This window comes from Rhizobium phaseoli (assembly GCF_010668805.1).
In the GTDB taxonomy this organism is placed as follows: Bacteria; Pseudomonadota; Alphaproteobacteria; order Rhizobiales; family Rhizobiaceae; genus Rhizobium; species Rhizobium phaseoli_A.
Map to the genome: position 1 here is coordinate 226094 of NZ_WUFT01000010.1, position 57671 is coordinate 283764.

At 61.2% G+C, this 57671-nt stretch carries 55 protein-coding genes (1 of these 55 cut by a window edge); 26 read left to right on the forward strand and 29 right to left on the reverse strand.

From position 1 onward, the window contains the following. Positions 1-616: the 3' portion of a lytic transglycosylase domain-containing protein gene (locus GR197_RS17645; RefSeq protein ID WP_164011735.1), read on the forward strand. Its footprint begins 314 nt before the window's first position; the window shows 616 of its 930 coding nt (coding positions 315-930); its start codon lies off the left edge, out of view; it ends in the stop codon at positions 614-616. 31 nt (positions 617-647) lie between these two features. Here the strand turns inward: GR197_RS17645 and GR197_RS17650 are convergent, their stop codons facing one another. Continuing rightward, the gene (locus GR197_RS17650) at positions 648-2072 is read right to left on the reverse strand and encodes a serine hydrolase domain-containing protein (protein WP_164011737.1); all 1425 of its coding nucleotides are present in this window, start codon (positions 2070-2072) and stop codon (positions 648-650) included. Positions 2073-2261: 189 nt separating this feature from the next. On the opposite strand from GR197_RS17650, the gene GR197_RS17655 reads away from it, so the two are divergent. The 5 genes from GR197_RS17655 to GR197_RS17675 all read left to right on the forward strand — a co-directional run bounded on the left by GR197_RS17655 (position 2262) and on the right by GR197_RS17675 (position 7435). After that, positions 2262-3506 carry a DUF3419 family protein gene (locus GR197_RS17655; RefSeq protein WP_164011739.1) on the forward strand — a complete coding sequence of 415 codons (1245 nt, stop codon included), beginning with the start codon at positions 2262-2264 and terminating at the stop codon, positions 3504-3506. Beyond that, positions 3503-4177: a methyltransferase domain-containing protein gene (locus GR197_RS17660; protein ID WP_164011741.1), complete on the forward strand. Its 675-nt coding sequence runs from the start codon at positions 3503-3505 to the stop codon at positions 4175-4177. Before GR197_RS17655 ends, GR197_RS17660 begins: the two co-directional genes overlap by 4 nt. 125 nt (positions 4178-4302) lie before the next feature. Then, entirely contained in the window at positions 4303-5100 is a 798-nt protein-coding gene (locus GR197_RS17665) for a glycoside hydrolase family 25 protein (RefSeq protein ID WP_164011743.1), read from the forward strand. Positions 5101-5181: 81 nt separating this feature from the next. Then, complete coding sequence (locus GR197_RS17670; RefSeq protein ID WP_164011744.1) at positions 5182-6399, forward strand: lytic murein transglycosylase; 1218 nt, start codon at positions 5182-5184, stop codon at positions 6397-6399. Between the two features lie 130 nt (positions 6400-6529). Continuing rightward, a complete protein-coding gene (locus tag GR197_RS17675; protein ID WP_164011746.1) occupies positions 6530-7435 on the forward strand; it encodes an EamA family transporter in 906 nt (301 codons plus the stop codon). A 455-nt stretch (positions 7436-7890) separates the two neighbouring features. On the opposite strand, the gene metF is transcribed toward GR197_RS17675, so the two are convergent. The 4 genes from metF to GR197_RS17695 all read right to left on the reverse strand — a co-directional run bounded on the left by metF (position 7891) and on the right by GR197_RS17695 (position 12471). Continuing rightward, positions 7891-8793: a methylenetetrahydrofolate reductase [NAD(P)H] gene (gene metF / locus GR197_RS17680; protein WP_164011748.1), complete on the reverse strand. Its 903-nt coding sequence runs from the start codon at positions 8791-8793 to the stop codon at positions 7891-7893. 1 nt (position 8794) lies between these two features. Continuing rightward, entirely contained in the window at positions 8795-9820 is a 1026-nt protein-coding gene (locus GR197_RS17685; RefSeq protein WP_164011749.1) for an ArsR/SmtB family transcription factor, read from the reverse strand. A 161-nt stretch (positions 9821-9981) separates the two neighbouring features. Next, entirely contained in the window at positions 9982-11631 is a 1650-nt protein-coding gene (ettA, locus tag GR197_RS17690; protein WP_164011751.1) for an energy-dependent translational throttle protein EttA, read from the reverse strand. A 99-nt stretch (positions 11632-11730) separates the two neighbouring features. Then, positions 11731-12471 (reverse strand): ribonuclease T2 family protein, encoded by a 741-nt coding sequence (locus GR197_RS17695; protein WP_164011753.1) that lies wholly within the window; start codon positions 12469-12471, stop codon positions 11731-11733. A 259-nt stretch (positions 12472-12730) separates the two neighbouring features. Here GR197_RS17695 and GR197_RS17700 point away from each other — a divergent pair, with 259 nt between their 5' ends. From GR197_RS17700 to GR197_RS17715, 4 genes are read left to right on the forward strand one after another with little or no spacing between them, the layout of a single operon-like run. Continuing rightward, a complete protein-coding gene (locus tag GR197_RS17700) occupies positions 12731-13660 on the forward strand; it encodes an alpha/beta fold hydrolase (RefSeq protein ID WP_164011755.1) in 930 nt (309 codons plus the stop codon). A gap of 17 nt (positions 13661-13677) precedes the next feature. Beyond that, a complete protein-coding gene (locus GR197_RS17705) occupies positions 13678-14634 on the forward strand; it encodes a DMT family transporter (protein ID WP_164011757.1) in 957 nt (318 codons plus the stop codon). Between the two features lie 16 nt (positions 14635-14650). Then, positions 14651-15844, forward strand: a complete 1194-nt coding sequence (locus tag GR197_RS17710) for a CaiB/BaiF CoA transferase family protein (protein ID WP_164011759.1) — start codon at positions 14651-14653, stop codon at positions 15842-15844. Positions 15845-15857: 13 nt separating this feature from the next. Continuing rightward, positions 15858-17516, forward strand: coding sequence for a thiamine pyrophosphate-binding protein (locus GR197_RS17715; RefSeq protein ID WP_164011760.1), 1659 nt, complete (start codon positions 15858-15860; stop codon positions 17514-17516). Between the two features lie 39 nt (positions 17517-17555). Here GR197_RS17715 and GR197_RS17720 read toward each other — a convergent pair whose 3' ends face one another. The 3 genes from GR197_RS17720 to GR197_RS17730 all read right to left on the reverse strand — a co-directional run bounded on the left by GR197_RS17720 (position 17556) and on the right by GR197_RS17730 (position 19235). Beyond that, positions 17556-17900 (reverse strand): RidA family protein, encoded by a 345-nt coding sequence (locus GR197_RS17720; protein ID WP_164011762.1) that lies wholly within the window; start codon positions 17898-17900, stop codon positions 17556-17558. An 85-nt stretch (positions 17901-17985) separates the two neighbouring features. Then, positions 17986-18324, reverse strand: coding sequence for a TIGR01244 family sulfur transferase (locus GR197_RS17725; protein ID WP_164011764.1), 339 nt, complete (start codon positions 18322-18324; stop codon positions 17986-17988). A gap of 71 nt (positions 18325-18395) precedes the next feature. Continuing rightward, a complete protein-coding gene (locus GR197_RS17730; protein ID WP_164011766.1) occupies positions 18396-19235 on the reverse strand; it encodes a DUF4432 family protein in 840 nt (279 codons plus the stop codon). A 256-nt stretch (positions 19236-19491) separates the two neighbouring features. On the opposite strand from GR197_RS17730, the gene GR197_RS17735 reads away from it, so the two are divergent. Further along, on the forward strand, positions 19492-20892 hold the full coding sequence (locus GR197_RS17735; RefSeq protein ID WP_164011768.1) for a L,D-transpeptidase family protein: 1401 nt from the start codon (positions 19492-19494) through the stop codon (positions 20890-20892). Positions 20893-20959: 67 nt separating this feature from the next. Here the strand turns inward: GR197_RS17735 and GR197_RS17740 are convergent, their stop codons facing one another. The 6 genes from GR197_RS17740 to GR197_RS17765 all read right to left on the reverse strand — a co-directional run bounded on the left by GR197_RS17740 (position 20960) and on the right by GR197_RS17765 (position 28806). Then, positions 20960-21658, reverse strand: a complete 699-nt coding sequence (locus GR197_RS17740) for a ParA family protein (RefSeq protein ID WP_164011770.1) — start codon at positions 21656-21658, stop codon at positions 20960-20962. A gap of 302 nt (positions 21659-21960) precedes the next feature. Beyond that, a complete protein-coding gene (locus GR197_RS17745) occupies positions 21961-23112 on the reverse strand; it encodes an iron-containing alcohol dehydrogenase (RefSeq protein ID WP_164011773.1) in 1152 nt (383 codons plus the stop codon). Then, positions 23109-24494 carry an aldehyde dehydrogenase family protein gene (locus GR197_RS17750; protein WP_164011775.1) on the reverse strand — a complete coding sequence of 462 codons (1386 nt, stop codon included), beginning with the start codon at positions 24492-24494 and terminating at the stop codon, positions 23109-23111. Before GR197_RS17750 ends, GR197_RS17745 begins: the two co-directional genes overlap by 4 nt. 243 nt (positions 24495-24737) lie before the next feature. Next, the gene (locus GR197_RS17755; RefSeq protein WP_164011777.1) at positions 24738-26102 is read right to left on the reverse strand and encodes a glutamine synthetase family protein; all 1365 of its coding nucleotides are present in this window, start codon (positions 26100-26102) and stop codon (positions 24738-24740) included. A 249-nt stretch (positions 26103-26351) separates the two neighbouring features. Next, entirely contained in the window at positions 26352-27914 is a 1563-nt protein-coding gene (locus GR197_RS17760) for an APC family permease (RefSeq protein ID WP_164011779.1), read from the reverse strand. A 121-nt stretch (positions 27915-28035) separates the two neighbouring features. Beyond that, positions 28036-28806, reverse strand: coding sequence for an N-formylglutamate amidohydrolase (locus GR197_RS17765; protein WP_164011864.1), 771 nt, complete (start codon positions 28804-28806; stop codon positions 28036-28038). A gap of 178 nt (positions 28807-28984) precedes the next feature. On the opposite strand from GR197_RS17765, the gene GR197_RS17770 reads away from it, so the two are divergent. The 6 genes from GR197_RS17770 (at position 28985) to GR197_RS17795 (ending at position 34480) form a co-directional block, all read left to right on the forward strand. Beyond that, positions 28985-29857 carry an SIS domain-containing protein gene (locus GR197_RS17770; protein WP_164011781.1) on the forward strand — a complete coding sequence of 291 codons (873 nt, stop codon included), beginning with the start codon at positions 28985-28987 and terminating at the stop codon, positions 29855-29857. A 192-nt stretch (positions 29858-30049) separates the two neighbouring features. Continuing rightward, complete coding sequence (locus GR197_RS17775; protein WP_164011783.1) at positions 30050-31153, forward strand: extracellular solute-binding protein; 1104 nt, start codon at positions 30050-30052, stop codon at positions 31151-31153. Positions 31154-31226: 73 nt separating this feature from the next. After that, positions 31227-32120 (forward strand): ABC transporter permease, encoded by an 894-nt coding sequence (locus tag GR197_RS17780; RefSeq protein WP_164011785.1) that lies wholly within the window; start codon positions 31227-31229, stop codon positions 32118-32120. Beyond that, on the forward strand, positions 32117-32905 hold the full coding sequence (locus GR197_RS17785) for an ABC transporter permease (protein WP_164011787.1): 789 nt from the start codon (positions 32117-32119) through the stop codon (positions 32903-32905). Before GR197_RS17780 ends, GR197_RS17785 begins: the two co-directional genes overlap by 4 nt. A 12-nt stretch (positions 32906-32917) precedes the next feature. Then, entirely contained in the window at positions 32918-33979 is a 1062-nt protein-coding gene (locus GR197_RS17790; RefSeq protein WP_164011789.1) for an ABC transporter ATP-binding protein, read from the forward strand. A 195-nt stretch (positions 33980-34174) separates the two neighbouring features. After that, positions 34175-34480, forward strand: a complete 306-nt coding sequence (locus GR197_RS17795) for an NIPSNAP family protein (protein WP_164011791.1) — start codon at positions 34175-34177, stop codon at positions 34478-34480. Positions 34481-34574: 94 nt separating this feature from the next. Here GR197_RS17795 and GR197_RS17800 read toward each other — a convergent pair whose 3' ends face one another. The 5 genes from GR197_RS17800 to GR197_RS17820 all read right to left on the reverse strand — a co-directional run bounded on the left by GR197_RS17800 (position 34575) and on the right by GR197_RS17820 (position 39913). Beyond that, entirely contained in the window at positions 34575-35576 is a 1002-nt protein-coding gene (locus GR197_RS17800) for an ATP-binding cassette domain-containing protein (protein ID WP_164011793.1), read from the reverse strand. 10 nt (positions 35577-35586) lie between these two features. Beyond that, the gene (locus GR197_RS17805; RefSeq protein ID WP_164011795.1) at positions 35587-36651 is read right to left on the reverse strand and encodes a Gfo/Idh/MocA family oxidoreductase; all 1065 of its coding nucleotides are present in this window, start codon (positions 36649-36651) and stop codon (positions 35587-35589) included. Further along, entirely contained in the window at positions 36648-37487 is an 840-nt protein-coding gene (locus GR197_RS17810; protein WP_164011797.1) for a carbohydrate ABC transporter permease, read from the reverse strand. The genes GR197_RS17805 and GR197_RS17810 overlap by 4 nt, the downstream gene beginning before the upstream one ends. A gap of 9 nt (positions 37488-37496) precedes the next feature. Further along, on the reverse strand, positions 37497-38444 hold the full coding sequence (locus GR197_RS17815; RefSeq protein ID WP_164011799.1) for a carbohydrate ABC transporter permease: 948 nt from the start codon (positions 38442-38444) through the stop codon (positions 37497-37499). 209 nt (positions 38445-38653) lie between these two features. Continuing rightward, entirely contained in the window at positions 38654-39913 is a 1260-nt protein-coding gene (locus GR197_RS17820) for an ABC transporter substrate-binding protein (protein ID WP_164011801.1), read from the reverse strand. Between the two features lie 194 nt (positions 39914-40107). Between GR197_RS17820 and GR197_RS17825 the strand changes: the two genes are divergently transcribed. The 5 genes from GR197_RS17825 (at position 40108) to GR197_RS17845 (ending at position 42834) form a co-directional block, all read left to right on the forward strand. Beyond that, complete coding sequence (locus GR197_RS17825) at positions 40108-40314, forward strand: hypothetical protein (RefSeq protein WP_164011803.1); 207 nt, start codon at positions 40108-40110, stop codon at positions 40312-40314. Between the two features lie 125 nt (positions 40315-40439). Next, positions 40440-41324, forward strand: a complete 885-nt coding sequence (locus GR197_RS17830; RefSeq protein WP_164011806.1) for an N-acetylglucosamine kinase — start codon at positions 40440-40442, stop codon at positions 41322-41324. Beyond that, positions 41321-42085 carry a GntR family transcriptional regulator gene (locus GR197_RS17835; protein WP_164011808.1) on the forward strand — a complete coding sequence of 255 codons (765 nt, stop codon included), beginning with the start codon at positions 41321-41323 and terminating at the stop codon, positions 42083-42085. The genes GR197_RS17830 and GR197_RS17835 overlap by 4 nt, the downstream gene beginning before the upstream one ends. A 59-nt stretch (positions 42086-42144) precedes the next feature. Then, positions 42145-42399: a type II toxin-antitoxin system prevent-host-death family antitoxin gene (locus GR197_RS17840; RefSeq protein ID WP_164011810.1), complete on the forward strand. Its 255-nt coding sequence runs from the start codon at positions 42145-42147 to the stop codon at positions 42397-42399. Between the two features lie 6 nt (positions 42400-42405). Beyond that, entirely contained in the window at positions 42406-42834 is a 429-nt protein-coding gene (locus GR197_RS17845) for a hypothetical protein (RefSeq protein WP_164011812.1), read from the forward strand. Positions 42835-43145: 311 nt separating this feature from the next. Here GR197_RS17845 and metH read toward each other — a convergent pair whose 3' ends face one another. After that, the gene (metH, locus tag GR197_RS17850) at positions 43146-46919 is read right to left on the reverse strand and encodes a methionine synthase (protein WP_164011814.1); all 3774 of its coding nucleotides are present in this window, start codon (positions 46917-46919) and stop codon (positions 43146-43148) included. Positions 46920-47090: 171 nt separating this feature from the next. Here metH and GR197_RS17855 point away from each other — a divergent pair, with 171 nt between their 5' ends. Then, a complete protein-coding gene (locus tag GR197_RS17855) occupies positions 47091-48335 on the forward strand; it encodes an AGE family epimerase/isomerase (RefSeq protein WP_164011816.1) in 1245 nt (414 codons plus the stop codon). A 21-nt stretch (positions 48336-48356) separates the two neighbouring features. Here the strand turns inward: GR197_RS17855 and GR197_RS17860 are convergent, their stop codons facing one another. From GR197_RS17860 to GR197_RS17890, 7 genes are all read right to left on the reverse strand, one after another. Continuing rightward, entirely contained in the window at positions 48357-48851 is a 495-nt protein-coding gene (locus GR197_RS17860) for a heme-degrading domain-containing protein (protein WP_164011818.1), read from the reverse strand. Positions 48852-48942: 91 nt separating this feature from the next. Next, positions 48943-49554 (reverse strand): flavin reductase family protein, encoded by a 612-nt coding sequence (locus tag GR197_RS17865; protein WP_164011820.1) that lies wholly within the window; start codon positions 49552-49554, stop codon positions 48943-48945. A 4-nt stretch (positions 49555-49558) separates the two neighbouring features. Continuing rightward, on the reverse strand, positions 49559-50302 hold the full coding sequence (locus tag GR197_RS17870; RefSeq protein WP_164011822.1) for an aspartate/glutamate racemase family protein: 744 nt from the start codon (positions 50300-50302) through the stop codon (positions 49559-49561). A gap of 1 nt (position 50303) precedes the next feature. After that, positions 50304-51125 carry an ABC transporter permease gene (locus tag GR197_RS17875; RefSeq protein WP_164011824.1) on the reverse strand — a complete coding sequence of 274 codons (822 nt, stop codon included), beginning with the start codon at positions 51123-51125 and terminating at the stop codon, positions 50304-50306. A gap of 1 nt (position 51126) precedes the next feature. After that, on the reverse strand, positions 51127-52032 hold the full coding sequence (locus GR197_RS17880; RefSeq protein WP_164011826.1) for an ABC transporter permease: 906 nt from the start codon (positions 52030-52032) through the stop codon (positions 51127-51129). A gap of 266 nt (positions 52033-52298) precedes the next feature. Continuing rightward, positions 52299-53597, reverse strand: coding sequence for an ABC transporter substrate-binding protein (locus GR197_RS17885; protein ID WP_164011827.1), 1299 nt, complete (start codon positions 53595-53597; stop codon positions 52299-52301). Positions 53598-53646: 49 nt separating this feature from the next. Then, complete coding sequence (locus GR197_RS17890) at positions 53647-54735, reverse strand: ABC transporter ATP-binding protein (RefSeq protein WP_164011828.1); 1089 nt, start codon at positions 54733-54735, stop codon at positions 53647-53649. Between the two features lie 264 nt (positions 54736-54999). Here GR197_RS17890 and GR197_RS17895 point away from each other — a divergent pair, with 264 nt between their 5' ends. Beyond that, entirely contained in the window at positions 55000-55710 is a 711-nt protein-coding gene (locus GR197_RS17895; RefSeq protein WP_164011829.1) for a GntR family transcriptional regulator, read from the forward strand. A gap of 75 nt (positions 55711-55785) precedes the next feature. Here the strand turns inward: GR197_RS17895 and GR197_RS17900 are convergent, their stop codons facing one another. Continuing rightward, entirely contained in the window at positions 55786-56199 is a 414-nt protein-coding gene (locus GR197_RS17900; RefSeq protein ID WP_164011830.1) for a DUF4174 domain-containing protein, read from the reverse strand. Between the two features lie 116 nt (positions 56200-56315). Next, the gene (locus GR197_RS17905) at positions 56316-56699 is read right to left on the reverse strand and encodes a hypothetical protein (protein WP_164011832.1); all 384 of its coding nucleotides are present in this window, start codon (positions 56697-56699) and stop codon (positions 56316-56318) included. Between the two features lie 359 nt (positions 56700-57058). Between GR197_RS17905 and GR197_RS17910 the strand changes: the two genes are divergently transcribed. Both GR197_RS17910 and GR197_RS17915 read left to right on the forward strand, forming a co-directional pair. After that, positions 57059-57301: a hypothetical protein gene (locus GR197_RS17910; protein WP_164011834.1), complete on the forward strand. Its 243-nt coding sequence runs from the start codon at positions 57059-57061 to the stop codon at positions 57299-57301. Between the two features lie 26 nt (positions 57302-57327). Further along, positions 57328-57567 carry a DUF2934 domain-containing protein gene (locus GR197_RS17915; RefSeq protein ID WP_164011835.1) on the forward strand — a complete coding sequence of 80 codons (240 nt, stop codon included), beginning with the start codon at positions 57328-57330 and terminating at the stop codon, positions 57565-57567. Positions 57568-57671 lie beyond the last annotated feature (104 nt).

Below are 57671 nucleotides of genomic sequence, written 5' to 3' on the forward strand. Positions count from 1 at the left end.
GCAAATTCCGCTGACGCCCGAAATGACGGCGATCCAGTCCGTGGTGCCGACGCCGCGTCCGGGAGCCCCGGCACAGCCGACGACGCAGCTTGCCTTTGCCGCGACACCGCAAAACGGCGCGCTTGCGGCACTTGCCGCAGTCGATACGACGCCGCGTCCCAGCATGGACTACGGGTTCGATGAATCCGGGCCGATCGATCCGCCGACGGCACCGCCGATGTTCAGCGACGACGACAAAGACGATGCCCCGACCGTCGAAAAGAGCTTCGTCACCAAACTCATTCAGAAATATTCGAAGCTCTACGAAATTCCCGAGACGCTGCTCCACCGCATCGTCCACCGCGAGAGCCGCTACAACGCCAAGGCCTACAACAAGCGCGGCTATTTCGGCCTCATGCAGATCAAGTACAACACCGCGAAATCCATGGGGTATGACGGCGCCCCCGGTGGTCTTTTCGATGCCGAGACCAACATCAAATATGCCGCAAAATATCTGCGCGGCGCCTGGCTCGTCTCCGACAGCAAGGAAGACGATGCCGTTCGCCTCTATGCGCGCGGCTACTATTACGACGCCAAGCGCAAGGGCATGACCGACATCGCCCAGGGCAACTATTAAGCAATAGAACGACTGAAACGACGAAGGCCGCCTATCGCTGCGGCTGCGCTGGCTGTTGCGATCCGGCCTGCTGTTGTTGCTCTCCCGGTTGCGGCAAGGTCGCCAGGATCGCCTGGAGAAGCGTTTGCGGCTGATAACCGAGCCGGCTCGGCGTCAGCCCAAGGCGGATGACGACCAGATTGGCGGACGGCACGATCGCCATGCTCTGCCCGTCATGCCCCGTCAGCCAGAACGTATCCTCGGGCAGCCCGAACTTAGCACTCGGGTCGCCGGGCGCGAGCCAAGCCTGGCCCTGTGTATAGCGGCCGTTCGACGCTGCGGTCGGAGTGCGCATGGCGCCGACAAAACCTTCCGGCAACAGCCGTTGACCGTCCCAGACTCCATCCTGCAGCAGGAACTGGCCGAAGCGCGCCCAGTCATGCGCCGTCGCGTAGAGATAGGAGCTTCCAGCGAACGTGCCGCGCGCATCGAGTTCGAACACGGCGCTGGTCATGCCGAGCGGCGAAAACAGCGCGTCATCAGGATAGGAAAAGGCCGCCTGTGCATGGCCGACCCGATCCATCCAGATGCGCGACAAGAGCACCGCCGTGCCGCTCGAATAGCGAAATCGCTTACCCGGCGCCGCCTCCAGCGGTGCGTTGGCCGGCAGCGATACCATGTCGGGATCGAGATAAAGCATGCGCGTCACATCGGCGACATCACCATAATCCTCGTTGAAGGCAAGTCCGCTCTCCATGCCGAGCAGGTCGGAGACCTTGATTCTGGCGCGCGCATCGTTCTTCCACTGCGCCAGCAGATTATCATCGTCGAATGAGATCTTGCCGTCGAGCATCAGCCGGCCGAGGATCGCAGCATTCACCGTCTTCGTCATCGACCAGCCGATCAACGGTGTCTTCGCCGAGAAGCCGGCGCCATAAGTTTCGGCGACGATGCGGCCGTTGCGCACCACCACGATCGCCCGCATGGCTGGGCCGGCTACTCTTTCATCGGCAAGCAGCGCGGCGATCTTCCCGTCCGGCCGATCGTCGGCGCCGTCACCCTCAGGCCACAGAGCCTCGTTCACCTCCGCCCTCGCCGGCGCATTGAAAGGCACCGCATTCGCCGCCGCCTCGAAATTGCCGTCCGGCACGCTCGTGCAGCCGAAAGCGCCACGATAGAGCGCATAACTCGGCGCAAACAGTCCCATGAAGCGCGCCGTCACACGATCGTCGTCGCGGTCGACACTGACGCGCACCAGCCGCAGCAGCGGATTTCCGGGCGCCTGGACATCATCATGGAGCACCTCCTCGGCCTCCCGGCCTGATATGAAGACGTTGGAGCAGACGATCTTGGCGGCATAGCCGTCGCCGACACGCAGCAATTCCGGCGGCTGGACGAAGAGCCAGCCGGCGACGCCGATGACGGCGAGAACGATAAGGAGAGCAAGCGCCTTCAGCATACGCAGGACAAATCGCATGGCATTCCTCCATGCCCGAGAGAAGCAGGAATTGCACGCGCCGGAAAGGGGCCGCGGCGGAGAAGGGTCGTCATTTCGATCACTTTACCAGGAGGGCGATCACTCCGGAGAACGGCGCCCACAGCCCACGTCATCAAACTGTAGCAGTGGCGCGTTACACGCCCTGAACGCTAAAAAGGTGACAGACTCATGTCAGAATTTGCACCGGATGCCGGCTTCCGCAAGAACCGGAAACTCAAGGACGCCCTTCTCCGCCACAAGGCTTTTTCGAAGGATGGTTTTTCCGAGCGTCTCTTCGGCCTTCTCTTCTCCGGCCTCGTCTATCCGCAGATCTGGGAGGATCCGGATCTCGACATGCAGGCGATGGAGCTGAAGCCCAACCACCGCATCGTTACCATCGGCTCCGGCGGCTGCAATATGCTCGCCTATCTCTCCAAGGCGCCGGCCTCGATCGACGTCGTCGATCTCAATCCGCACCACATCGCGCTGAACCGCCTGAAGCTTGCCGCCTTCAAGCATCTTCCCGGCCATACCGATCTCGTCCGTTTCCTGGCGATGCCGAACGAGAAGTCGAACAGCCGCGCCTACGACCAGCATCTCGCCGCCAAGCTCGATGAGGCGACCCGCAGCTATTGGAACGGCCGCAAGTTCGGCCGCCGCCGCGTTACCGTCTTCAACCGCAACATCTACGAAACCGGCCTGCTCGGCCGCTTCATCGGCGCAGCCCACCTTCTTGCCCGCCTGCATGGCGTCAAGCTGCGCGAGATGACCAAGACCCGCTCGATCCGAGAGCAGCGCCAGTTCTTCGAAGAGCAGATCGCGCCGCTGTTCGAAAAGCCGGTCGTGCGCTGGATCACCGGCCGCAAGAGCTCGCTCTTCGGCCTCGGCATTCCACCGCAGCAATATGACGAGCTCGCCAACCTCGCCGCCGATCATTCGATCGCACCGGTGCTGAAGCATCGTCTGGAAAAACTCGCCTGTCATTTCCCTATGTGCGACAACTATTTCGCCTGGCAGGCCTTCGGCCGCCGCTACGGTACCGAAGAGGAAGGCCCGCTGCCGACCTATCTGAAATCGGAGCACTACGAGGTGATCCGCGCCAATATCGACCGCGTCAACGTCCATCATGCAAGCTTCACCGAGCTTCTGGCCCGCGAGCCGGCCGCCTCGCGCGACCGCTACATCCTGCTCGACGCGCAGGACTGGATGACGGACGAGCAGTTGAACGATGTCTGGCGGGAAATCAACCGCACGGCGCGTGAAGGCGCCCGCGTGATCTTCCGCACCGCCGCCGAAAAGAGCATCATCGAAGGCCGCCTATCTTCCCCCATCCGCGACCAGTGGGATTACTTCGAGGAGAAGTCGCGTGAGCTGACCGCGCTCGATCGCTCGGCAATTTATGGCGGTTTCCACATCTACGGGAAGAAGGCGTGAGCAAGGTCGGCACCGAAACGGCAGGAAAGAGCGGCGAACATGCCAGCCTGATGGATGGCATGTACCGCTATCAGCGCCATATCTACGACCTGACCCGCAAATATTACCTTCTCGGTCGTGACAGCACGATCCGCAATCTCGACGTGCCCGAGGGCGGCACCCTGCTTGAAGTGGGCTGCGGCACCGGGCGTAACATGGCCTTCGCCCATCGGCATTTCCCGACCGCCAAGCTGTTCGGCCTCGACATCTCCCAGGAAATGCTGATTTCGGCGCGCAAGACCTTCGCCACCAAGGCGACCATCCCGGAATTCCGCGTCGCCGACGCCACGGCGTTCACGCCGCGCGAATTCGGCGTCAGCGGCTTCGACCGCATCCTGATCTCCTATGCCCTGTCGATGATCCCGGACTGGGAGCGCGCCGTCGATGCGTCGATCGCCGCACTCAACCCCGGCGGTCAGCTGCACATCGTCGATTTCGGCCAGCAGGAGGGCCTGCCCGGCTGGTTCCGCCGCATGCTGCAGTCATGGCTTGCGAAATTCCACGTCACTCCGCGCCCCGATCTGCGCGAGGTCCTGGAAGCGCAAGCCCATGAAAACAACGCGAGATTGTTGTTCGATACCGTTGGCGGCGGTTATGCCTGGCGGGCCGCGATTATCAGCAAGAGCTCATAATTCGCTTGAAACTAACCGAATTTTTACGTTGATATGGTGAAAAGAGGGTTATCCTCTGCCGACTCGTCTTTTTCGAAGGTCAGGCTGTGGGGCAAAGAGATCATTCGAGTTACGACGGGACGCCCATGCGCCGGCTTTTGTTTTGCGTTTTGCCCCTGGCCATCCTGCTGGCCGGCTGCTCCTCCTCCGGGCATGACTATCTCGAAACGGCATCGATCAAGCCGAAGATGCGTTTCAAGGATACCGATCCGCAGGATTTCGGCCCCAAGCATCCGCAGCAGAACCAGGTCCATGGCATCGACATCTCCAAATGGCAGGGCGATATCGACTGGGCGACGGTGAAGAATTCTGGTGTCGGCTTCGCCTTCATCAAGGCGACCGAAGGCAAGGACAGGGTCGATCCGCGCTTCGACGAATACTGGCGCGAGGCCCGCGCCGCCGGCATCCCGCATGCGCCCTATCATTTCTATTATTTCTGCTCCTCGGCCGATCAGCAGGCCGACTGGTTCATCCGCAACGTGCCGAAGGAGGCCATGCGCCTGCCGCCGGTGCTCGATGTCGAATGGAACGCCGAATCGAAGACCTGCCGCTATCGTCCCGATCCGGAAACCGTGCGCGCCGAAATGCAGCGTTTCATGGACCGGCTGGAGGCCTATTATGGCAAGCGCCCGATTATTTACACCTCGGTCGATTTCCACCGTGACAATCTGGCCGGCTACTTCCAGGACTATCATTTCTGGGTCCGTTCGGTGGCAAAACACCCCGAGGTGACCTATTCCGACCGCCGCTGGGCCTTCTGGCAATATACCTCGACCGGCGTCATTCCCGGTATCAGCGGTCCCACCGATATCAATGTCTTTGCCGGCAGTGCAAAGAACTGGAACAATTGGGTTGCGGCCGTTTCCAAGGATAGAAATTCTTAGTAACGTCTTCCGATGTTTCTTGCTCCCGTCACATTCCTCTGTGAAAGCGACGGCAATCTGTTTGATATAAGGACCGCATCCATGCACCGCTCGCTCGCAAGCCGCTCTGCACTCGCTCTTCTGTTTGCCCTCGCCCTTGCCGGCGGAGCGGCCGCCCAGCAGGTGCCGGACGCAGCACCGGCAGCGCCCTGCGGCGGCGATCTCTCCGCCTTCCTTGAAGGCGTCAAGAAGGATGCGGTTGCCGCTGGCGCGAGTGCGGCAGCCGCCGACGCCGCCTTCGCCGGCGCCGAGATCGATCCCAAGGTTCTGAGCCGAGATCGGGCCCAGGGCGTCTTCAAGCAGACCTTCCTCGAATTCTCTCAGCGCACCGTCAGCCAGGCCCGCCTCGACATCGGCCGCCAGAAGATGAAGCAATATGCCGAGGTCTTTGCCCGCGCCGAACAGGAATTCGGCGTTCCCTCCGGCGTCATTACTGCCTTCTGGGCGATGGAAACCGATTTCGGCGCCGTCCAGGGCGATTTCAATACCCGCAATGCTCTGGTGACGCTGTCGCATGATTGCCGCCGCCCCGAACTCTTCCGCCCGCAGCTGATCGCGCTCGTCGAGATGGTTCAGCACGGCGACCTCGACCCCGCCACCAATACCGGCGCCTGGGCCGGCGAAATCGGCCAGGTGCAGATGCTGCCGCGCGACATCATTGCCTATGGCATGGACGGCGACGGCGACGGCCATATCCGCCTGAAGCAGAGCGGCCCGGACGCCATCCTGACGGCAGCGAAATTCATCCAGCATCTCGGCTTCGAACGTGGCCAGCCTTGGCTGCAAGAGGTGACCGTGCCGGACAACCTGCCCTGGGAGAAATCCGGGCTCGGCGGCACGATGAGGGCCGGCGAGTGGTTCGCGCTCGGCGTCAAGCCGCGTGACGGCAATACGGCCTTCGGCAACCTTGAAGGCGATCTGGTGCTGCCGCAGGGCCGCATGGGACCGGCCTTCATCGCCTACCCGAATTTCAAGATCTATCTCGAATGGAACAAGTCGTTCATCTACACGACGTCGGCCGCCTATTTCGGGACGCGTCTTTCGGGCGCCGAGCCCTATCTCAAGGGCGTTCCGGAACAGGGGCTCGCCAGCGACCAGATGAAGACGCTGCAAACCAAACTGCAGTCGCTCGGCCACGATGTCGGCGAGATCGACGGCATCCTCGGCTCCGGCACGCGTGTGGCGATCCAGAAGGAGCAGCAGCGCCTCGGCATGCCGGCCGACGGCTGGGCAACACCTGCCCTTCTCAACGCTCTCTGATCACCTCTGACAGCCAACCGCCGTCCGCTTCGCAAGAAACGGGTGGCGCGGTCCACCGTCTGCGCTAAGCATCATATCCGAAGCGGGTGCCGGTCTTCCTAAACGACCGGCCTACGGTGGAGGAAGCAGCGTGGACAGCAGAATGAATGCCTGGACCTGGAGCCTGCTGGTCCTACTCGGCCTGATCTGGGGCGCCTCCTTCTTCTTTGCCCGCATCGCCGTCCAGCATGTGCCGCCGCTGACCCTGGTCTTCCTCAGGCTGCTGATCGCCGCACTGGCGCTGCATATCTATATCGCCGGCCGCTTCGATTTCTACTCGATCCTCAAAGCCCGCTGGCGCGAATTCCTGATCCTTGGGCTGATCAACAATGCCCTGCCGCATGCCCTGATCTTCTTCGGGCAGACCCGCATCGGCGCCGGCCTCGCGGCGATCCTGAACGCAACGACACCGATCTGGACGGTGCTCATTGCCAATTACTTCACATCAGACGAAAAGCTTTCATCGGCGAAAATCGCCGGCTGCCTCGTCGGTCTCGCCGGAACGATCGTGCTGATCGGTCCCGGCATCTCGGCCGGCGGCGAGGCGCCGCTATGGGCGCTGCTGCTCCCCGTGCTTGCCGCCGTCTCTTATGGTTTCGCCGCGACCTACGGCAAACGTTTCAGGGATGTTCCCGCTCCGGTCACCGCTGCCGGCCAGTTGACCGCCTCTTCGCTAATCGCGTTGCCGCTATCGCTGCTCGCAGATCGCCCTTGGACGCTGGCCGCGCCGCCGCTTGATGCGCTGCTTGCCATCATGGCACTGGCGCTGCTGTCGACCGCGTTCGGCTATATCCTCTATTTCCGGATCATGGCGGCAGCCGGCGCGACCAACGCCTCGCTCGTCACCCTGCTGGTGCCGCCGAGCGCCATCCTTCTCGGCGTGCTTTTCCTCGGCGAAAGGCTCACATCGGGCGAATTCGCCGGCATGGCGCTGATCGGTTTCGGCCTCGTCATTCTCGACGGCCGCGCCTATCGCCTGCTGGCGAAGACCACCTGATATCGGTTGTGAATTCCACGTGTTTTCAACCGGTTGGCCGCTCGCCATGTTTTGGGCGCATAGGTAAACTGGCAATCGCCGGATTTAACGGCATGTTAAAATCTGTGAACAAAAAATTATCGAATATAATCGATTAGTTTCAACGGCTTGCCGATAGCCTCTTCGACTTGTCCACCGCGCCCTTCGGCAGCGCAGCATAGAATCCGCTTCCCAACCGACATATTTCCGACATATTATCGTCCGGTTAACGCGAGGAGACAGACATGGGACTCACGCAATCCTTGAATGTTCTGTTGGTCAGTGCAGCGTTTGCTTTCGTCTTGTCCATGCTCTTCATCTGAGTCGGCCGACGGAAGCGTAACGACTGGTAGTACCTGAACTCCCCTGATCAATCCGCCAATGAAAAAGCGCATGTCCCGCCCGACATGCGCTTTTTCACTTTCGAATTGGAAAGATCAGGCGGCCGCGCCCGCGCTTTTTGCCGCCCGGCGGGAAAAGCCGAGATTGTCGAGCACGGCGGAAACCAGCGGCGCGCGGTTCATCGTGTAGAGATGGAAGTCATGGATGCCGCGCCGGACGAGATCCTCGATCTGTTCGGCGGCGACATCGGCTGCGACCTTGGCGCGCTCCTCGGGCTTGTCGTCGAAGCCGGCGAAACGCTCATCGAGGAAGGCCGGGATGATCGTGCCGCAGGCGCCGGCGAAACGCTTCAGCTGTGTCAGGTTTTGGATCGGCATGATGCCGGGCACAACGGGGATCGAGATGCCGGCAGCGCGCACCTTCTCAAGGTAACGCTCGAAATTGTCGTTGTCGAAGAAGAACTGCGTCAGCGCCCGGTCGGCGCCGTTGTCGGCCTTGCGCTTCAGCATCTCGATATCGGCGGCCGTATCGCGGCTTTCCGGGTGTTTTTCCGGATAGGCGGAAACCGAAATCTCGAAATCGCCGATCGCTTTGAGGCCGGCCACCAGCTCCGCCGCGTTGGCGTAACCGCCGGGGTGCGGCTGATAGGGCGCGCCGGCGCCGCCGGGCGCATCACCGCGCAAAGCCACGAAATGCGTCACGCCGACCTTGCGGAAGGTCTCGATCATCTGATGCGTCTCTTCCTTCGTCGCGCCGACGCAGGTGAGATGCGAAGCGGTGGCGAGCGGCGTCTGCGCAAGAAAACGCGTGACGGCGGTCAGCGTCGGCGCCTTGGTGGTGCCGCCGGCGCCGTAGGTCACCGAGACAAAATCCGGGTCCCAGTCCTGCAGCTTGCTGACAGTATCCCAGAGCTGCCCTTCCATCTCCTCCGATTTCGGCGGGAAGAATTCGAAAGAGATCCCGATATTGCGGCCGCGTGCCTCGTTATTCAAAGCCATGTCATATTCTCCCGGCAAATATAGGTTCGGCGCCTTCGCTTGTCTGCGAAGCCATAAGGCGCCTCGGATCGCGCGCGAGCCAGACGGTGACCGTCAACCCCTGTCCGCTCGGCTGACCCGGATGAAGATCGACAACCTGCTCGACGTCGAGCCCGGCCCTGTGCAGCCAGTCGGATATCGCCTGGTGTGAGAAACCGAGACGGACATGCGCATGCTCGTCGCGAAGATATTCGAGCGTGTGCGGCGCAAGGTCGATGACCACGAGCCGGCCACCCGGCCGAAGCATGCGCGCCGCTTCCGCGATCGCAATCTCCGGTTGGTCGAAGAAATGCAGCACTTGATGGATCGTCACCAGATCGAAATCCTGACCCTCGAACGGCAGGTTCAGGATGTCGGCGTGGCGCACGGTAGCCTTGGTGATGCGAGACTTGTCGAGATTGGCGCGGGCCACGCTCAGCATGTCGCGGCTGGCATCGACGCCGACCGCCCGGCGGTAGAGCCCGGAGAGAAGTTCGAGGATGCGGCCGGTGCCGGTGCCGAGATCGAGCAGCGAGTCGATCGGCTGACCGCCGAGCAGCCGGATGACGGCGGCATCGACCTCCTCGTCGGCGGCATGCAGGCGGCGAAGCTCGTCCCACTCAGCCGCGTTGCGGCTGAAATAGGCCTGTGCCCGCTCGGCGCGCTGGCGCTTCACCTGCGACAGCCGTTCGCCGTCGCGAAGGACGGTCGGATCGTTTTCGGAGACATGCTTCAGCAATGCCCGCACGAGCATTGCCGCCTTGCCGTCCTGCTTGAGGCGAAAATAGGCCCAGGCGCCTTCCTGGTAGCGTTCGATCAGTTCGGCCTCGCCGAGCAGCTTCAGATGGCGGGAGATGCGGGGCTGGGATTGGCCGAGAATTTCGGTAAGATCGGTCACCGTCAGGTCGCCGCCGTCGAGAAGCGCCAGGAGCCGCAGACGCGTCGGCTCGCCGGCCGCCTTCAAGACGTCCACCAGCGCATCCAGTCCAAGCTTCAACGGTTCACCCATCTTCGATCCAATCAAGATATAAAGATATCTTTATGTGATTTGAAAGACGGTGACAAGCGGCAATTCGCGCTCTAGCGAAATTGCCTGCTCAAATTGCGACAGGCCAGACGTGAAAAAGCCCCGGCAAAACCGGGGCTTCTCACTAACGAAAATGGCTGGGATCAGCGCGTCAGGCGCTTATGGGCCTGGCTGCCTGGGTTGAGCGCGTCGGGGCCAAGGCGACGAACCTTGTCCTGTTCATAATCTTCGAAGTTGCCTTCGAACCATTCGACATGGCCCTCGCCTTCGAAAGCCAGAATGTGGGTCGCCAGACGGTCGAGGAACATGCGATCGTGGCTGATGATGATGGCGCAGCCGGCAAACGCTTCAAGCGCGCTTTCCAGGGCACCGAGGGTTTCCGTATCGAGGTCGTTGGTCGGTTCGTCGAGCAGCAGGACGTTGCCGCCGGCCTTCAGCATCTTGGCAAGGTGAACGCGGTTGCGCTGGCCGCCCGAGAGATTGCCGACCTTCTGCTGCTGATCGCCGCCCTTGAAGTTGAAGGCGCCGCAATAGGCTCTGGAGTTCATATCGAACTTGCCGAGCTTGATGATTTCCGCGCCGCCGGAGATTTCCTCCCAGACCGTCTTGCTGCCGTCAAGCGCATCGCGGCTCTGATCGACATAACCGAGATGGACCGTCTCGCCGATGCGGACCGATCCCGCATCCGGCGTCTCCTCGCCGGTGATCATGCGGAACAGCGTCGTCTTGCCGGCGCCGTTCGGGCCGATGATGCCGACGATGCCGCCCGGCGGCAGCTTGATCGACAGGTCGTTGATCAGCGTACGGCCCTCGAAGCCCTTGGTGATGCCTTCCATCTCGATGACCACCTGTCCCAAGCGCTCGCTGACCGGGATGATGATCTGCGCGTCGCCGGGACGCTGCTTTTCGGCAGCCTCCACCAATTGTTCGTAAGACTTGATACGCGCCTTGGATTTTGCCTGACGCGCCTTCGGGCTGGAGGCGATCCATTCCTGTTCGCGGCTGATCGCCTTCTGGCGGCCCGCCTCTTCCCGGTTTTCCTGTTGCATGCGCTTGGCCTTGGCGAGCAGGTAGGCCGAATAGTTACCTTCGTAGGGAATGCCACGGCCGCGGTCGAGTTCGAGGATCCATCCGGTGACGTTGTCGAGGAAGTAGCGATCGTGGGTGATCATCATCACGGCGCCCGGATAGTCGCGCAGATGTTTTTCGAGCCAGGCAATCGTCTCGGCATCCAGGTGGTTGGTCGGTTCGTCGAGCAGCAGCAGGTCCGGCTGCGAAAGCAGCAGGCGGCAGAGCGCGATACGGCGGCGCTCACCGCCGGAAAGGCTGGTGACATCGGCGTCGCGCGGCGGGCAGCGCAGGGCTTCCATCGCCATCTCGACCTGGCTTTCCAGATCCCACAGATTCTGGCTGTCGATAATGTCCTGAAGCTTCGATCCCTCTTCCGCCGTCTCGTCGGAATAGTTCATCATCAGCTCGTTGTAGCGCTCGAGCACCGCCGTCTTCTTGGCAACGCCTTCCATGACGTTTTCGAACACAGTCTTGTTGGCATCGAGATGCGGCTCCTGCTCGAGGTAGCCGACCGTCGCTCCTTCGGCGAGCCAGGCTTCGCCGGTAAATTCCTTGTCCTGGCCGGCGATGATGCGCAGCACGGTGGATTTACCGGCGCCGTTCGGCCCGAGAATACCGATCTTGGCATCCGGGTAGAAGGAAAGGTGGATGTTCTCCAGGATCTTCTTGTTGCCATAGGCCTTGTTGAGGCCGGACATATGATAGATGAACTGACGTGCCATGACTGCGCTGCTCCGGGCGGGAAACTTCGATCGTGCCGCTATGTAGGCGAAACAGCGCCTGCGGGCAACGCCGAAACCCGGTTTACTCAGGATTTCCGGTCAAAAGCCCGCAGCATCGACGATGCCCTCGTCGCAGCCGAAGGAGGTTTTTCCCGCCCCCTGGATCAGATCGGCAAGCGCAGCACTTTTCGCCGACGCCGCCCCGGCGGCCTCCGAAAGCCCGATGGTCAACCCGCTGATCAGCTTGACATTGCCGGCCCGCCGGCAGCTCATCTTGACGCGCTCGCCGGCACCCGGCCCGAAGCTCTTGTCGAAAGCTGCCTTGATCGCCTCGGCCTTGACCGGCTTGCCGATATTGGCGGCGAAAAGGTCGCGCACGGCCGACGTGTTGAGCGCGCCCAGGAGATGCACGCCGACGCCGAAATAATCTTCGGCGTTCATTTTCGTGCAGGTTCCGTGCTTTGTCCATTCATGCCGTTCCAGACCGGATTGCGTTCCGGGCATCGCCTTTGCCAGCGCCGTCTGCGTCTCGGCCGAAAGCGTGACCGCCGGCAAGGTGTTCCAGCTGCCGTCCTTGTCGGCGGCCTTCTGCTCGGCGCTGACGTCGCAATAATTCTGTCGCATCGGCCAGAGCCCGTGCAACGAGAAATTCGTCGCATCCGGGCGCTCGCCGGTCTGGCTCGCACATTCGGCCTTCTTCTGGTTCGTCTGGCAAAAAGCCGGCTGCCAGCTTGCCGAAAGTATAAAACGGGTGCGCCCGCCGGCCTCCTGCGCCACGGCGGCGCCGGCAACAACCATCGACAAAGCGAACGACAAGGTACGCAACTGCATGCTGCTCATTTCAACCCCCAAAAAAGAACAATACAGGAACAAATAAGCACGAAGATTAAAAGCTCGCAACCCTGAATCGCGACGCTGCTGCAATTTGTTACCCAATAAGCCGAAACCCATCTTGCATTTGCCGAGAGCACCGCACCTTTTCAGGCGCATGCAGGACACTGCAGCACTTGGAATTGCTGCATGATTTCGCTCTTAAATCGGTTTCGATTTAGGGAATTATACACCAGCGATCTGCTCTGTTACCGCAGGGAGGACCGACATGTTTTCTGAAACGCAAAGGCTCGCCGCGCCAGGGGCGTCGCTCGCCTATCACCATGCCGAGGCCGCTGGCCCGGCACACGGCATCCTGTTGATATCGCACGGCCTCGCCGAACATTCGAAACGCTATCGCGCTTTTGCGGAGGCGATGGCGGCGCGCGGCTATCACGTCTATGCCCACGACCACCGCGGCCACGGCGAGACGACGGCACCCGACGCGCCGGTCGGCCGCTTTGCCCGACGGGACGGCGTCGAAAAGGTGATCGGCGACGTCATCGCCATGCGTGCCCATGCGGCCTTGCGCCATCCCGGCCTGCCGGTGATCCTCTTCGGCCATTCGATGGGCGGCCTCATCGCCCTCAACGCCGCGGTCACGGTGCCTGTCGATTTCGACGCCGTCGCTGTCTGGAATTCGAATTTCGCCGTCGGTCTTGCCGGGCGCGCCGCTCAGGCGATCCTGCTTGCCGAGCGCATGCTGAAGGGCTCAGACGTGCCGAGCGGCCTCCTGCCGAAACTCACCTTCGGCGCCTGGGGAAAGTCGATCCCGGGGTGCCGCACTGAGTTCGACTGGCTCTCGCGGCTTCCCGCCGAAGTCGACAAATATATTGCCGATCCGCTCTGCGGCTTCGATGCCTCGGTCTCGCTCTGGCTCGATCTCTTCGAACTGACGTTTCGCGCGCCGCAAAAGCCTCATCTGGACCGGCTGCCGCGCCACATGCCGATCCATCTGGTCGGCGGCGGCGAGGACCCGGCGACGGAGCGTGGAAAAGCCATCGTCTGGCTGTCAAACCATTTGAAAGCCCGGGGCTTCTCTCGTATCAGCACTGAGATATATCGGGACATGCGGCACGAAACGCTGAACGAGATCGGCGCAGATGCGGCAACCGCAGCCTTCGCGGATTGGTGCGACGAGGCCGTCGCAAAATCCTGAGCCGGAGAGATCCCATCATGAGCAGCACCGCCGCCCGCCCCGTTTCCTCAGCCTCCGACGTGACCACGGGGCTTGCGCTGATGTTTCTTTCGGTAATGGTCTCACCGCTCATCGACATCTTCGCCAAGCTTGCCGTCGTCACGATCCCGTCTGCCGAGATCACCGCCGCCCGCTTTGCCCTACAGGCGCTCTGCATGCTGCCAATCGTCATATGGCGGCGCAGCTTCACCGACTTCTCCTGGCGCCAGAGCCTTTTCCATGCCATCCGCGGCGCGATCATCACGGTCTCGATGATCTCCTTCGTCACCACGCTGAAATATATGGCCGTCGCCGACGCGATTGCGATCTTCTTCGTCGAGCCGATCATGCTGACCATCCTCGGCGGTATTTTCCTCAAGGAAACGATCGGCTGGCGGCGATATACCGCCTGCGGCGTCGGCTTCCTCGGGGCAATGCTGATCATCCAGCCGAGTTTCAGCGAAGTCGGCTACGTCGCGCTCCTGCCCGTCCTCAGCGCACTCTGCATCGCGATCTTCGTACTGATGACCCGCGTCCTCTCGCACCGGGAAGATCCCTGGGCGATGCAGTTCCAGATGGGCATCTGGGGCCTTATCTTCTGCGCCATCCTGCTTTTTGCAGGCGAAGGAAGCGGTTCCGATCTCTTCGACCCCGTCATGCCTGAAGGCCGCGCCTGGTTCTACCTCGCAGGCGTCGGCGCCATGGCCGCGATAGCGGGCATCTTCGGCGTCTATGCTTATCGCGCAGCGCCGGCATCGACGCTGGCGCCGCTGCAATATTTCGAGATCGTCTCGGCGACGATCTTCGCCTGGCTGGTTTTCGGCGACTTTCCGGATGCGGTCAAATGGCTCGGCATCATGATCATCATGGCGTCGGGCTTCTACATCCTCTGGCGCGAGCGCCGCTTTGCTTCAAAGCCTGTATCCGATACATCTGAGGCGACACTGGCGCCGTAGAAACGGACGAGGAAATATGACGACGAAAAAGCCGCCGCTTGCCGGCATCCGGGTGATCGAGCTTGCCCGCGTGCTCGCCGGTCCCTGGGCGGGACAGATGCTCGCCGATCTCGGCGCCGACGTCATCAAGGTCGAAAACCCTGACGGCGGTGACGACACCCGCCAATGGGGGCCGCCCTTCGTCGAGGGCGCCGATGGCGAAAACCTCTCGGCCGCCTATTACCACGCCGCCAATCGCGGCAAGCGCTCCATTACTGCTGATCTGAAGAGCCCCGAAGGTCAGGATCTCGTCCGCCGCCTCGTCGCCACCGCCGATGTGGTGATCGAGAATTTCAAGCTCGGCGGCCTCGTCAAATACGGGCTCGATTACGACAGCCTGCGCCAGGTGAACCCGAAACTCGTCTATTGCTCGATCACCGGCTTCGGCCAGACCGGCCCCTATGCCAGCCTCGCGGGCTATGATTACATCGTCCAGGGCATGTCAGGTTTCATGTCGATCACCGGCGAGCCGGACGGCCAGCCGATGAAGGCAGGCGTTGCCATCGCCGATATTTTCACCGGCATCTATGCCGTCTCGGCAATCGAGGCTGCCCTGATCCACGCGCTCAAGTCAGGCGACGGCCAGCTCGTCGACATGGCCCTGCTCGATGTGCAATCGGCCGTGCTCGCCAATCAGAACATGAATTACCTCGTCTCCGGCAAGGCACCCACCCGCCTCGGCAATGCCCATCCGAATATCTCCCCCTATGAGGTCGTGCCGGCAGCAGACAGCTATCTCATTCTGGCGGTCGGAAACGACGGCCAGTTCCGGCGCCTCTGCACCATCCTCGGCCTTGACGCCATCGCCGGCGACGAGGGGTTCGCCACCAACAAGGCCCGGGTCGCCAATCGCGGCGAGGTCCGGCGCCTCATCTCGACCGAGACCCTGAAATGGCGGAAGGCGGATCTGCTGAAGGCCTGCGAGGAGAATGCGGTTCCCGCCGGTCCGATCAACACGATCGACGAGATGTTTGCCGATCCGCAGGTACAGGCCCGCGGCCTGCGCGTTGACCTCGCGGATGCCGTGGGAACCGTGATCCCCGGAGTCAGGACGCCGGTGGTGCTGTCGGAAACGCCATTGTCTTACATCAGGCCGAGCCCGCGTCTCGGCGAACACAGCGAAGAAATTCTGGCGGAACTCGCCGAGCGCGAGAGGAAGGTATCGGCATGAAGAGGGCATTGTCATGAAAAAGACGGGCGGGCAACTGATCGTCGAGGCGCTGAAGGCGAACGGCGTCAAGCGTCTCTCTTGCGTGCCCGGTGAGAGTTTTCTCGCCGTTCTCGACGCCCTGCGCGACAGCGAGATCGACGTCGTCGTCTGCCGCCAGGAGGGCGGAGCGGCGATGATGGCGGATTGCTGGGGCAGGCTGACCGGCGAACCCGGCATCTGCATGGTGACCCGCGGCCCCGGCGCCACCAACGCCTCTGCCGGCCTGCATATCGCCAAACAGGATTCGATCCCGATGATCCTCTTCATCGGCCAGGTGCAGCGAGAAGCCCGCGAGCGCGAGGCCTTCCAGGAGGTCGAATTCCGCCGCGCCTTCACCGAATTCGCCAAATGGGTGGGCGAGATCGACGATGCCGCCCGCATTCCCGAGTTCGTCACCCGCGCCTTTGCGGTTGCAACCTCGGGCCGGCCCGGCCCTGTCGTGCTGACGCTGCCGGAGGACATGCTGCGCGACGAGGTCGAGGCACCCCGCGCCAAGCACTATGTCAGCGTCGAGGCGCATCCCGGCCGCAGCCAGATCGACGATCTCTATGTGAGACTGCTGAAGGCCGAACGGCCGATGGTGATCCTTGGCGGCACGCGCTGGGATGCCGACGCCGTCGCCGACTTTGCAAGCTTCGCCGAGCGTTTCCAACTGCCGGTCGGCTGCTCCTTCCGCCGGCAGATGCTGTTCGATCATCTTCATCCCTGCTATGCCGGCGATGTCGGCATCGGCATCAATCCGGCGCTGGCCAAGGAGATCAAGGAGAGCGACCTGCTTATCCTGCTCGGCGCCCGCATGTCGGAAATGCCGTCTTCGTCCTATACGCTGATCGATATCCCCTACCCCCAGCAATCGCTGGTGCACATCCATCCTGACGCATCCGAACTTGGCCGTATCTATCGCCCGGATCTTGCCATATGCGCGGCGCCCGCCGATTTCCTCGCAACGCTCGCCGATCTGGAAGCGCCGGCCGAGCCGCACTGGGCCGAGCGCACGAGGCGTATGCATCAGGCCTATCTTTCCTGGTCGAAGCCGCCAGCGACAGGTCCTGGCCCGGTTCATATGGGGCCGATCATGGAGTGGCTGGAGGCCAATACCGGGCCGGAAACGATCTTCACCAATGGCGCCGGCAACTATGCCACCTGGGTGCACCGTTTCCATCGTTTTCGCCGCTTCAACACCCAAGCCGCCCCCACCTCCGGCTCGATGGGTTACGGTCTGCCGGCCGCCGTCGCTGCCAAGCGGCTCTTTCCCGAGCGAGAGGTCATCTGCTTTGCCGGCGACGGCTGTTTCCTGATGCACGGCCAGGAATTCGCCACCGCCATCCGCTACGGCTTGGCGATCATCGCGGTCGTCGTCAACAACGGTATCTACGGCACGATCCGCATGCATCAGGAGCGCGAGTATCCCGGCCGCGTCAGCAGCACCGACCTGACCAATCCCGACTTCGCAGCCCTTGCCCGCGCCTATGGCGGGCACGGCGAGACGGTAGAGCAAACGGCGGAATTCGGCCCAGCCTTCGAGCGGGCGCGCGCCAGCGGCAAGCCGGCGATCATCGAGATCAAACTCGATCCCGAGGCGATCACGCCGACGCGCACACTCTCGGAAATCGCACAAACAAAAAGCCGGTAGGTCTCCCCACCGGCTTTCACGCACAATCCCGCGGTGACCTCAGTCGATCGCGGCCGTAACGATGAACTCGACCTTGTATTTCGGCGCAGCGAGCTTGGCTTCGCTGGTCGCGCGGGCCGGCGGATTGGCCGGATCGATCCAGCCTTGCCAGACTGCGTTCATCTCGGCGAAATCGGCGATGTCGGAGAGATAAATGATCGTCTGCAGGATCTTCGACTTGTTGCTGCCGGCCTCAGCCAGCAGGCGGTCGACTTCGGAAAGCGAAGACTTGCACTGATCGGTGACGCTTTCGCCCTCACCGACCTGGCCTGCGAGATAGACAGTGTTGCCGTGAATGACGGCGCCGCTCATGCGCGCGCCGACGTCGATACGCTTAATGCTCATCATAGTCTCCTGAGTGATCGAAGGTGGCGGCGCTGCGCTGCAGCGCCGGAGAATCCGGCACCCTGAACGGGCTCAGCTAACGGGGCTAGCCACGGATATGGTGGGTCTTCTGGTAGATCGCCGTCGAGCGTGCGCCGGAGCGGCAGTAACCGAGCATCGGCCGCGGGAATTCGTCGAGCGCGTCGACCATGCCCTGCACCGCTTCCTCGGTCACGCCCATCGGTCCAACCGGCACATGGGCTATATCGAGGCCAAGCTCTTTGGCGCGCGCCTCGATGACCGAGAACGACGTCTGGTCGGGGCTCTCATGGTCGGGGCGGTGGCAGACGATCGATTTGAACCCCAGCGCCTTGATCTCGTCGAGCTCTTCAAGCGTGATCTGGCCCGAAACCGAATATTCATCGTCGATCTGGCGAATATCCATCGTCTTGTCTCCTCAAAATCGTGGGCTGAAGGTCTACGACGGGAGGCCCGCGAGCGTCAACAACACTTCGCTCAGAGGAAGGCGAAGGTCAGTGCATAACTGCGGCTCTCGCCGGGTGCCAGCATGTTGAATTCACCGGCCGCCTCGAGTTCGTCGCGGGACACCCAGCGATGCGAGACCGGTTCGATGCCGATGATATGGGCCGGCGCCTGCTGGTTCCGCCACACCTGTAGATGGGGCAGCGTATCGGCGCGGAAGCGCACACGGAGCGTCCTGCCGCCGACCGCGGCAATGGGTCCAAGCCGGATCTCCGCGAAGCCTTCCTCCGTCGGCGGCGCCGGAACGCAGAAGATGCCGCCCGGCTCCTCACCGAATGTCCAGGGAAAACCGCCATTCTCCAGCATCCGGCCTTCAAGCAGCGTGCCCCCGTCCAGCCATTTGCCGCCGGTATTCATGTGATACATCAGGAAGGTCGGCACCGTGCGATCACTCGTATTGACGACCCGATCCTCAAGCTGCACCTCGCCGGTCGCCCCATCGATCCGCCACAGCCGCTCGATGCGCTGCGGCAGCCCCTCGACGGTGGTGATGTCGATATCGGCGCGGCATTCGGCATTGCCGTTTTCGTATTTCGTCCACAGCACCTTGGCCGCATGGCCGGAGGCCGATCCGTGCAACGGATAGACCTTGCCGTCGGAACGGCCGCCGATCGGCTGGCGATGGCGGATATGGTCCGGCCCGCAGGTGAACAGGAAACCTTCGAGCGAGTGGTCGATTCGCGGATCGCCGTCGTCGGGAATGGCGCGCTTCGGCGCGATATCGACACCTTCGACGGTGCAGCCGCCGATATCCAGCACCGATGTTTCATCAAGCATCAGGCGCGGCCCGCTTGCAGCGGCAAATTCGATCATCGCAGTCTCCTCGGGGGCTTATCGGCCGGCATAGCGTTAGATTTTGCGCCGTCTTTCGTCAATCGAACCCTTTTCCTCTCTTGCGCTTTTGCCGCAACCATGGATTTTGCGGAACTGACACGGAGACGCAAACGTTTATGAGTAAAAGGAAATCTTAGTGATTTTCATATTTTGTTCAGCACGGTTTCATAAATTCCACACTAGCGTCAAAATTCGCAGGTGTGTGTCTGCCAGTCACAGTTCCGAGGTATGAGACGTGAATCGCTTTTTGAAGTCGGCATTTTCGCTTGCGGCCGTGCTGGCAGCCATTGCGGCTGCAGCACCGGAGGCGGGCGCACAGCAGTTCCGTGATCGCCGGCAGAGCGATGTCGTGCTGGTCACGCCGAACGGCGAAATTCTCGACTATGTCCCGCGCGGCTATATCTATGCCCGCGACCGCAGCGGCAATCGCGTGCTGCTCGATGACTACGGCAACATCGTCGCCACCGAGATGCGCGCCCGCGGCTACTATCCGCCACGGCCCGGTCCGCGCGAGGTCTATACCGATCAGAACGGCAACGATCCCTATTACGCCGACGACAACGCCTCTGGCGATACGCGTTATTCCGAGCGCGGTGCAGTCACCGGCGGTATTCCGCGCGATGCGGCGATCGAACGCCGGCCGCTCGACGGTCAACCCTATCCCGATGACAACAGCATCGGCAATCCGCAGTCCGGCGACGATTATGCCTCGATCGATCCCGACCAGCAGCTCCCGCCCGCCGATGCGCCCAGGGCCGCGCCGGATGAGCCCGTCATCACGCTGAAGAACAAGTCGAAGCCCGAGATCGTCGCGCTGCAGGTCTTCCTCGATCGCGCCGGCATCTCCCCCGGCGTCATTGACGGCCATATGGGCTCGAACGTCACCAAGTCGGTCTATGCCTATGACCAGATGACCGGCTCCAAACTCGACCCGAACGACACCGACGCCATTCTTGAAGAGCTGCGCATGAACGGCGGCCTGCCGGTCGTCAGCTACACGATCACGCCGGCCGATGCCGCCGGCCCTTACGTCGCCGAGATCCCGGAAGACTATTCGCATAAGGCGCTGCTGCCGTCGCTCGCCTTTACCTCGACCACCGAAATGCTGGCCGAGCGCTTCCACATGGATGAGGCTTTCCTCAAGGAGATGAACCCCGGCGCCGATTTCAGCCTTGCCGGCACCGTCATCAAGGTCGTCAATCCGGGCGAGCCGAAGAGCGGCGAAGTTGCCCGCATCATCGCCGACAAGGGCCGCAAGCAGGTCTTCGCCTATGACGGCGCCGGCAATCTCATTGCCGCTTATCCGGCATCGATCGGCTCCACCGACACACCCTCGCCGTCGGGCACCGTGACGGTCGAGCGCGTCGCGTTCAATCCCGGCTATACCTACAATCCGAAGATCAATTTCCAGCAGGGCGCCAACGACAAGATCCTCAACATTCCGCCGGGCCCGAACGGCCCCGTCGGCACCGTCTGGATGGCGCTCTCCAAGCCGACCTACGGCATTCACGGCACGCCCGAGCCTTCCAAGATCGGCCGCACCCAGAGCCACGGCTGCATCCGCCTGACCAATTGGGACGCGACCGAGCTTGCCAAGATGGTCAAGCCGGGCGTGACGGTCGAATTCGTCGACTGAACCATATTGCAGCAATGGGAAAAGGCCGCCGGATCCGGCGGCCTTTTCCGTTTCATAAGGAGGATGGTCAGGCCGCCGTCGCCATGCGGGCCGACGCCGTCAGCCTGACCGGCAGCTTGCTCATTATCTCCTCGGCGAAACAGGTCGCGTTTTCACGCGCCTTGTCGAGATTGCTGACGCGTGTGGAATCGATCGTGTGCAGTGTGCCGCCACAGTCGAAGATGTCGCGGAAGGCCGAGCGTTCGATGATGGCCGTGTCCAGCACCGGCACATGCCGCTCGCTGAGCAGCGACTTGACGACCTGCAGCGCCCTTGTCGTCACCATCGAGTTGACGCGGGTCAGCACCACCGAATGACCGATCTTGATGCCCGCCTTCTCGTCCAGATACTGCAGCAGTTCAAGCACCTGCGCGCCGCCGCGCGCATCCATCGCACAACCTTGAATCGGGATCAGCACGTGATCGGAAAGGCCGACGGCGGTGGCGAGCAGCGGATTGCGCGCACCCGGCAGGTCGACGATGAAATAGTCGGTATTGTGCTTGTTCTCGCTGATATGCAGCGGCAGCGAAGCGGTGGTCACGAAATCGATCACCGAAATATTGGGAACATGACCCGATATTTCGTGCCAGCGCGAGATCCAGTGCTGCGGGTCGGCATCGAGAATGGTGACACGATAGCCTTTGCGGGCAAGCTCGGTTGCGAGAAGGAGAACAGCGGTCGTCTTGCCGGCCCCGCCCTTGGTATTTGCGAATGTAATGACAGGCATGTTCGGTCCTTGGAAGGAATGGCGCGAGCCGGAATCGCTCTTTTACGCACCGTCGGAGCATCGTGCGGTTAATCCATTCTTTACAATCATGGTTAACAAATCCCGAACACGCCCGCCGAAATTGCAGTTGCTATTTTTCACATCCCTAAAATTCATGCATGTCGCTCAAAAGTGTTCAGCGGTTTTGGGACAACGATATGCATCGGGCAAAGACTTGGAGCACGGATGCCGCCAGTACAAAAAAGACAAAAAAGCCCGGAAGCCATTAGCTTCCGGGCCAGTCTGAAGGTTCGCTGTTATGGTCAGAAGCAATCCCTGAAAAGCGCCTTGGTATTTTCGAGCGTCAATGCAACGGGGTTGCCGCCGGCACTCGGATCTTCGATTGCCATCGCCGACAATTCGTCGATCCGGTCAGCTGCGATGCCCATCGCCGACAGCGTCTCCGGCACGCCGAGCTCGGAGCGGAGCTTCAGCACATAATCGTAGAAGCCGTCGAAACCGCCCGAGATGCCGAGATAGGCAGCCGCGCGGCCGATCTTCTCCTCGATCGCCTTGCGATTGAAGCGCAGCACCGCCGGCATGACGACGGCATTGGTCATGCCATGATGGGTGTTGTAGACAGCGCCGATCGGGTGCGACAGCGCATGGATGGCGCCGAGCCCCTTCTGGAAGGCGACCGCGCCCATGGCGGCGGCGGACATCATGTTGGCGCGGGCTTCGAGATCGGTGCCCTCCTTATAGGCGCGCGGCAGGAATTCCTTGACAAGCCGCATGCCTTCAAGCGCGATACCGGCTGACATCGGGTGATAGAAGGGCGACGAATAGGCCTCCAGGCAATGAGCGAAGGCATCCATGCCGGTGCCGGCGGTGATGATCTTCGGCATGCCGACCGTAAGCTCCGGATCGGAGATGACGACGCCAGGCAGGAACCTCGGATGGAAGATGATCTTCTTCACATGCGTTTGCGAATTGGTGATGACGCTGGCGCGCCCCACCTCCGAACCGGTGCCGGCCGTTGTCGGCACCGCGACGATCGGGGCGATGCCCTCGACGCTCGCACGTGTCCACCAGTCGCCGATATCCTCGAAGTCCCAGACTGGCCGCGTCTGGCCGGCCATGAAGGCGACGCACTTGCCAAGGTCGAGGCCGGAGCCGCCGCCGAAGGCGACGACGCCGTCATGGCCACCATCCTTGAAAGCCTTGACGCCGGCCTCGAGGTTCTTCTCGTTCGGGTTCGGATCGACATCGGCAAAGATCGCCCGGCCAAGACCGGCATCCTCAAGGATATCGAGCGCGTTCTTGGTGATCGCCATCGAGGCGAGGCCGCGGTCGGTGACGAGCAGCGGCTTCTTGATGCCGAGGCTCTTGCAGGCGTCGGCCAGTTCCTTGATGCGGCCCCGGCCGAGCTTGACCGATGTCGGATAGCTCCAATTTGCGGTGATATTGCTGCTCATGCTGTGACTTTCTTCAAATGGAAGGATTTCGGACGCGTCAGATTTTGGAAGCCGATGATCGACAGCGAGCCGCCGCGGCCGGTCTCCTTGACGCCGGTCCAGCAGAGCGCCGGATCGAGATAATCAGCGCGGTTCATGAAAACGGTGCCGGTTTCGATCTCGCGGCCGAGCCGCGCTGCCCGCTCGACATCGCCGGTCCAGAGCGAGGCCGTCAGCCCGTACTGGCTGTCGTTCATCAAGGCGAGTGCCTCCTCGTCGCTTTTCACTTTCATGATGCCGACCGCCGGTCCGAAGGTTTCCTCGCGCATGAAGGCCATGGAATGGTCGACATCGACGAGAACCTGCGGTGCCAGATAAGCGCCGCCGTCATCCTGGGGGAAAAGCTTGGGGTCGACAAGCGCCTTGGCGCCTTTGGAAACCGCCTCGGCGATCTGCTCGCGCACCACTTTGGCGAAGCGCTGATGCGCCATCGGCCCGAGCGAGGTATCGGGATCGAGCGGGTTGCCGAGCTTGTAATTCGACACCCAGGCGACCGACTTCTCGACGAAGGCCTCATAGAGCGACTCATGCACATAGATGCGCTCGATACCGCAGCAGCATTGGCCGGAATTATAGGTCGCGCCGTCCATCAGCGTATCGACGGCCGCCTCGAGATCGGCGTCCTCCATGACGTAACCGGGATCCTTGCCGCCGAGTTCGAGGCCGAGGCCGGTGAAGGTGCCTGCGGCAGCGCGCTCCATCGAGCGTCCGCCTTCGACCGATCCGGTAAAATTGACAAAATTGAAACTGCCGGCGGCGATCAGCGCCGACGTTGTCTGATGATCGAGGAAGACGTTCTGGAACACGTCATCGGGAACGCCGGCTCCGACGAAGGCCTGCACCAGCCGCTCGCCGACCAGCAGCGTCTGCGAGGCATGTTTCAGCACCACCGTATTGCCGGCCATCAGTGCCGGTGCGATCGTATTGATCGCCGTCATATAGGGATAATTCCACGGCGCGACGACGAAGACGACGCCATGTGCCTCCCGCTCGATGCGCCGCTCGAAACGCTCGCTCTCCTCGACGACAACAGGCGCCAATGCATCCGCCGCAATCGAAGCGACATAATTCGAGCGCTCGTTGAAGCCCTTATATTCGCCGCCATACTTGACCGGCCGGCCCATCTGCCAGGCAAGCTCCGGCACGACGGTGTCGGACATCTCGTTCAGCCGCGCCGCACCCTTCAGCACCAGCTGCACGCGCTCTTCGAGCGGCCGTTTCGCCCAGGCCTTCTGCGCCTTGCGGGCCCGCGCCACCACGTCCTTGGCGGCATCGAGAGAAAGTGCGGCGCGCTCGGCGTAGACCGACCCGTCAACCGGTGAAATGCATTGGATCATTGCCATGATCGATTTCCGTCCTCGTATTGATCAAAAATTTCGGAGAGAGCATAGGCCCCTCATCCGCCTGCCGGCACCTTCTCCCCGCTTGCGGGGCGAAGGGGTTATGCCGCACCGTTTTCCGAACTCGCAAGCAATCCGTGTAGTAAGTCCCCTCTCCCCGTTTTTACGGGGGTCCGAAGGACGGGTCGAGACCCGCGGCTCGGCCCCGGTAAGTTAGGGTGAGGGGCAAGCAACCCGCAATGGCTATTAAGCTCTTTCGAAACCGCGCGCCACTTCCCAATCGGTGATGCGGCGGTCGTACTCTTCCTGCTCCCATTCCGCGGCACGGGTATAATGGTCGATCACGTCATCGCCGAAGGCTTTGCGCAGCATTGCCGATTCCGTCATTTCGGTCGTCGCCGCGCGAAGCGTGCGCGGAATTTCGCGAACGCCCTTGCCGCCATAGGCGTCGCCGACGAAGGGGGCTTCGAGTTCGAGTTTGTTCTCGATCCCGTCGATGCCGGCCGCAAGCAGCGCAGCAAAAGCGAGATAGGGATTGAGATCGGAGCCGCCGACGCGGCACTCGATGCGGATACCCTTGGTTTCCTCGCCGCAGAGGCGGTAGCCGGCCGTGCGGTTGTCCTTGCTCCAGATCGCCTTAGTCGGCGCGAAAGTGCCGGCCATGAAGCGCTTGTAGGAATTGATGTAGGGCGCCAGGAAATAGGTGATCTCGCTTGCATGGGCGAGAAGTCCGGCAACATAATTATGCATCAGCGGCGACATGCCGTATTTGCCGGTATGGTCGAAGAACAGAGGCTTCTCCTCCAGGCTCCAGAGCGACTGGTGGATATGCGAGGAACTGCCGGCGGCGTTGTAATTCCACTTGGCCAGGAAGGTGATGGCCTTGCCTTTCGACCAGGCGATCTCCTTGCAGCCATTCTTGATGATCGCATGCCTGTCGGCCATGGCCAGCGCATCGGCATAACGCACGTTGATTTCCTCCTGGCCGGCGGAAGCCTCGCCCTTGGAATTCTCGACCGGAATGCCGGCGCCTTGCAGCCCGGTGCGGATCGCCCGCATCACCTCTTCCTCCTTGGTGGTCTGGAAGATGTGGTAATCCTCGTTATAGGCGCTGGCGAGCTTGAGGTTGCGGTAGCCGGAGGCCTGCGCCGTCTCATAGCTCTGGTCGAACAGGAAGAATTCGAGCTCGGAGGCCATGTAGGCCTTCATGCCCATATCTTCCAGGCGCTTCACCTGCTTCTTCAGGATCGCACGGGGCGAATGGGCGACCTCTTCATGGGTGTGATGGTCGAGCATGTCGCAGAGCACCAGCGCCGTGCCGTCGAGCCAGGGAATACGGCGCAGCGTCGCCAGATCCGGCTTCATCGTATAGTCGCCGTAGCCCTTCTCCCAGCTCGTCGCCTTGTAGCCGGAGACCGTCTCCATCTCCATGTCGGTGGCGATCAGGTAGTTGCAGCTATGCGTTTCCTTCCAGGCGCTCTCGAGGAAAAATTCCGCCTGGAAGCGCTTTCCCATCAGCCGGCCCTGCATGTCCACCTGGCAGGCCAGAACCGTATCGATGCGCCCTTCGGCAACATCCTTCTTGAGATCGTCGAATGTGTAGCTGCTCATGGTTGATCCGCCTGACATTGGAATTGAGAAAATCGGGGCAACGAAATCGCATGCGCTCGGCCGGATTTGGGCCTGATGCCTTTTCGTTGAACCGGTGATGGGGCCGCAGGATGCGGCCCCGCCATTTGAGAGGGAAGCCTCGATGCCTAAAGCATGTCGCGTAAAAGTGTGCCGCGGTTTTGCGCTAACGACATGCGGAAAAACAAAGACCTAGAGTGCGAGGAGCGATCTGAAAGATCGCCCCGCGCTTTAGTGTTCGCCGCTTTCGCCGACAGCTGCTTCGGCCGCCGCGATCTCGGCCTGGCGTTTTGCCACTTCCGCGCCGATCGGCGGGCCCTTGAAGCGCCGGCTTTCGAAGCCGAACCATACAATCGCGGTCAGCAGGAGGAAGCCAACGGTAACGTATAGCGCAGTACCGTTCGGCGGCTGGATGCCGAGAATGAAGATCAGGATCATCGCGATGACGGTCAGCACGGCAAAGAGCTTGAAGACGCCTTCACCGAGGTTCCACGGACCCATCTTGTCCCACTTCGACGTGCCCCACGCGAACAGGCCGAGCGTGATCGGGATCGCGAAGGAGAAGAACAGGAAGATGACCGTGCATGAGACGACGATCGTATAGACCGGCGTGTCGCCGAATTTCATGAAGTCAAGTGAGGTGAACCAAACGAAAAGTACCGACAGGATCGAGCCGGTCCAGATCGCCGCTACCGGCGTGCGGTATTTCGGGCTGACCTTCGCCAGTGCCTTGGAGGCGGGCAGGCCGCCGTCACGCGAGAAGGCGAAGATCATGCGCGAGACCGAGGTGACGGTCGCAAGGCCGCACAGCCATTGGCTGACGAGGATGGCAAAATAGAGGATGTCCTTGATAACAGGGTTCACCTGGCTGTCCATCGCCCAGAAGAACACGTTCCAGCCCTGCTTTGCCGCATCGTCCATGTTCGGCAGCATGAGAACGAAGGCGCACAGCATGATATAGCCGAAAAGCGCCGACCAAAGCACCGAAGCGACCATACCGCGCGGAACCGATTCGGCAGCCTTGACGGTCTCTTCCGACGTATGCGCCGAGGCATCATAGCCGGTGATGGTGTAGATCGGCAGCAGCAGGCCGAGAAGGAAGACCCATGTTCCTGACGTGGCCGGCCAAACGTTGCCGCCGACTTCGCCGGAATAATTGGCGAAAGTGAAGAGGCGACCGATCTCGTAGGAGGGTGCTGCGATGAGGCAGACGGCAGACAGCGCGATAGCGGTCGCGAAGATGAGATAACCCGAAAAATCGGTCAGCTTCGCGGTCAATCCGATGCCCATGTGGTTCACGAGCGCCTGCGCGCCGGTGATGACCACCAGGAAGATGATGCGAACTGCCGTCGTGTCGGTCAGTCCGAAATAGCTGGTGCCGAACGACCCCATGAAGAAATAATAGGTCCCGACATTGATGGCGCCGAGCACGGTGACAAGACCGAGCAGGTTGAACCAGGCGGTCACCCAGCCGGTGAAACGGTTGCCGAGGATCGAGCTCCAGTGATAGAGGCCGCCGGCCGTCGGATAAGCCGAGCTGATCTGCGCCATGCCGATGGCGAAGACGAGCGAGATGAAGCATCCCACAGGCCAGCCAATGCCGATCGCCGCTCCGCCCGCACCGGCGGTCGCCTGCGCCAGCGAATTGATGCCCCCGGAGAGGATGCAGATGATGGAGAATGAGACTGCAAAGTTCGAGAACGAGCTCATGCGTCGTTCGAGTTCCTGGGCATAACCCATGGAATGCAGGATGTGCACATCCTGCTTCTTGTCCAGTTCGGAATAATCCGACATGACTTCCCCCTGTTCACGATCGGCCGCGGAATTGCGGGCCGGTTCAGTGCCAAATTGTCCGCGGCCTTTGCGCCGTACGGACGTCCGCAGTTAGACTGCTCCCTCGGGTCTTCTTTTTATGTCAGGCGTCCAGGCTTTGCTGGAGCAGCCCTTTTAGATAGTCGGCCATGACCCCTTGGCCGGCATCGTCTGCGATGAGGTCGTTGCGGACCTCAATCATTACATTCCGCAAGCCGTTCGAAAGCCCGTGCAGGATCAGCGTGTGGGTCACGCCGTCCTCGGGCCCGTAAGGCTCGTTGCGTTCTGTCCTGTAAAGTGGCGCCTCGGCCGCTGCCTTCAGCATAAGGTCGGCGAACCGGCTGTCCTCATCGTGCAACATGCCGAGTTCGACGGCACGTTCACGGCCGTGGTAGACCGGCGTAAAGCTGTGGATCGTCACGATGATGCTGTCTTGTGCCCTCGCCCGGCGATCGCGGATCAGCCCACGAATCGCGTCGTGGAAAGGCACGTAGAGCGCATCGGTGCGCGCAAGGCGTTCTTCGGCGGTCAAATCCTTGTTGCCGGGAATGGCGTAAATCTCGCTCGTCTCCGGCATGGCGCCAGGTGAACTGGGCGGCCGGTTGCAGTCGTAGATAAGCCTGGAGAACCGCTGGTGAACGAGCGTCGCGTCGAGCCCTTCCGATATGCCGCGGGCAACCGCAAGGGCGCCCGGGTCCCAGGCAATATGGCTCGCGAGTGCTTCGCCGGGCAGGCCAAAATCGCCAAAATACGCCGGAAGCGCATTCGAGGCATGCTCGCAGATCAGCAACACCGGGCTCTGGCCACGGACGCGCTCGATCCCGACACAATCGCCATCCGCTTCGCTGAGGATTTTCGGCCCGGCCAGCACCAAAGGCGCCACTCCTTATCCCTTAACAAATTCCCTATGAAGAAAAGAATTCTTCAGGTTTCGATCACTGTCAAGCGTCGACTGAAAATTTCTTTTCATGATGGTGGTTGACATGGATTATGACCGCGTTGTTAATTTGAGTGGGAAAGTGGCGCCAGACCATCCCGGGGAGCATAGTTACGTGACAGTTGCGTCGAAGACGGTTTCGGACGTCATACACTCGCATTTCGGGGTGCTGACGCGTGCCGAAAAGCAACTGGCCGAAAGCCTTCTCGACAATTATCCGGTGTCCGGTCTCGGCAGCATCACCACGATCGCCGAGAATGCCGGCGTTTCGACGCCGACCGTCGTGCGCATGGTGCAGAAGCTCGGTTTCAAAGGCTATCCTGACTTTCAGGCGCATCTGCATCTGGAGGTCGAGGCGACGATCTCCAACCCGATCACCAAGCACGATCGATGGGCGCAGAACGCGCCGGGCACTCATATCCTCAACCGTTTCGCCGATGCTATCATGGGCAATCTGCGCCAGACGCTGACCGATCTCGACACCGCGACCTTCGACAGCGTCGCCTCGCTGCTCTCCGACCGCAAACGCGGCCTCTATTTCGTCGGCGGCCGCATTACCGGGGCGCTTGCCGAGTATTTCTTCACCCACATGCAGGTGATCCGTCCGGCAACGACGCTGCTGTCGTCGAATTCCAGCAGCTGGCCGCAATATGTCCTCAACATGAACGCCGGCGACATCCTGATCATCTTCGACATCCGCCGCTATGAACAGGAGATGGTGAGCCTTGCCACCGCCGCCCGCAAACGCGGCGCCGAAATCATTGTCTTCACCGACCAGTGGGGCTCGCCGGCCGCCAAGCTGGCCCGGCATGCCTTCCGCGTCCGGATCGAGGCGCCGTCGGCCTGGGATTCCTCCGTCGTCACCCTCTTCATCGTCGAAGCATTGATCGAGGCCGTTCAGAATTCGACCTGGGACGAGACGAAGGAGCGCATGAAAACGCTTGAGGGCTTGTTCGAGCAGACCAAGCTTTTCCGCAAACCGGGTTAGGAGGGACAAGAAAAACTAAAGGGGAGAACAAGGACGGACTTTCGCGAAAACAGGTCGTGTCGTCGCAAATAAAACACGTGTCGCAAAGGCCTGCTATTCATACCAAAATTAACGTCATCCACCCGTCACACAAGCTTCATGTAACCTGATTAACAGCATCGCCAGACACTGAAAACCCGAAGGAGAACAACAGTGATCTCTAACATTTCTCGACTTCTGTCGCTCTCTACTGCGATGATCGTGGCTTCGACCGCGATTGCCGCCGCCGAGCCGAGCGCTGAATTGATCGCCGCCGCCAAGAAGGAAGGCACCCTGACCACGATCGCTCTTCCGCACGACTGGTGCGGCTATGGCGACGTCATTGCCGGCTTCAAGGCCAAGTATGGCCTCGAAGTGAACGAACTGAACCCCGACGCAGGGTCGGGCGACGAAGTCGAAGCCATCAAGGCCAACAAGGGCAACACCGGCCCGCAGGCTCCTGACGTCATCGACGTCGGCCTTTCCTTCGGTCCGTCCGCCAAGAAGGACGGCCTGATCCAGCCTTACAAGGTTTCCACCTGGGATTCGATCCCGGACACGGCCAAGGATGCCGACGGCTTCTGGTACGGCGACTATTACGGCGTTCTCTCGTTCCTCGTGAACAAGGATCTCGTCAAGGAATCGCCGGCCGACTGGACCGACCTGAAGAAGAGCGACTACGCAAACACCGTCGCGCTTGCAGGCGATCCGCGCAGCGCCAACCAGGCAGTCCAGGGCGTCTATGCTGCTGGTCTTTCCGCATCCGGCGGTGACGCGGCCAAGGCAGGCGAAGAAGGCCTGAAGTTCTTCGCCGAACTCAACAAGGCTGGCAACTTCGTGCCCGTCGTCGGCAAGGCTGCTCCCTTCGCGCAGGGCTCGACGCCGATCATCGTCGCTTGGGACTACAACGCCCTGTCCTGGGGCCAGAGCCTCAAGGGCAATCCTCCGTTCGAGGTTGTCGTTCCGAAGACGGGCGTTGTTGCCGGTGTCTACGTCCAGGCGATTTCGGCCTTCGCTCCGCACCCGAACGCTGCCAAGCTCTGGATGGAATACCTCTATTCCGACGAGGGTCAGCTCGGCTGGCTGAAGGGCTATTGCCACCCGATCCGCTTCAACGATCTTGCCAAGAACAACAAGATCCCGAAGGAGCTGCTCGACAAGCTGCCGCCGGCAGCAGCCTACGAAAAGGCCGTCTTCCCGACGCTCGAAGAGCAAGCCGCCGGCAAGGAAACCATCACCAAGAACTGGGATTCCGTGGTCGGCGCCAGCGTCAAGTAACCTCTGATCCTGCCTCCCCGCCGCATAGGCGGGGTGGTTTTCTCACTCCGACGCCCCAGGATGAGCTTTTTCCATGAGCACCGTCTCAACGCCTATGGTCAGCAGCGCCCCCTTGATCAACAGAGATCGCGTGATCGACTGGCTGGGCATTGCACCCTTCATTATCTTTTCGCTGCTGTTTCTGATCATCCCCACGCTTTATCTCGTGGCCGGCGCGTTTCTGACGCCTGAGGGCAGTTTTACGCTGAAGAATATCGGCGATCTTTTTACCCCATCCATCATGAGCGCTTATTGGATTAGTATCCGCGTCTCGGTCGCCTCGGCTCTGGGCGGCGCGTTGATCGGCTTTTTCCTCGCCTGGGCCGTCGTGCTCGGCGGCCTGCCGAACTCGGTGCGCTCGACGCTTCTGACCTTCTCCGGCGTCGCCTCGAATTTCGCCGGCGTGCCGCTCGCCTTCGCCTTCCTGGCAACACTCGGCCGCACCGGCCTTGTAACGATCTTCCTGCGCGAATGGTTTGGCTTCAATCTGTACGGCACCGGCTTCAACCTGCTGTCCTTTGTCGGCCTCACCATCACCTATATGTATTTCCAGATCCCGCTGATGGTGCTGATCCTGACGCCTGCCCTCGACGGCATGAAGAAGGAATGGCGCGAAGCCTCGCAAATCCTCGGCGCCACCAACCGCCAGTACTGGACGATGGTGGCGCTCCCGATCCTCTGGCCAAGCCTGCTTGGCACGACTCTGCTGCTCTTCGCCAATGCCTTCGGCGCCATCGCCACCGCTTTCGCGCTGACCGGCAGCTCGCTGAACATCGTACCGATCCTTCTTTATGCACAGATCCGCGGCGACGTTCTGCATAATGCCAACCTCGGCTACGCCATCGCGCTTGGAATGATCGTCATCACCGGCGTCTCCAACGTCCTGTACCTCATGCTGCGCATGCGCGCCGAACGGTGGCAGAAATGAAAGCGCAACGTCTCGGAGCCTGGATCGCCATTATTTTGGGCGCGTCCTATTTCATCATTCCGTTGATCGGCACCATTGAATTTTCGCTGCGCATGCGCCGCGGTGAATACAGCCTCGATGCCTATCAGTCGGTCTTCTCGGACGCCCAGTTCCGCGAGACCTTCGGCTATTCCATGATGATGGCGCTTTTGACCATCGTCTTCGGCATGCTGCTCGTCGTTCCAACGGCCTACTGGGTGCGGCTGCGCCTGCCGCAGATGCGCCCGGTCGTCGAATTCATCACGCTGCTGCCGCTGGTCATTCCGGCGATCGTCATCGTCTTCGGTTACCTCAGGATGTACAACTCATCCTCCTACCTGCCGCTGACGGGCTCGACGACCGGCACCAACATCCTGCTGGTCTTCTCCTACATCACACTGTCGCTGCCCTATATGTACCGCGCCGTCGATACCGCCATGCGCGCCATCGACGTCCGCACACTGACGGAAGCGGCCGAAAGCCTTGGCGCTCGCTGGACGACCATCCTGTTCAAGTGCATTTTCCCGAACGTCATGAGCGGCGTGCTGTCCGGTGCCTTCATCACCCTCGCGATCGTCATGGGCGAATTCACCTTCGCCGCCTTGCTCAACCGCCCGGCCTTCGGCCCCTACCTGCAGCTCGTCGGCGCCAACAAGGCTTACGAGCCTTCGGCGCTCGCCGTCATCGCCTTCTCGATCACCTGGCTCAGCATGGGCCTGCTCAACCTCGTTTCTCGCGTCGGCAAAGCCCGCCCGGCAAAGGCTTAAGGTAACTGGCTCATGTCCTTTCTCACACTGAACAACATTCAGAAATCCTTCGGCCCGGTTCAGGTCGTCAAGAACTTCAACATGAATATCGAAAAAGGAGAGTTCGTCTCCTTCCTCGGGCCGTCCGGCTGCGGCAAGACGACCGTCCTGCGCATGATCGCCGGTTTCGAAACGCCGACCGGCGGCACGCTCACCATCAACGGCAAGGATCAGAGCGCACTGAAGCCGAACCAGCGCAATATCGGCATGGTGTTCCAGGCCTACGCGCTGTTTCCCAACATGACGGTGCACGACAATGTCGCCTTCGGCCTTAAGGTCGCCGGCGCGCCAAAGCCTGAGATCGACGCCCGCGTCAAGGAGATGCTCGGCCTGATCAAGCTCGATCATCTGGCCGACCGCTTCCCCTATCAGATGTCGGGCGGCCAGCAGCAGCGCGTCGCCCTTGCCCGTGCGCTTGCCGTCAAGCCGCAGGTACTGTTACTCGACGAGCCACTCTCCGCGCTCGACGCCAAGATCCGTGTGTCGCTGCGCGAGGAAATCCGCCAGATCCAGCAGCAGCTCGGCATCACCACTGTCTTCGTTACCCATGACCAGGAAGAAGCCCTGTCGATCTCCGACCGCATCGTCGTCATGAATGGCGGCAAGGCCGACCAGATCGGTTCGCCGTTCGAGATCTACAATACGCCGGCAACGCGCTTCGTCGCCTCTTTCGTCGGCACGCTCAACCTCATCGAGGCCAAGGTGATCGACCCCGACGCCAACCGCATCCAGATCGGCGATCAGGCCATCACGCTGAAACAGTCGGTCGCAGCCCACAAGGCCGGCGAAACCATCTCGCTTGCGCTGCGTCCGGAAGCCGGCTCGCTCTCCGACAGCGTCAAAAGCGATACTGCGCTCACCGGTCAGGTCGTCTCGGCCCACTTCCTGGGGTCGGTCATCCGCACCCGCATGAATGTCGGCGGCAACGTCATCTCCTTCGATATGTTCAACAGCCCCGGCGTCACCCCACCGCAGGCCGGCGAAACGGTGACGCTGCGCTTCATGGCGGCCGACCTACTGGTCATCCGCGACTGAGTTTGACGATACCGTTTACGCAAAAGGCGCCGCAAAACGGCGCCTTTTTCAGTTCGGCCAGCCGAACTGTCAGCAGACGTGATGCAGCCATCGCCACAGAGCGCTTGAACTCTCTCAGCTCAGTGCCAGAAGTTGCGCAAACCAAATGAGCCGGGGCAGCTCTTCGCCCGGCGTTTCAAGCGACGGGATATTTCAATGATTACCTGCCATCTGCGTTATGTGCTCGATCCGTACAAGCTTGCCGAATTCGAGGAATATGCCCGGCTCTGGATTCCGATCGTCAACAGGATGGGCGGCACCCATCACGGTTATTTCCTGCCATCCGAAGGCGCCAACAACATTGCCGTTGCGCTGTTTTCCTTCCCGAGCCTTGCCGCCTACGAGGACTACCGCACGCTGATGGCAAGCGATCCGGAATGTCAGGCCGCTTTCGAACTCGACAAACGCAACCGCAGCATCGTCAGCTATGAACGCAGCTTCATGCGGCCGGTGCTCGGCTGATCGAACTGACACGCCGGCTGAAAAAAACGCACGATAGACTGTCCGACTTTACGGGGTCAGTTCATCGGCGGGACTTTTTCGTTCTGTGATGCGCTCAGCGGATCGCCTGGTCGTCAACATCAAAGCGATGGACATGCGCCTGGTCCGGCGTCACATAGACGATCTCGTCGGGCTCGTACTGGTGTTCGCCGAACAGACGGGCCGTCAGCAGGCCACACTGGTCTGATTCCAGATAGATGATCGTGTCGGCACCGAGATGCTCGACATGCACGACCTTCGCAGCCCAAGTCCCCTGCTCGCGCGACAGCGTCATGTGTTCGGGACGCACGCCGATCGTCTTGGCACTGTGATCACCGACCTTCTCCGCCGCAATGAAATTCATCTGCGGTGAGCCGATGAAGCCGGCGACGAAAACATTGGCCGGTCTTTTGTAGAGTTCCATCGGCGAGCCGATCTGCTCGATCGCGCCCGCATTCAAGACGACAATCTTGTCGGCAAGCGTCATCGCCTCGACCTGATCGTGGGTGACGTAGATCATCGTTGCCTTCAGGCTGCGATGCAGCCGGGCGATTTCGAGGCGGGTCTGGACGCGCAGCGCGGCATCGAGGTTCGACAACGGCTCGTCGAACAGGAAAAGTTCCGGTTCACGCACGATGGCGCGGCCGATCGCGACGCGCTGGCGCTGCCCGCCGGAAAGCTCCGCCGGCCGCCGCGCCAGATAGGGCTCCAGCGACAACATGCCCGACGCCTTACCGACGCGCTTTTCGATCTCCTCCTTAGCGGTGCCGGCCTGTTTGAGGCCGAGCCCCATATTGTCCTTGACCGTCAGATGTGGATAGAGCGCATAGGATTGGAACACCATGGCGATGCCGCGCTTGGCCGGCGGCGTCAGCGTCTCGTCTCGGCCGTTGATGACGACAGCGCCCGAGGTGACGTCCTCCAGGCCTGCTATGCTGCGCAACAGCGTCGATTTCCCGCAGCCCGACGGTCCGACGAAGATGACGAATTCGCCGTCCTTGACCTCGAGGTCGATGCCTTTCAGCACCTCATGCGTACCATAGGTCTTGCGGATGGATTTGAGTTGAAGCGATCCCACTGATTTTCCCTTACAATCTGACCGGCTGGCCGGTACGCACGCTCTCGTCGGCGGCAAGGCAGATACGCAGCGACGCCACCGCATCCGCCATATGGCGATCGAGGTTCAGATCCTCACGGATCGCCCTCAGCACGAAGGCCTGTTCCAGGTCGCAGAGCGCCTGATGACCGGGCTCGCCCGTCATCGTGATGTCCTGGTCGGGCTGGATGAATTTGCCGTTCGGGCCGGTTTCGGCCGTATGCAGACGGATCACCGAGGTCTTGGTATGGGTGTCGATATCGTCGGACTTGGCGTTCGGATCCATGACGATCGACACCGCGCCCTTCGGCGACATCACATCCTTCACGAAGAAGGCGGTCTCCGAGATCATCGGGCCCCAGCCGGCCTCGTACCAGCCGACCGAACCGTCCTCGAACAGCACCTGCAATTGGCCGTAATTATACATGTCGGCGGCAATCTCGTCGGACAGCCGCAGCCCCATGCCGCGCACCTCGACAGCCCTGGCATCGGTGATCTGGCACATCACGTCGACATAATGCACGCCGCAATCGACGATCGGCGATGTGGTTTGCATCAGCGACTTGTGCGTCGCCCAGGTCGGGCCGCTGGACTGCTGATTGAGGTTCATGCGAAACACGTAAGGCGGGCCGAGCTTGCGCGCCTCTGCAATCAGCCTCGTCCAGGAAGGGTGATGGCGAAGAATATAACCGATCACCAGCTTGCGGCCTGCCTTCCTGGCAGCGGCCACGACGCGCTCTGCATCGGCGACCGTGGTCGCCAGCGGCTTCTCGACGAAGACGTCGCAGCCAGCCTCGAAGGCGGCGACGGCATAATCGGCATGGCTGTCGGAATAGGTGTTGATCGAGCAGAGGTCCGGCTTCAGCTCGGCGAGCGCCGTCGTAAAATCGGGATGGATCGTATAGCCCCGCAGCTCGGGCTCCAGCTTCGGCGTCGAGCGGTTGACCATACCGACGATCTCAAAGCCGGGATTGTTGTGATAGGCGAGCGCATGGCTGCGGCCCATATTGCCGAGGCCGGCAACGAGGACCCGGATCGGTTTATCGGATTGGCTCACTTGACGGCTCCTGACGTGATGCCGCGGATCAACTGCCGCGAGAAGATGACGTAAAGGACGAGGATCGGCAGGATCGCCAGCGACAGCGCCGCCAGCACCGCATTCCAGTTGGTGACGAACTGGCCAATGAAGATCTGCGAACCGAGCGTGACAGTCTTGGTGGCCTCGGAGGGTGCTAGAATCAGCGGGAACCAAAGATCATTCCAGATCGGGATCATCGTGAACACCGCGACCGTCGCCATCGCAGGGCGAACCAGTGGCAGCACCAGGCGGAAGAAGATTGCATATTCGGACAGGCCGTCGATGCGCCCGGCATTTTTCAGATCGTCCGAAACCGTGCGCATGAATTCCGACAGGATGAAGATCGCCAACGGAATGCCCTGCGCGGTATAGACGAGGATCAGCGCCGTCAGCGTATTGACGAGACCGGCCGCCACCATGCCCTGCAGGATCGCCACCGTGCCCAGACGGATCGGGATCATGATGCCGATCGCCATGTAGAGCCCGAGCAGCATATTGCCGCGGAAACGGTATTCAGAGAGCGCGAATGCCGCCATCGCGCCGAAGAGCAGCACCAGCAGGATCGAGACGATCGTCACGATGAAGCTGTTCTGGAAATAATTGGCGAAATCGCCCTGGCCGAGCACCGTCTGGTAGCCGACGAGGCTGAAGGTTGACGGCCTCGGCACCATCAGCGGCTCGCGGAAGATCGAGGCGCGATCCTTGAACGAGTTGACGATGGTCAGGAAAACAGGAAACAGCGCGACCAGCGTATAGGCGCCAAGCGCCAGATGCATGAGGCCGGTGCGAATGGGAGATGTGCGTGCCTTGGACATGCCCGCTCCTCAGAATTGGTAGCGACGCATGCGCCGCTGGATAACGAAAAGATAAAGCGAGACGCCGGCGAGGATGATGAGGAACATGACCGTGGCGATCGTCGCGCCCATTGAGCGGTCGCCGAGCTGAAGCTGGAAACCGAAGAAGGTGCGGTAAAGCAGCGTGCCGAGAATGTCGGTCGACATGTCAGGTCCGGCGAGAGCGCCCTGCACGGTGTAGATAAGGTCGAAAGCGTTGAAATTGCCGACGAAAGTCAGGATCGAGATGATGCCGATCGCCGGCAGGATGAGCGGCAGCTTGATCTTCCAGAATTGCGCCCAGCCGGTGATGCCGTCGCATTCGGCCGCCTCGATCACCTCTTCGGGAATGCTGAGCAGTGCGGCATAGATCAACATCATCGGAATGCCGATATATTGCCAATTCGAGATAAGCGATACGGCGATCAGCGCCGAACCGGGCTTGCCGAGCCAGGGCGCGAACAGGAATTTCAACCCGATGAGATCGAGCATCCAGGGCGCCACGCCCCAGATCGGCGAAAGGATCAGCTTCCAGATGAAGCCGACGATCACGAAGGAGAGCAGCGTCGGAAGGAATATCGCAGTGCGGTAAAAGGCGACGCCGCGTAGCTTCGGCACCGAAAGCAGGGCGGCAAGCGCCACGCCGATCGGGTTCTGCACACACATGTGGATGACGAAGAAGACAAGGTTGTTGACCAGCGCGTTCCAGAAATCATGCGCCCAGCGCGGATCGCCGAACAGAACCATGAAATTCGCAAAGCCGACGAAGGCCGGCTGCCCGTCGACCGTATTGTAGAGTGAAAGGCGGAGCGTTTCGATGAGCGGCAGGACCATGATGGCGGAATAGACAATGACCGCCGGCAGCATGAAGACGAAGATATGCCAGCGCACCGGGCGCTTGATCGGGACGATATCGACCGCGTTGTGGGTTTCGCTCATGGCTTTTGCCTGTTCTTGTCGACTGGCTGCGAGGCGCAGCACAGATGGAAACATGCTCCCACCCTGACCCTCTACCCACCTGGGAAGAGAGGGAACGCGCCCTGATGAGATCGGGCTGGGAGGTCGCTGCGAGTCTCCTTCTCCCCGCTCGCGGGGAGAAGGTGGCCGGCAGGCCGGATGAGGGGCCGCAAACGCCGCCCCTCGTCACATCACTTGGCCGGCTTGTACCAACTGTCGAGGCCCTTCTGGAGCTTCTCGGCAGCGACCTGCGGCGTATCAGTGCCGTTGATCACATTGGCCGATTCAACCCAGGTCTCGTTCTCGAGGTTGGGCTTGCCGCGCGACAGGATCTGGTAGGTCGAGCGCACGGTCGACTTGTACGGGCCGCGCCAGGAAACGAATTCCTGAGCAAGCGGATCGGACATCTTGACCGGGTTGGAGTTCAAGCTGAAGAAGCCCGGCAGCGCGTTGGCATAAATATCTGCGAATTCAGGCGAAGCGACCCAGGTGAGGAACTTCTTGGCTTCCTCGGCATGGGTGCTCTTCGCGTTCAGGGCGACGCCAATATCCGGATGGTCGGAGATGTAGCCCGTGTCGCCGGCCTTTGGAACCGGCGGCGGGAAGGCGCCCATCTTGAACTGGGCCTGGCTGTTGAACAACGAGATTTCCCACGAACCGGCCGGATAGATCGCTGCACGGCCGAGCGTGAAGAGGTTCTGGCTGTCGGAGTAGGTCTGCGCTTCAAAGCCGTCGCCGAGATAAGGCTTCCACTTGGCAAGCTCTTCATAGGGCTTGACCCAGTCGGCGTCGGTCAGCTTCTCCTTGCCGGAGATCAGGGCGGCGCGGCCGTCCTCACCCTTCCAGTAGTTCGGGCCGATGTTCTGGTAGCCCATCGTGGCGGCTTCCCAGAGGTCCTTCGTGCCCATGGCGAGCGGGATGTAGGTGCCGTCGGCCTTGATCTTGTCGAGTGCTGCGTAGAACTCGTCCTGCGTCTTCGGCACCGAGATACCGAGCTTGTCGAAGGCATCCTTGTTGTAGATGAAGCCGTGGATGACCGAAGCCATCGGCACGCAGAAGGTCGACTTTCCGTCGTCGGTGCTCCAGGCCGCCTTGGCGACCGGCGAGAAGTTCTCCATGCCCGAAAGGCTGGTGATGTCGGCGAGCTGCTTCTTGTTGAAGAGTTCGAGCGAGGCATCGAACGGACGGCAGGTGATGATATCGCCCGCCGAGCCGGCATCGAGCTTGGCGTTCAGCGATGCGTTGTATTCGGTCGGCGCGGTCGGCGAGAAGACGATCTTGATGCCCGGGTTCTTCGCTTCGAAGGCCGGGATGATCTTTTCCTGCCAGATCTGCAGGTCGTCGTTACGCCAGCTTTCGACCGTCAGCGTGACGTCGGCGGCATGGACGAGGCCTGCTGAACTCAGCAGACTGGAGGCAAGCAGCAAGCTTTTCAGAGCAGTATTTTTCATTTCCCTCTCCTGTGTTTTAAGCGCCGGAAGGCGCTGTTTTCGATCTGAAACAAGCAATCGGCGTGCCTGAGGAAACACCCAATGCCCCTTGGAGGACCGCCAGCGACTGCCGGCCCCGAAAGCTCGATAACCGCAAAGCCTGCGGTCGGAAGGCGCGCCCTGCAAGATGGTCTGCACCGGGCGCGGCGAAAAGCATGGGAAAAGCCGATGGATACCTGAGCTTCGCCACCAGCCTGACGATTGGCGGGGGCGTTTCTCGATCATCCTCGAAGCGGTTCCGGCTTGGCTTTGCTGCCGGTTTTCGTGGGCTTCGTTGTGCTGTTCCCTTGCGCCGAATTAAGGCCAAAAAAATACCAATTGTCCAGACGAATTTAACTTTTTGGCCGTCAAAAATTGATTAAAAAATTTTATACAACAAAAACAATATGATAAAATGATGGATTTTCCGACGCATTCCCACTTGGTAAATGGTATTTTTTTGGTATTGTAATAAAAACCGTAGGGAACGGTGTATTTCGGAGGCCCGATGACGGAGCTTGCAATCGGCATAGACGGCGGCGGAACGAGTTGCCGGGCGGCTGTCGCAGACAGAGACGGCAATATCATCGGCCGTGGCAAATCAGGCCCTGCCAACATCCTGTCCGATCTGGACAACTCTCTTCTCAATATCGTCGAATCCGCCCGGCAGGCGCTACGTGATGCCGGACTTGCCGCGGAAACCATCACCGCCGTTGCATCGGTTGTCGGCGTCGCCGGCGCCAATGTCGGCGATTACGGCAGACGGATCGAAGAAGCCCTGCCTTTTGCCGAAGGCCGAGTGGTCACCGATGCGCTGATTGCCCTGCAGGGCGCACTCGGCGATGCCGACGGCATCGTCGGCGCCTTCGGCACAGGTTCGGTCTATAACGCTCGCAGGAACGGCCGGCTGAACGGTATCGGCGGCTGGGGCTCCATTGTCGGCGACCAGGCAAGCGGCGCCCGGCTCGGCCGCGATCTGATGGAACGATCCCTGCTTGCCCATGACGGCGTGCGCCCGGCTTCACCGGTCACCGAAGCGATCTTGGCGGAATATGGCAACGATCCCGAACGTGTCGTCGAATTCGCCCATTCAGCAAGACCGACGGATTTTGCTCGTTACGCGCCCATCGTCTTCGAATATGCCACCAGGGGCGATGCGGTCGCGATCGGCATCGTCACCGATGCGGCGGCGGCAATCGGCGAAAGCCTGGACGCGTTGCTCTGGCCGGAATGCCGGTCGATCTGCCTGCTTGGCGGGCTTGCGAAAGCCTATGAACCGTGGCTTTCCGAACGCTACAAGTCACGGCTTGCCAGACCGAAGGGCGATGCCCTACAGGGTGCGGTGGAACTGGCCGTCAAACTCCTGAACGACAGGCAGAGAGGTGCCGCATGACCGACGACCTCGCCACCCTCCTGTCCCTGGAGCGCCTGCAGGCGGCCGGCACCGGCCCGCTCTACGTCAAGCTGCGCCGCACGCTCGAAGAAGCCGTGCGCACCGGCACACTCGGTCACGGCGATGCACTGCCGCCGGAGCGCGACATCGCAGAATTCGCCGCCGTCAGCCGCGTGACCGTGCGCAAGGCGATCGACGAACTCGTCGCCGACGGCCTGTTGGTGCGCCGCCACGGCTCGGGCACCTTCGTCGCCAAACCGGTCTCCAGGGTCGAGCAGCGCCTGTCGCAACTCACCTCCTTCACTGAGGACATGGCGCGCCGCGGCATGTCCTCCCGCTCCGAATGGCTGCACAAGGGCGTCCACACCCCCTCGCCCGACGAGATGATGATCCTCGGCCTCGGCACCGACGTGAAGGTTTCCCGCCTCTCCCGCCTGCGCATCGCCGACGACCAGCCGCTGGCGATCGAAAATGCCAGCGTCTCCGGTGAATTCCTGCCCGATCCCTCGGCAGTGACCAATTCGCTCTATGCCGAACTCGAACGTCTCCAGGTTCGCCCGGTGCGCGCCGTGCAGCGCATCTCGGCGACCAACATGAAGGAAGCCGACGCCCAGCTTCTCGGCGTCTCCGTCGGCGCCGCCGGCCTGTCGATCGAACGTATCTCCTATCTCGGCTCCGGCCGTGCCGTGGAATTCACCCGCTCACTCTATCGCGGCGATGCTTATGATTTCGTCGCCGAGCTGACGATCGGGGTAACCTGACGGCTTGAGTTTATCCAAATTATACGTATAATCTGGATATCAAAGTTTGGAACCTTATCATGGCTCGGACCACGGCTCTGGAATTTCAGCGAAAATTCGGCGAGTTTCAGCATCAGGCGCAACGCGAGCCCGTCGAGATCACCCGGCATGGCCGTCGTGAATTCGTCCTCATGACCGCCGAGCATTATGATTGGCTGAAAGCTGCCGCGCAACGGACGCACAGAACTGCCGACGCCTTGTCTGTCGTCATCGACGCGGTCGAAAGAGCGGAGATGGACGCGGCCCACACCTCTCTCGACGACCTGTTGAAATAGTCCATCATGGCGTCAATTCCCGAGCCGAAGCCCGGCCTTGTCGTGCGCTATGATTACCTGTGGTCGCGCGAAGCATCGGCGGGTCGCGATCAGGGCAAAGACAGGCCCGCCTGTCTTCTTGCGGCGAGCGACAGCCTGGCCAGTCCCCGCTATGTCGTTCTGCTGCCGATCACCCATACGCCACCGTCCGGCGATACGGTCGGAATAGAGATTCCGCCGAAGGTGAAGCGGGCGATCGGTCTGGACGACACCTCGAGTTGGGTCATCGTCTCCGAACACAATATCGATGAATGGCCGAATGGCGGGCTTTCACCCGTGCCGGGCAGCGAGGGAATGTTCGCCTACGGCTTCATTCCGCCTGGGCTTTTCGCAACGATCAAGGCGAAATTTCTCGATCTTGCCAAGGCAAGGAAAAGCGATCCCGTTCGCCGCTGATGCCTATTACTCCAAAGCGTCTGGCGACCGAGGCGGCGGCGTAGGTTCAATCTCTGTGGGCTCGAAGAAATCCGGCTCGTTTCCAATAAGTTTCCCCTTGAGAAGGCCGATTTTAAAGGAGGGCTGTATAATTGGAACGATCTTCACCATAGCCTTGCGCCCTCTGGCAATCACCAATCCGCTATCGAGTTCAAACAGCGTAGCTGTGGATTATTATCAAGTTACATCAAAGATATAGAGCCGGAAAGTGAATCACTTTCCGGCTTTATTATTTCCTAATTCATTGCATTAAGAGCGAGTAAGGCCGCTTCTTACGCCGCGTCCTCGATCTCCTCGCCCGTCTTGCGCGGCACATAATTGAGCACCGGCCCGAGCCAGCGTTCGACTTCGGAAACCTCCATACCCTTGCGCTTGGCATAGTCTTCCACTTGATCGCGCTCCACCTTGGCGACGCCGAAATAATAGGAGTCGGGGTGGCCGATATAGAGGCCGGAGACCGACGAGCCGGGCCACATCGCATAGCTCTCCGTCAGCTTCACGCCGGCCGCTTTTTCCGCATCGAGCAGCGTGAAAAGCGTTGCTTTTTCGGTGTGATCGGGCTGGGCGGGATAACCGGGCGCCGGGCGGATACCGGCATAGGCTTCGGTGATGAGATCCTCTTTGCTGAGCGTCTCGTCCTTCGCATAGCCCCAATATTCGCGGCGCACCTGCTCATGCATGCGCTCGGCGAAGGCTTCGGCGAAGCGGTCGGCCAGCGCCTTGACCAGGATCGAGGAGTAATCGTCGTTGGCCCGTTCGAAACGCTCGGCGATGGCGATTTCCTCGATGCCGGCCGTCACCACGAAGCCGCCGACATAATCCTGCACGCCGCTTGAAACCGGCGCGACGAAATCGGAGAGCGCCACGTTCGGCCGCCCGTCCCGCTTCGAAAGCTGCTGGCGCAGCGTGTAGAAGGTGGCGAGCTCCTGACTGCGGCTCTCGTCCGTGAACAGGCGGATGTCGTCGCCGACAGCACCGGCCGGCCAGAAGCCGATGACGGCGCGCGGGCGGAACCACTTCTCGTCGATGATCTTCTTGAGCATTGCCTGCGCATCGGCCCAGAGCGCACGCGCCGCCTCGCCCTGCTTCTCGTCCTCAAGAATGGCGGGGTAGCGGCCGCGCAGTTCCCAGGTCTGGAAGAACGGCGTCCAGTCGATATATCTGGCAAGCTCGGCCAGGTCGTAATCCTCGAACACCTGCGTGCCGAAGAATTGCGGCTTCGTCGGTTGATAGCCAGACCAGTCGACCTTATGCGCATTCTCGCGAGCCCGCGGCAATGGCAGGCGCACCTTCTCGGCTTCGCTGCGCGCATGGGCGGCCGCCACCTTGGCATATTCGGCTCTTATATCGTCGACGTAGCCGTGGCGCGCCTCCGGCGACAACAGCGCCGAGACGACACCGACGGCGCGGCTCGCATCGGTGACGTAGATCGCCTGCCCCTTGTTGTAGCCCGGATGGATTTTCACGGCCGTATGCACGCGGCTGGTCGTCGCCCCGCCGATCAAAAGCGGGATCTCGAAACCCTGCCGCTCCATTTCGGCCGCGACATGCACCATCTCGTCAAGCGACGGCGTGATCAGGCCGGAAAGACCGATGACATCGACCTTTTCGGCGATCGCCGTTTCGAGGATCTTCGTCGCCGGCACCATCACGCCGAGGTCGACGATCTCATAATTGTTGCAGGCAAGTACGACGCCGACGATGTTCTTGCCGATATCGTGGACGTCGCCCTTGACCGTCGCCATCAGGATCTTGCCGGCCGAGCGACGCTCCTCGCCGCCGTTCAGGCGCTTTTCCTCTTCCATGTGAGGCAGCAGCACGGCGACCGCCTGCTTCATGACGCGCGCCGACTTGACCACCTGCGGCAGGAACATCTTGCCCGAGCCGAACAGATCGCCGACGACGTTCATACCGGCCATCAGCGGCCCTTCGATGACATGCAGCGGCCGGGCGGCCTGCAGGCGGGCCTCCTCGGTGTCGGCTTCGATATATTCGGTGATGCCGTTCACCAGCGCATGTTCGAGCCGCTTCTCGACGCTCCATTCACGCCACGAGAGGTCCTGGACCCGACCTTCCCTGGCGCCGGCGCCACGGAAGCGCTCGGCCACTTCGAGCAGCCGCTCGGTGCCGTCGGGACGGCGGTTCAGCACCACGTCCTCGCAGGCCTCGCGCAGTTCGGGATCGATATTGTCGTAGACCGCAAGCTGGCCGGCATTGACGATGCCCATGTCCATGCCCGCCTGGATGGCGTGGTATAGGAACACCGCGTGCATCGCCTCGCGCACCGGCTCGTTGCCGCGGAACGAGAAGGACAGGTTGGAGACGCCGCCCGAGATATGGACGAGCGGCATGCGCTCGCGGATCGTCCGCGTCGCCTCGATGAAATCGACGCCGTAATTATTGTGCTCTTCGATGCCGGTCGCCACCGCGAAGATGTTCGGGTCAAAGATGATATCTTCAGGCGGGAAGCCGATCTTTTCGGTCAAAAGCTTATAGGCGCGGGTGCAAATTTCCACCTTGCGCTCGTAGCTGTCCGCCTGCCCCGTCTCGTCGAAGGCCATGACGACGACGGCAGCGCCGTAATTGTGCAGCAGCCGCGCCTGGGCGAGAAAATTCTCCTCGCCTTCCTTCAGCGAGATCGAGTTGACGATCGGCTTGCCCTGAACGCGCTTCAGGCCGGACTCGATGATCGAGAACTTCGAACTGTCGATCATGACAGGCACGCGGGCGATATCGGGCTCGGCGGCAATCAGGTTGAGGAACTCGACCATCGCCTTTTCGGAATCGATCAGCCCCTCGTCCATATTGATGTCGATCACCTGCGCGCCGTTTTCGACCTGGTCGCGCGCCACATCGAGCGCTGCCGTGTAATCGGCATTGGTGATCAGCTTGCGAAACTTCGCCGAGCCGGTGACGTTGGTGCGCTCGCCGACGTTGACGAAGGGAATATCCTTGGTCAGCTCGAAAGGTTCCAGACCCGACAGCGACATGAAGGGGCGATGCTCGGGAATCGGCCGCGGCTTATATTTCGCGACGGTCTCGGCGATTGCCCTGATATGTTCGGGCGTCGAGCCGCAGCAGCCGCCGACGATATTGACCAGGCCTTCGCGGGCGAAGCTGTCGATCTGCGCCGCCATCAGCTCCGGCGTTTCATCGTACTGACCGAATTCGTTCGGCAGGCCGGCATTCGGATAGGCGCAGATGAAGGTGTCGGCGACGCCGGAAAGCTCCTGCAGATGTGGGCGCATCGCATTAGCGCCGAGCGCGCAGTTGAGGCCGATTGTGAAGGGATTGGCATGGCGCACCGAGTTCCAGAAGGCCGACGGCGTCTGGCCCGAAAGCGTCCGGCCGGAAAGGTCGGTGATCGTGCCGGAGATCATCACCGGCAGGCGCACGCCCTTTGCCTCGAAGCGCTCCTCGCAGGCAAAGATCGCCGCCTTGGCGTTCAGCGTGTCGAAGATCGTCTCGATCAGGATGATGTCGGCGCCGCCGTCGATCAGCCCGTCGATCTGCTCGCCATAGGCAATACGCAGATCGTCGAAGCTCACGGCGCGAAAACCGGGATTGTTGACGTCAGGCGAGATCGAGGCGGTGCGGTTGGTCGGTCCGATGGCGCCGGCGACGAAGCGGCGGCGGCCATCCTCGCGCTCGGCGCGCTGTGCTGCCCGGCGCACGATCTCGGCGCCTTCCTTGTTGAGGTCGTAGACCGCGCCCTCCATCGCGTAATCGGCCTGCGCAATGCTGGTCGAGGAGAAGGTGTTGGTCTCGAGAATATCGGCGCCCGCCTTGGCGTATCGGTAATGGATCTCTTCGATCGCATCCGGCTGGGTCAGGATCAGAAGGTCGTTATTACCCTTCTGGTGGCAGGCGCAGCCGATGAAACGGGTTCCGCGGAACTGGTCTTCGTCATAGCCGAGCCCTTGGATTTGCGTGCCCATGGCGCCGTCGAGGACAAGGATGCGCTCGCTCGCAGCCTGTCGCAAAGCTGCGAAAACTTCATTGCGGTCACGTTTGCCCGTTTCCGGACCAAAGAGGTTGTCAAACACGGGAGGGCTCCTTGACGTCGTAAGACCAGACAGATCACATCACATAAAGATATCTTTATGTCAATATATGCCTATCGATTTCGTGCTTTGCAAGCCTGGCCCCATGACAGACTCGAATGGCCTCTATATAGGCATTTCAAGAGCATCGCGCACGAAATCGGAGGAAATGTCATGGCACCCGAGCTTGGAAACTGGACGAGCCGCGCCTATCATCGCGGCTGGCTGCTTGCCCAGGCAAATGGCCTCTTCGATTTCTTCCAGCACAATTCGCGCAATCCCAAGGGCGGCTTTTACGATCTTGACGATACCGGCAGGCCGCTCGACGCCGAGGGCCAGGTTCGCGGCATCCATATCGCGGCGCGCGCCGTGCATTGTTTCTCGATCGGCACGCTGCTCGGCCGCCCGGGTGCCAGCGACCTCGTCGACCACGGCATGGACTACCTCTGGAACCAGCATCGCGACCGGAAGAATGGCGGCTATTTCTGGTCGCTGAACAATGACGGTCCCGTCGACACCAACAAGCAGGGTTATGGCCATGCTTTCGTGCTGCTGGCCGCCTCCTCCGCCAAGACGATCGGCCATCCGCTTGCCGACGGCATGCTTGATGATATCACCGAGATCCTCAACACCAAGTTCTGGGAAGCAAAGCACGGCGCCATCGCCGAGGAATTCACCGCCGACTGGCAGCCGCTCGATGGCGGCACCTATCGCGGCCAGAACTCCAACATGCACCTGACCGAAGCGCTGATGGCCGCCTTCGAAGCCACCGGCGACAGGGAGTACCTGACCAAGGCCGAAAGCATCGCCGATCTGGTCATCCGCCGCCAAGCCGGTTCGGTCGACTGGCGCGTCGCCGAGCATTTCGACGCCGAATGGAATCTCGACAAGCACTACTATCATCCGAACGAAATGTTCCGCCCAGCCGGCACGACGCCCGGTCACTGGCTGGAATGGGCCCGCCTGATCCTGCAGCTCTGGACGCTCGGCGGCAAACGCATCGAATGGCTGCCGGATGCAGCCAAGGCGCTTTTCGCGCAATCCATGGCGCTCGGCTGGGACGATGACAAGGGCGGCTTTTTCTATACGCTCGATTGGGACGACAAGCCCGCCAAGCGCAACAAGCTCTGGTGGCCGGCCTGCGAGGGTGCTGCCGCCGCCCACTTCCTCAACGAGCACCTTCCGAGCGATTTCCACGAAGACAGCTACCGCAAGATCTGGAACGTCATCGAACGCGCCTTCATCGACCACAGGAACGGCGGCTGGCACGAGGAGTTGACGGAAGACCTCATTCCCTCGCACGCGCTCTTCCCCGGCAAGGGTGATATCTACCACGCCCTGCAGGCCTGCCTCATCCCGCTCTTCCCGGCAACCGGCAGCCTGACGAAGGGCATCACTGAAGCCGGCGGCCGGATCTGACGTCTCAGTAAGCCCGGCCCGTTAGAGTGGGGCGAGCCGCAGCGTGTCCAGATCCTTTGCGAGCATCAGCGCCAAGGCCTCGACCGCGAGATTGTGGTCGTCGCGCTGCGGCAGGCCGGAGACGGTGACCGCGCCGATGCAGCCGGTGCCCTTGACGTTGATCGGGAAACTGCCGCCATGCGGCGCATAGTCGGCGTCGGGAAGCCCGTTATCCTCAACCGTCTTGCCGTCCTTCCTCAGCTTTAGGCCGGAGGCATAACTGCTGCGGAAATAACGCAGCACCATGTTGCGCTTGCGACGGACCCAATTGACGTTGTCGGGCGTCACACCCGGCAATGCCGCATAGAAGACCGGCATTGCATGCAGGGTCACGTCGATTGCGATGCCAAGGCCGCGTTCGGTGGCGAGTTCCTGCAGCAGTTTGCCGAGCTGCCATGCCGTCGTCAGGTCGAAGGCGTCGAAACTCAGGGCCTTCTCCTGCTCCGCAATCCGGCTGAGATCGTCCTCGATTGTCATGGGCAAGCGCTCCTCTGCCGCGATAATTCGCTGCAGACAATTCTCGCCGGCAGCGAAAATGTAAAGCAAAAACTTAGGCCTACCTCACACGTCAGAGCTTCGGCGTCAGCATCTCGAAACGATCGCGGATGGTGGCGCAGGTATCGCCGCCGAGCCGCGCAATGGCGTCGAGCGCGGCAGGATCGACATGCAGTCGTTCCGGATCGACGACCCCGTCGCGGTAATGCGCATAGACGATCTCGCCCATGACGATCTGCCGCGAGCGGCCGAGCTCCAGGGTCACATGCCGGCGGCATTCGAAAGCGGCCGGCGCCTCGGCGATGAAGGGTGAGGCCACCTTCTCGCCTGATACCGCCGTCAATCCGGCTTCCTTCAGTTCGTCGACGCCGCGGGGATATTTGGCGCCGCAGACATGCATGGCCTGGGCGATGGCAAAGGAAACGATGTTGACCGTGAAGACCTCGGTCATGCGGATATTGTGGCCGGTGTCCTTGAACGACATGTCGGCATTGTTTTCGACCCCGATCGCCAGGATCGGCGGATCGGCCGAAAGGCAGTTGAAAAAACTGAAAGGCGCCGCGTTGATCCGGCCGTGCTCGTCGACCGTCGTCACCAGCGCGATCGGCCGCGGAATGATCGTACCGATCATCAGGTTGTAACGCTCGCGCTCCGAAAGCTGCTGGAAGTCGAAGGACACCGCCATCGGATCAGCCGACCTTCCGGACTGGCGAGAACCCGCTCATCGCCCCGGTAAAAATCTTCGGCAGCGGCGAGGCATAGGAGCCACGTTTACTGGTGGAAAGCTTAAGCGATACCAGCGCCTCGGCCTGCTTGACGGCGGCCGCCACACCATCGACGACCGGCACGCCGTAGATTTCCTGCAACTCGCGCGCCAGATCGGTCATGCCGGCGCAGCCGAGCACGATCGCCTCGGCGCCGTCTTCGGCAAGCGCCCGCTCGATCTCGGCCCGGAGCTTGCCGATTGCGCCCGAGGCCGCATCTTCAAGCTCCAGCACCGGGATATCGCAGGCGCGCACCTTGGCGCGGTCGCCCATCCCGTAACGGCGCACCAGATTGTCGATCAGCACCCGCGACCGCTCCAGCGTCGTCACCACGGTGAAGCGCTGCGCCAGGAAGCCGGCGGTCACGACTGCAGATTCGCAAAGCCCGAGGATGGGCACATCGGCAAAGCTCCGTGCCGCTTCGAGCCCGGTATCGTCAAAGCAGGCAATGACAGCCGCGTCGTAGCCGGCCGCCTGTCGCTCCTTGAGTTCGCTAAGCAGACCGGGGATCGCCAGCGCGCCGTCGTAATGACCCTCGATGGAGACGGGGCCCATGCGCGAGGTGGCGGCGATAATCTCCGTACCTGAAGCAGCCACCGCGCGTGCGGCGGTCGCGGCCTTCTCGGTCATGGAGGCCGTGGTGTTCGGATTGACGATGAGAATGCGCATGTCAGTCTATCTTTGCCTGCCGCCGGCCGAGCATGGTCATGATGCCGAGCGCGATGAGAATGATGGTGAAGGAAAACAGCGTCGTCACCGTGCCGAGCGCATAGAGCACCGGCGTCGTGACATTGGTCGTCATGCCATAGATTTCGAGCGGCAGCGTATTGTAGCTGCCCGAGGTCATCAGTGTGCGGGCGAATTCGTCATAGGAGAGCGTGAAGCCGAACAGACCGACGCCGATCAGGCTCGGCGCGATCATCGGCAGTACCACATGCAGGAACGTTTGCCACGAACTGGCGCCAAGGTCGCGCGCCGCCTCTTCATAGGCCGGCGAGAAGCGGTTGAAGACGGCAAACATGATCAGCACGCCGAACGGCAGCGTCCAGGTGAGATGCGCGCCGAAGGCCGATGAATACCAGGCGGGCCTCAGCCCTCCTTCCTGGAAGACGACGCCGATGCCGAGCGAGATGATGATCGACGGCACCACGAGACTTGCGACGGTGGCGTAGAATAGCGCGGTCGAACCTGGAAAACGGCGGCGGAAGGCAAGGCCGGCGAGCAGCGACACGGTGACGGTCACCGCCATCACCATCAGTCCGAGGGTGAAGGAGCGCCGAAAGGAGGCGCCGAAATCGCCGACCGCCTGCTTCTCGAACAGGTTGAAGAACCAGTGGATGGAAACGCCATTCATCGGGAAGGTCAGGCCGCCGTCCGGCCCCTGGAAGGAGAGGATCAGGATCGCCGAAAGCGGGCCGTAGAGGAACAGCACGAAGATGACGAAGAAGATCGCCAGCAGATAGAATTCGAGGCCGCGTTTTTCGTAGTTCATCTCAAAGCTCCTTGCGGATGTCGACGACACGCAGGATGGCCGCGACCATCAAAAGCACCACGGCAAGCAGCACCACGGCATTGGCGGCCGCCGCCGGATATTGCAGCAGCGACATCTGGTTCTTCATCATCAGCGCCACCGAGGCACTCTGGCCGCCGGACATCACCTGCACCGTCGAAAAGTCGGCCATCACCAGGGTGACGACGAAGATCGTGCCGATCGCCATGCCGGGTTTGGCAAGCGGAATGACGACGTTCCACAGCACCTGCCAGCCCGATGCGCCGGCATCGCGCGCCGCCTCGAACAGCGACCGGTCGATGCGCATCAGCGTGTTGAAGATCGGCGTCACCATGAACAGCGTATAGAGATGCACCATGGCGAGCACGACGGCGAAATCGGAATAGAGCAGCCATTCGATCGGCTGGGGGATGATGCCCATCTTGATCAGTGCCGAATTGACGAGACCATTGCGCCCGAGCACCGGGATCCACGAAATCATCCGGATGATGTTCGAGGTCATGAACGGCACGGTACAGATGAGAAAGAGGATCATCTGCGTCGAGGTCTTGCGGATGTGGAAGGCCAGGAAATAGGCGACCCAGAAACCGATAAGAAGCGTCAGCCCCCAGACGATCGCGGTGAATTTCAGCGTGTTGAGATAGGTCTTCCACGTCACCCATGAACCGAGCGTGTCGGTATAGTTCATCGTCAGGAAATCGGGATAGAGACCGGCGAAATCATAGTCCCAGAAGCTGACGACGGCGATCATCGCGATCGGCAGCAGGAAGAAGAAGGCGAGAATGCCGATCAGCGGCATCGCCTGGAGATAGGAGATGGCTGATGGGGAGAGACGGAAAGAACGTCTGCCGCGGCTGCCCTCTTCCGTTTCTGCTGCGATGGTTGCCATATCCGGTTCTCCCTTTATCCATATTCAGGCGGACGAGGGATGCCCATCATCCGCCTGCCGGCACCTTCTCCCCGCAGGCGGGGAGAAGGGAATCGCGGCAGCGCCTCGGCCACCACGAACCTTCCGTCGGATAGGGAGGGCTCAAAACAGACCCCTCCCCAACCCTCCCCACAAGGGGGAGGGAGTTACTGTGCCGCACCCTCGCCGGGCTCCCTCCCCCTTGTGGGGAGGGTTGGGGAGGGGAAAGCGGCAAACGCCGACCTGCATCAGGCAGCGATGAACTCGTTCCAGCGGCGGACCATGTAGCGGTCTTCGTCCATCACGGAGTTCCAGCAGGCGACGGCGCCCATGCGGGCTTCGAAGGAGCCGCCGTCGCGGACAGCACCGGCCTTCTCCATCACCTTGCCCTCGGGAGACAGGATATCGCCCTGCGCCGGCTTGCCCTCGATCCAGTAGCCCCATTCATCGGCCGACATGAATTCCTTGGCGGTGTCCATGGCGGCAGAATAGTAGCCCTGGCGGTTGAGGTAGCCGCCGACCCAGCCTGATGTGTACCAGTTGATGTATTCGTAAGCCGCATCGAGCTCGGCGCCCTTCAGATGCGAGGCAAGGCCGAGACCGCCGCCCCAGGCGCGATAGCCTTCCTTGAGCGGCTGGAAGGTGCAGGCGATGCCCTTGGAGCGGACGGCGGCCACGGCCGGCGACCACATCGACTGGATGACGACTTCACCCGAGGCCATCAGGTTGACCGACTCGTCGAACGACTTCCAGAAGGCGCGGAACTGGCCGTCGCCCTTGGTCTTGATCAGGAATTCGATGGTCTTGTCGATCTCTTCCTTGGTCATGTTGCCCTTGTCGGCATATTTGATCTTGCCGGAGGCTTCCATGATCATTGCCGCATCCATGATGCCGATCGACGGAATGTTGAGGATCGCGGTCTTGCCCTTGAAAGCCGGGTCGAGAATATCGGCCCAGCTGGTGATCGGACGGCCGGTGAGGTCGGGGCGGATGCCGAGCGTGTCGGCATTGTAGATGGTGGGAACCATCGTCATCCACTGCGTCGGCTCCTTGGCGAATTTCTTGGACCCCTGCGCTTCGACGAAGCCGACCGTGTGCGGCGCCGTGCCCTGGGCAATGACGCTGTCTGCCTTCAGCTTGCCGTTGATGAACAACGGCACGATCTTGTCGTAATATTTCAGCTTCTTGACGTCCATCGGCTGCATCACGCCTGTTGGAAACACCTTCTTGGCGATCCAGTATTCGATGTCGGCAATATCGTAGCTGTCAGGCTGGGTGACGGCGCGCTGGGCGGCGGCGTCGGAATCGGTCGCCGTCATCTCCAGCGTGATGCCGAGGTCGGCCTTGCACTTCTCGGCGATGGCATTGATGTTCGAAACACCGGTGCCGAACTGACGAAGCGTGATGTTGGTCTTCGCCCAGATTGTCGGGAAGCCGGTGATCGCGCCGGAGCCGGCAATGGCGCCGACGGCGGCAGCACCCGTCTTCAGCAGGGTGCGGCGGGAAAGACCCTTTTCCGCCTTGGTCGATGTGGTTTCAGTCGTCATGTCAGTTCCCCTTTTTGTTGGATGGGCAAGGTTGGTTGTCGACGGTGGTTCAAGCGGAAGCGCGGCCGAGCAGTACGGCATCCTCGAGCGCCCAGCTGAGTGAGACCGCGTCGCCGACGGCGACCGGACGGGCGAAATAGTCGCTATCGCCTGATATGACGGTGAAATCGTCGCTGCCGGCGCCGATAACGGTGATCTTCACCGAAGAGCCGCGATATTCGATGTTGGAGACGATCCCGTCGAAGCCGAGCGTCCATTCGGTCGCCACCTGCAGGCGCACGCGGTCGGTGCGGATGCCGATGTCGACGGGCTCCCCGACCTCCCTGCCCGTTCCACGTACCGAAAAGCTCTGCCCCTCCGGCACGGTCATGACGAGCATACCGTTCTCGCTCGACGTCACCTGGCCGGTGAGCACGTTGTGATCGCCCATGAACCGGGCAACGAAGGCGGTCGCCGGCTTCTCGAAAATTTCGCGCGGTGCGGCCGCCTGCTCGATCCTTCCGTCATTCATGATGACGATGACGTCGGCGAGCGCCATCGCCTCCTCCTGGCTGTGGGTGACGTGCACGAAGGTGATGCCGAGCGACTTCTGCAGCTTCTTGAGCTCCGCGCGCATGCGGATCTTCAAAAACGGATCGAGCGCCGACAGCGGCTCGTCGAGCAGCAGCGCTTCCGGGTCAGTGATCAGCGCGCGCGCCAGCGCCACGCGCTGTTGCTGGCCGCCGGAAAGCTGGGCCGGGCGCCTGACGGCATAGGACTCCATCTGCATCAGCTTCAGCATCTCGAGCGCCTTGGCCCGCCGTTCCGCCTTGTCGACGCCCTTCATCTTCAGGCTGAAGGCGACGTTGTCGATCAGGTCGAGATGCGGGAACAGCGCATAGGACTGGAACATCATCGCCGTGCCGCGCCTGGCCGGCGGAAAATCGGTGACGACTGTATTGCCGAGCCGGATATCGCCCGAGGAGATGCTCTCGTGGCCGGCAATCATCCGCAGCGTCGAGGTCTTGCCGCAGCCCGACGGGCCGAGGAAGCAGCAATAGGAGCCGGCCGGAATCTTCAGGCTGATTTCATCGACCGCCGTCGTCGCGCCGTAGACCTTCGAAACGGATACTAAACCGATCTCTGCCGCTTTCGACATCATGCTTCCCCTGTTTGGAAAAGACGATGCATTCGCCGTGCCAGATTCCCGCACACCGCGCCAAGCTCTTGTGAAACAAGGCTTTTATCAAGGCCATACCCATGAGAAAATTATGAGCACGACCAGCGTCTGCACATGATTTAGGCTATCGTGCTCAATTTTTGCAATGGATCGTATACAATTTAACCGGAATTTCGGGCACAAAATCATTTAACTTTTGCCGCGAAGCCGGATATGGTTTGCCCGCCATCAGGGAATGATTTCATGAAATCCGCCGCCACGGCTCAGCAGGCCGAAGAATCCGCCGAAACCGGCGCGCAACAGATCCGCGACGCCATTCGTGAGGCGATCGTCGAACGCAGGCTTTCGCCCGGCACCAAGCTTTCCGAAAGCGATGTCGGCAATCTCTTCAACGTCAGCCGCACGCTCGCCCGCGCCGCTTTGCAGGCGCTCTCCTATGAGGGCCTCGTCAGCGTCGAAAAGAACCGCGGCGCCTTCGTTGCCTATCCCTCGCCTGAAGAAGCCCGCCAGATTTTCTCGGCCCGTCGCTTGGTCGAGCCCGGCCTGTTGCGTGAGGCAGCGGCGCGGATCACCCCCGATGACATCAGAGATCTGAGAGAGCTGTTGCTGGAAGAGGGCCGGCTGATGAGCGAGCGTGGACAGACGGCGCGCCGCGCCGAGATCAAGGCATCCGGCGATTTCCACCTGATGCTGGCGGTCATATCCGGCAATGCGATCATGCAGCGCTTCATGGAGGAACTCGTTGCCCGCTCGTCCCTGGTGATCGCGCTTTACGGCCAGTCGACCGCCTCGAGCTGCGGCCATTCCGAACACGGCGAGATCATCTCGGCAATCGAAAGCAACGAACTCGACCGCGCCTGCGAGCTGATGCTGCATCACATCGCCCATATCGAGGCCGATCTCGACCTGCGCGAACGCAAGAGCCTCGGCCTCAAGGAAGCCTTCGAACTTTAGAGCATGTCTCGGCAAAGACGCCGGACGCGCGCCTTTCGCCACACTCCGTGTCACGTCAAGCGGAGGGTCGAAACACTACCATGGCGTCTGCTTCGGCAGCATTTCGAAGGCCGCGAAGATATCCTCGGCAGTCCTCGGCTCGCTCGAGCGCAGCTTCACGGCGCCGTCGCGGCCGACCAGGATCAGCCCGAACTCGCCGGATGGCGGCCCCTGCAGCCGCTCTCTGACATCGTCGGCATCGAGTTCGGAGCCGTCGTCGAACGGCGAGAAAGCGCCGCCGCCGGCGATGATGAAAACCTCGACATCCTCCTCGATGAGACGCATATGCGCGTTCCGCAGCCATTCGTCCTGGATGACGGCGCGGTCGTCCTGCGCATCGGCGAAGATGAGCAGGACCCGCTTCCTGTCGCGAAACTGCTCGAGCGATTGCGGAAGCTCCGGCGGACGCCGCGGAGCGCCGATGATTTCATGAACGATGGATTTCAGCATGATGCTCATTCCTCACCCGCACTGATGGCGGGCCTGCCGATAAAACGGCTGGCAATGGGCGAGGTTCCGCCAGGAAGCGGAAAAGGATCGCAGCCATGGCCGCGATCCTCATCCAATCAGTCGCGGTTCTGGTCTTCGGCTGTGTGAGCCGAAGCGGCGACGAGATCGACCGTGCCGTTGGCAAGAAGGCGCTTGCGCACCAGCACGCGCATCACGCGCGCCGCCGTCGAGAAAGTCATCTGGTCGAGCGGGCCTTCGCCCTCCCACGGCTTGGTCAGCCGTTCGGTAACGGCGCCGACGATATTCATCGGCACGATGTCTGTGCATTCGCGCATGGCTTCGAAAACGAAGCCGATGGGGATGACCCGTCCTTCGTAAGTCACGATCGGTTCGGTCAGTTCGCTGTCCCATTCCTCGAAGGCATAGAGCGCTTCGCGAAACAGCTGCTGGAGGGTAAACGGCGCGTGGCCGTCATGAAGTGGCGGCAGGGCATTCATCATGTCTGTCTCCTCTTGATGGGTTGAAGCCAAAGTCCTCCGGTATCGGTCGCGCCAACGCGGGGAACGGAACGTTTTGCTGCCCCTGCGAACCGATTAACACGATTGATTCTATAGACTAACGCGCCGGGGTAAACCCCATTTATCGGCAATCGCGGAAGCGAATTCCATAACGCGCTGATATTCCTGCATTTTTTAGTTGAAATTTTCCCAGGAGCGGCCGTTCTGGAAAATCCATGCCGCAGCTCCAGATTGCCCCGTAATGGCACCATCGGGCGAAAAAACCCTGAAAATTCACGGAACTTTTGCCGCTGTAATCTGTTTTGTTCTCACATTCGCAAAACAGTCTGGGGTAATCACCAATGACGCAAATCCGTGAACCGGAGCGCCGAAGCAGGATCCTGCGCGGCCGGCCCTACAGCCTTGATGAATTCGCTTCCAAATATGGCCTGCTGAGCCATCAGGCCGAAAGCCTGTTCACCCGCTTTGGGCCCTCCTCGATCGAACTCGACCTGCTGATGGCCGCCAAGCGCCGCCTGCCGGTTCGCCACGAGGGACCGGTTCCGCAGGACGGGCCGGTTAATCAGGACAGAATTGCCGAATAAACACCTTTAACGAATGGAATGATTAGATGAGCAGCAGACGTCATGAATGGATCAGCAAAAGAGCTTACGCAATCTGGGAAGAACAGGGCCGCCCGCAAGGGCGTGATGACGATCACTGGCGCCAGGCGGTTGCCGAACGCGATGCGCTGGAACGCACACAGGCCTCCATTGATGGCCGCGAGGTGCTGGTGAAATTTCGCCCGAAGCAGCCGAAGCTCGAAATACTGCGCGAGGACTGGGTCAACCCTTCGACAAAGGTTGGTTGATCTCTATCTCATACTGGCTTCTGCACCGGTGGCCGCCCTCGCCCTTCGAGGCCCCTACGGGGCACCTCAGGATGAGAGCGGAGAAAAGGTGCGGCTTGCCTCAT

Bases quoted from the DNA above. Each gene is read 5' to 3' on its own strand.
- GR197_RS17810 (WP_164011797.1), bottom strand. From the start codon at position 37,487: ATGTCCAAGGCACGCACATCTCCCATTCGCACCGGCCTCATGCATCTG.
- GR197_RS17910 (WP_164011834.1), top strand. From the start codon at position 57,059: ATGACGCAAATCCGTGAACCGGAGCGCCGAAGCAGGATCCTGCGCGGC.
- ettA (WP_164011751.1), bottom strand. From the start codon at position 11,631: ATGGCACGTCAGTTCATCTATCATATGTCCGGCCTCAACAAGGCCTAT.
- GR197_RS17760 (WP_164011779.1), bottom strand. From the start codon at position 27,914: ATGTCGGATTATTCCGAACTGGACAAGAAGCAGGATGTGCACATCCTG.
- GR197_RS17670 (WP_164011744.1), top strand. From the start codon at position 5,182: ATGCACCGCTCGCTCGCAAGCCGCTCTGCACTCGCTCTTCTGTTTGCC.
- GR197_RS17745 (WP_164011773.1), bottom strand. From the start codon at position 23,112: ATGAGCAGCAATATCACCGCAAATTGGAGCTATCCGACATCGGTCAAG.
- metF (WP_164011748.1), bottom strand. From the start codon at position 8,793: ATGGCTTTGAATAACGAGGCACGCGGCCGCAATATCGGGATCTCTTTC.
- GR197_RS17665 (WP_164011743.1), top strand. From the start codon at position 4,303: ATGCGCCGGCTTTTGTTTTGCGTTTTGCCCCTGGCCATCCTGCTGGCC.
- GR197_RS17905 (WP_164011832.1), bottom strand. From the start codon at position 56,699: ATGATGAATGCCCTGCCGCCACTTCATGACGGCCACGCGCCGTTTACC.
- GR197_RS17885 (WP_164011827.1), bottom strand. From the start codon at position 53,597: ATGACGACTGAAACCACATCGACCAAGGCGGAAAAGGGTCTTTCCCGC.
- GR197_RS17700 (WP_164011755.1), top strand. From the start codon at position 12,731: ATGTTTTCTGAAACGCAAAGGCTCGCCGCGCCAGGGGCGTCGCTCGCC.
- GR197_RS17900 (WP_164011830.1), bottom strand. From the start codon at position 56,199: ATGCTGAAATCCATCGTTCATGAAATCATCGGCGCTCCGCGGCGTCCG.
- GR197_RS17710 (WP_164011759.1), top strand. From the start codon at position 14,651: ATGACGACGAAAAAGCCGCCGCTTGCCGGCATCCGGGTGATCGAGCTT.
- GR197_RS17860 (WP_164011818.1), bottom strand. From the start codon at position 48,851: ATGACAATCGAGGACGATCTCAGCCGGATTGCGGAGCAGGAGAAGGCC.
- GR197_RS17840 (WP_164011810.1), top strand. From the start codon at position 42,145: ATGGCTCGGACCACGGCTCTGGAATTTCAGCGAAAATTCGGCGAGTTT.
- GR197_RS17655 (WP_164011739.1), top strand. From the start codon at position 2,262: ATGTCAGAATTTGCACCGGATGCCGGCTTCCGCAAGAACCGGAAACTC.
- GR197_RS17720 (WP_164011762.1), bottom strand. From the start codon at position 17,900: ATGAGCATTAAGCGTATCGACGTCGGCGCGCGCATGAGCGGCGCCGTC.
- GR197_RS17780 (WP_164011785.1), top strand. From the start codon at position 31,227: ATGAGCACCGTCTCAACGCCTATGGTCAGCAGCGCCCCCTTGATCAAC.
- GR197_RS17750 (WP_164011775.1), bottom strand. From the start codon at position 24,494: ATGGCAATGATCCAATGCATTTCACCGGTTGACGGGTCGGTCTACGCC.
- GR197_RS17820 (WP_164011801.1), bottom strand. From the start codon at position 39,913: ATGAAAAATACTGCTCTGAAAAGCTTGCTGCTTGCCTCCAGTCTGCTG.
- GR197_RS17875 (WP_164011824.1), bottom strand. From the start codon at position 51,125: ATGAACTACGAAAAACGCGGCCTCGAATTCTATCTGCTGGCGATCTTC.
- GR197_RS17855 (WP_164011816.1), top strand. From the start codon at position 47,091: ATGGCACCCGAGCTTGGAAACTGGACGAGCCGCGCCTATCATCGCGGC.
- GR197_RS17795 (WP_164011791.1), top strand. From the start codon at position 34,175: ATGATTACCTGCCATCTGCGTTATGTGCTCGATCCGTACAAGCTTGCC.
- GR197_RS17835 (WP_164011808.1), top strand. From the start codon at position 41,321: ATGACCGACGACCTCGCCACCCTCCTGTCCCTGGAGCGCCTGCAGGCG.
- GR197_RS17870 (WP_164011822.1), bottom strand. From the start codon at position 50,302: ATGCGCATTCTCATCGTCAATCCGAACACCACGGCCTCCATGACCGAG.
- GR197_RS17915 (WP_164011835.1), top strand. From the start codon at position 57,328: ATGAGCAGCAGACGTCATGAATGGATCAGCAAAAGAGCTTACGCAATC.
- GR197_RS17845 (WP_164011812.1), top strand. From the start codon at position 42,406: ATGGCGTCAATTCCCGAGCCGAAGCCCGGCCTTGTCGTGCGCTATGAT.
- GR197_RS17705 (WP_164011757.1), top strand. From the start codon at position 13,678: ATGAGCAGCACCGCCGCCCGCCCCGTTTCCTCAGCCTCCGACGTGACC.
- GR197_RS17865 (WP_164011820.1), bottom strand. From the start codon at position 49,554: ATGGCGGTGTCCTTCGACTTCCAGCAGCTTTCGGAGCGCGAGCGTTAC.
- GR197_RS17650 (WP_164011737.1), bottom strand. From the start codon at position 2,072: ATGCGATTTGTCCTGCGTATGCTGAAGGCGCTTGCTCTCCTTATCGTT.
- GR197_RS17725 (WP_164011764.1), bottom strand. From the start codon at position 18,324: ATGGATATTCGCCAGATCGACGATGAATATTCGGTTTCGGGCCAGATC.
- GR197_RS17890 (WP_164011828.1), bottom strand. From the start codon at position 54,735: ATGTCGAAAGCGGCAGAGATCGGTTTAGTATCCGTTTCGAAGGTCTAC.
- GR197_RS17755 (WP_164011777.1), bottom strand. From the start codon at position 26,102: ATGAGCAGCTACACATTCGACGATCTCAAGAAGGATGTTGCCGAAGGG.
- GR197_RS17895 (WP_164011829.1), top strand. From the start codon at position 55,000: ATGAAATCCGCCGCCACGGCTCAGCAGGCCGAAGAATCCGCCGAAACC.
- GR197_RS17695 (WP_164011753.1), bottom strand. From the start codon at position 12,471: ATGAGCAGCATGCAGTTGCGTACCTTGTCGTTCGCTTTGTCGATGGTT.
- GR197_RS17790 (WP_164011789.1), top strand. From the start codon at position 32,918: ATGTCCTTTCTCACACTGAACAACATTCAGAAATCCTTCGGCCCGGTT.
- GR197_RS17685 (WP_164011749.1), bottom strand. From the start codon at position 9,820: ATGGGTGAACCGTTGAAGCTTGGACTGGATGCGCTGGTGGACGTCTTG.
- GR197_RS17825 (WP_164011803.1), top strand. From the start codon at position 40,108: ATGGGAAAAGCCGATGGATACCTGAGCTTCGCCACCAGCCTGACGATT.
- GR197_RS17730 (WP_164011766.1), bottom strand. From the start codon at position 19,235: ATGATCGAATTTGCCGCTGCAAGCGGGCCGCGCCTGATGCTTGATGAA.
- GR197_RS17830 (WP_164011806.1), top strand. From the start codon at position 40,440: ATGACGGAGCTTGCAATCGGCATAGACGGCGGCGGAACGAGTTGCCGG.
- GR197_RS17715 (WP_164011760.1), top strand. From the start codon at position 15,858: ATGAAAAAGACGGGCGGGCAACTGATCGTCGAGGCGCTGAAGGCGAAC.
- GR197_RS17880 (WP_164011826.1), bottom strand. From the start codon at position 52,032: ATGGCAACCATCGCAGCAGAAACGGAAGAGGGCAGCCGCGGCAGACGT.
- GR197_RS17785 (WP_164011787.1), top strand. From the start codon at position 32,117: ATGAAAGCGCAACGTCTCGGAGCCTGGATCGCCATTATTTTGGGCGCG.
- GR197_RS17740 (WP_164011770.1), bottom strand. From the start codon at position 21,658: ATGCCTGTCATTACATTCGCAAATACCAAGGGCGGGGCCGGCAAGACG.
- GR197_RS17815 (WP_164011799.1), bottom strand. From the start codon at position 38,444: ATGAGCGAAACCCACAACGCGGTCGATATCGTCCCGATCAAGCGCCCG.